General features: G+C 43.9%; 46 protein-coding genes and 3 pseudogenes (2 of these 49 cut by a window edge). 8 read left to right on the forward strand and 41 right to left on the reverse strand.

Annotated features, from left to right (window positions below; translation table 11 throughout):
• From AC0YNZ_RS23370 to AC0YNZ_RS23380, 3 genes are all read right to left on the reverse strand, one after another.
• Window positions 1-708: the 5' portion of an ROK family protein gene (locus tag AC0YNZ_RS23370; RefSeq protein WP_475828898.1), read on the reverse strand. 219 nt of this gene lie to the left of the window's left edge; only the first 708 of its 927 coding nucleotides appear in the window; the start codon lies at window positions 706-708; its stop codon lies off the left edge, out of view.
• Window positions 709-721: 13 nt separating this feature from the next.
• Window positions 722-2,473, reverse strand: coding sequence for a class I mannose-6-phosphate isomerase (locus tag AC0YNZ_RS23375; RefSeq protein WP_475828899.1), 1,752 nt, complete (start codon window positions 2,471-2,473; stop codon window positions 722-724).
• A 77-nt stretch (window positions 2,474-2,550) separates the two neighbouring features.
• Window positions 2,551-3,327, reverse strand: coding sequence for a DeoR/GlpR family DNA-binding transcription regulator (locus AC0YNZ_RS23380; RefSeq protein WP_475828900.1), 777 nt, complete (start codon window positions 3,325-3,327; stop codon window positions 2,551-2,553).
• 1,257 nt (window positions 3,328-4,584) lie between these two features.
• Here AC0YNZ_RS23380 and AC0YNZ_RS23385 point away from each other — a divergent pair.
• Window positions 4,585-4,797: an alpha/beta-type small acid-soluble spore protein gene (locus AC0YNZ_RS23385; RefSeq protein ID WP_475828901.1), complete on the forward strand. Its 213-nt coding sequence runs from the start codon at window positions 4,585-4,587 to the stop codon at window positions 4,795-4,797.
• Window positions 4,798-5,059: 262 nt separating this feature from the next.
• On the opposite strand, the gene AC0YNZ_RS23390 is transcribed toward AC0YNZ_RS23385, so the two are convergent.
• From AC0YNZ_RS23390 to AC0YNZ_RS23405, 4 genes are all read right to left on the reverse strand, one after another.
• Window positions 5,060-5,248 (reverse strand): hypothetical protein, encoded by a 189-nt coding sequence (locus AC0YNZ_RS23390; protein ID WP_475828902.1) that lies wholly within the window; start codon window positions 5,246-5,248, stop codon window positions 5,060-5,062.
• Window positions 5,238-6,407, reverse strand: coding sequence for a DUF4062 domain-containing protein (locus AC0YNZ_RS23395; protein ID WP_475828903.1), 1,170 nt, complete (start codon window positions 6,405-6,407; stop codon window positions 5,238-5,240). Before AC0YNZ_RS23395 ends, AC0YNZ_RS23390 begins: the two co-directional genes overlap by 11 nt.
• Window positions 6,408-6,767: 360 nt before the next feature.
• Window positions 6,768-9,008: a lamin tail domain-containing protein gene (locus AC0YNZ_RS23400; protein WP_475828904.1), complete on the reverse strand. Its 2,241-nt coding sequence runs from the start codon at window positions 9,006-9,008 to the stop codon at window positions 6,768-6,770.
• Window positions 9,009-9,515: 507 nt separating this feature from the next.
• Entirely contained in the window at window positions 9,516-9,992 is a 477-nt protein-coding gene (locus AC0YNZ_RS23405) for a hypothetical protein (RefSeq protein ID WP_475828905.1), read from the reverse strand.
• Between the two features lie 307 nt (window positions 9,993-10,299).
• Here AC0YNZ_RS23405 and AC0YNZ_RS23410 point away from each other — a divergent pair.
• A pseudogene (locus tag AC0YNZ_RS23410) lies at window positions 10,300-11,406 on the forward strand (transposase); the annotation flags it as partial.
• A gap of 145 nt (window positions 11,407-11,551) precedes the next feature.
• On the opposite strand, the gene AC0YNZ_RS23415 reads toward AC0YNZ_RS23410, so the two are convergent.
• From AC0YNZ_RS23415 to AC0YNZ_RS23470, 12 genes are all read right to left on the reverse strand, one after another.
• Window positions 11,552-11,734, reverse strand: a complete 183-nt coding sequence (locus AC0YNZ_RS23415; RefSeq protein ID WP_475828906.1) for an alpha/beta-type small acid-soluble spore protein — start codon at window positions 11,732-11,734, stop codon at window positions 11,552-11,554.
• 154 nt (window positions 11,735-11,888) lie between these two features.
• Window positions 11,889-12,581 carry a hypothetical protein gene (locus tag AC0YNZ_RS23420; RefSeq protein WP_475828907.1) on the reverse strand — a complete coding sequence of 231 codons (693 nt, stop codon included), beginning with the start codon at window positions 12,579-12,581 and terminating at the stop codon, window positions 11,889-11,891.
• On the reverse strand, window positions 12,571-13,125 hold the full coding sequence (locus AC0YNZ_RS23425) for a sigma-70 family RNA polymerase sigma factor (RefSeq protein WP_475828908.1): 555 nt from the start codon (window positions 13,123-13,125) through the stop codon (window positions 12,571-12,573). Before AC0YNZ_RS23425 ends, AC0YNZ_RS23420 begins: the two co-directional genes overlap by 11 nt.
• 413 nt (window positions 13,126-13,538) lie before the next feature.
• On the reverse strand, window positions 13,539-14,012 hold the full coding sequence (locus AC0YNZ_RS23430; protein WP_475828909.1) for a cupin domain-containing protein: 474 nt from the start codon (window positions 14,010-14,012) through the stop codon (window positions 13,539-13,541).
• A 569-nt stretch (window positions 14,013-14,581) separates the two neighbouring features.
• Window positions 14,582-15,592 carry a LacI family DNA-binding transcriptional regulator gene (locus AC0YNZ_RS23435; RefSeq protein WP_475828910.1) on the reverse strand — a complete coding sequence of 337 codons (1,011 nt, stop codon included), beginning with the start codon at window positions 15,590-15,592 and terminating at the stop codon, window positions 14,582-14,584.
• A 133-nt stretch (window positions 15,593-15,725) separates the two neighbouring features.
• Entirely contained in the window at window positions 15,726-16,391 is a 666-nt protein-coding gene (locus tag AC0YNZ_RS23440; protein WP_475828911.1) for an HAD family hydrolase, read from the reverse strand.
• A 23-nt stretch (window positions 16,392-16,414) separates the two neighbouring features.
• Complete coding sequence (locus AC0YNZ_RS23445) at window positions 16,415-17,449, reverse strand: LacI family DNA-binding transcriptional regulator (RefSeq protein ID WP_475828912.1); 1,035 nt, start codon at window positions 17,447-17,449, stop codon at window positions 16,415-16,417.
• A 263-nt stretch (window positions 17,450-17,712) separates the two neighbouring features.
• The gene (locus AC0YNZ_RS23450; RefSeq protein WP_475828913.1) at window positions 17,713-18,699 is read right to left on the reverse strand and encodes an ABC transporter permease; all 987 of its coding nucleotides are present in this window, start codon (window positions 18,697-18,699) and stop codon (window positions 17,713-17,715) included.
• A complete protein-coding gene (locus tag AC0YNZ_RS23455) occupies window positions 18,689-20,221 on the reverse strand; it encodes a sugar ABC transporter ATP-binding protein (protein ID WP_475828914.1) in 1,533 nt (510 codons plus the stop codon). Before AC0YNZ_RS23455 ends, AC0YNZ_RS23450 begins: the two co-directional genes overlap by 11 nt.
• Window positions 20,222-20,285: 64 nt before the next feature.
• On the reverse strand, window positions 20,286-21,359 hold the full coding sequence (locus AC0YNZ_RS23460; RefSeq protein WP_475828915.1) for a sugar ABC transporter substrate-binding protein: 1,074 nt from the start codon (window positions 21,357-21,359) through the stop codon (window positions 20,286-20,288).
• Between the two features lie 46 nt (window positions 21,360-21,405).
• Window positions 21,406-22,152, reverse strand: a complete 747-nt coding sequence (locus AC0YNZ_RS23465) for an SDR family oxidoreductase (protein WP_475828916.1) — start codon at window positions 22,150-22,152, stop codon at window positions 21,406-21,408.
• A 56-nt stretch (window positions 22,153-22,208) separates the two neighbouring features.
• A complete protein-coding gene (locus AC0YNZ_RS23470; protein WP_475828917.1) occupies window positions 22,209-23,684 on the reverse strand; it encodes an aminoacyl-histidine dipeptidase in 1,476 nt (491 codons plus the stop codon).
• Between the two features lie 257 nt (window positions 23,685-23,941).
• Between AC0YNZ_RS23470 and AC0YNZ_RS23475 the strand changes: the two genes are divergently transcribed.
• From AC0YNZ_RS23475 to AC0YNZ_RS23490, 4 genes are all read left to right on the forward strand, one after another.
• On the forward strand, window positions 23,942-24,460 hold the full coding sequence (locus tag AC0YNZ_RS23475; RefSeq protein WP_475828918.1) for a cupin domain-containing protein: 519 nt from the start codon (window positions 23,942-23,944) through the stop codon (window positions 24,458-24,460).
• Window positions 24,461-24,463: 3 nt separating this feature from the next.
• Complete coding sequence (locus AC0YNZ_RS23480) at window positions 24,464-24,868, forward strand: cupin domain-containing protein (RefSeq protein ID WP_475828919.1); 405 nt, start codon at window positions 24,464-24,466, stop codon at window positions 24,866-24,868.
• A 687-nt stretch (window positions 24,869-25,555) separates the two neighbouring features.
• Complete coding sequence (locus AC0YNZ_RS23485) at window positions 25,556-27,145, forward strand: spore germination protein (RefSeq protein ID WP_475828920.1); 1,590 nt, start codon at window positions 25,556-25,558, stop codon at window positions 27,143-27,145.
• Window positions 27,142-28,329: a Ger(x)C family spore germination protein gene (locus AC0YNZ_RS23490; protein ID WP_475828921.1), complete on the forward strand. Its 1,188-nt coding sequence runs from the start codon at window positions 27,142-27,144 to the stop codon at window positions 28,327-28,329. Before AC0YNZ_RS23485 ends, AC0YNZ_RS23490 begins: the two co-directional genes overlap by 4 nt.
• Before the next feature lie 137 nt (window positions 28,330-28,466).
• On the opposite strand, the gene AC0YNZ_RS23495 is transcribed toward AC0YNZ_RS23490, so the two are convergent.
• From AC0YNZ_RS23495 to AC0YNZ_RS23530, 8 genes are all read right to left on the reverse strand, one after another.
• Complete coding sequence (locus AC0YNZ_RS23495; RefSeq protein WP_475828922.1) at window positions 28,467-29,555, reverse strand: GerAB/ArcD/ProY family transporter; 1,089 nt, start codon at window positions 29,553-29,555, stop codon at window positions 28,467-28,469.
• 1,136 nt (window positions 29,556-30,691) lie between these two features.
• The gene (locus AC0YNZ_RS23500) at window positions 30,692-31,006 is read right to left on the reverse strand and encodes a hypothetical protein (RefSeq protein ID WP_475828923.1); all 315 of its coding nucleotides are present in this window, start codon (window positions 31,004-31,006) and stop codon (window positions 30,692-30,694) included.
• Between the two features lie 24 nt (window positions 31,007-31,030).
• Entirely contained in the window at window positions 31,031-31,891 is an 861-nt protein-coding gene (locus tag AC0YNZ_RS23505) for a tyrosine-type recombinase/integrase (RefSeq protein WP_475828953.1), read from the reverse strand.
• Window positions 31,892-32,270: 379 nt separating this feature from the next.
• Window positions 32,271-32,573 (reverse strand): YHYH domain-containing protein, encoded by a 303-nt coding sequence (locus tag AC0YNZ_RS23510; RefSeq protein ID WP_475828924.1) that lies wholly within the window; start codon window positions 32,571-32,573, stop codon window positions 32,271-32,273.
• Between the two features lie 231 nt (window positions 32,574-32,804).
• Window positions 32,805-32,945, reverse strand: coding sequence for a hypothetical protein (locus AC0YNZ_RS23515; RefSeq protein WP_475828954.1), 141 nt, complete (start codon window positions 32,943-32,945; stop codon window positions 32,805-32,807).
• Between the two features lie 647 nt (window positions 32,946-33,592).
• A complete protein-coding gene (locus AC0YNZ_RS23520) occupies window positions 33,593-34,939 on the reverse strand; it encodes an MFS transporter (protein WP_475828925.1) in 1,347 nt (448 codons plus the stop codon).
• Window positions 34,940-35,009: 70 nt separating this feature from the next.
• On the reverse strand, window positions 35,010-36,539 hold the full coding sequence (locus tag AC0YNZ_RS23525; RefSeq protein ID WP_475828926.1) for an FGGY-family carbohydrate kinase: 1,530 nt from the start codon (window positions 36,537-36,539) through the stop codon (window positions 35,010-35,012).
• A gap of 44 nt (window positions 36,540-36,583) precedes the next feature.
• Window positions 36,584-37,360, reverse strand: coding sequence for an SDR family oxidoreductase (locus AC0YNZ_RS23530; protein ID WP_475828927.1), 777 nt, complete (start codon window positions 37,358-37,360; stop codon window positions 36,584-36,586).
• 209 nt (window positions 37,361-37,569) lie between these two features.
• Here AC0YNZ_RS23530 and AC0YNZ_RS23535 point away from each other — a divergent pair, with 209 nt between their 5' ends.
• On the forward strand, window positions 37,570-38,694 hold the full coding sequence (locus AC0YNZ_RS23535; protein WP_475828928.1) for an ROK family protein: 1,125 nt from the start codon (window positions 37,570-37,572) through the stop codon (window positions 38,692-38,694).
• 301 nt (window positions 38,695-38,995) lie between these two features.
• Here the strand turns inward: AC0YNZ_RS23535 and AC0YNZ_RS23540 are convergent, their stop codons facing one another.
• A complete protein-coding gene (locus AC0YNZ_RS23540) occupies window positions 38,996-39,427 on the reverse strand; it encodes a Ger(x)C family spore germination C-terminal domain-containing protein (protein ID WP_475828955.1) in 432 nt (143 codons plus the stop codon).
• A gap of 108 nt (window positions 39,428-39,535) precedes the next feature.
• Here AC0YNZ_RS23540 and AC0YNZ_RS23545 point away from each other — a divergent pair, with 108 nt between their 5' ends.
• Window positions 39,536-39,958, forward strand: a complete 423-nt coding sequence (locus AC0YNZ_RS23545) for an MFS transporter (protein WP_475828929.1) — start codon at window positions 39,536-39,538, stop codon at window positions 39,956-39,958.
• Between the two features lie 50 nt (window positions 39,959-40,008).
• On the opposite strand, the pseudogene AC0YNZ_RS23550 reads toward AC0YNZ_RS23545, so the two are convergent.
• The 13 genes and pseudogenes from AC0YNZ_RS23550 to AC0YNZ_RS23610 form a co-directional block, all read right to left on the reverse strand.
• Window positions 40,009-40,666: pseudogene (locus AC0YNZ_RS23550) on the reverse strand (substrate-binding domain-containing protein); the annotation flags it as partial.
• 403 nt (window positions 40,667-41,069) lie between these two features.
• Window positions 41,070-41,531: pseudogene (locus AC0YNZ_RS23555) on the reverse strand (aminomethyl-transferring glycine dehydrogenase subunit GcvPB); the annotation flags it as partial.
• A 99-nt stretch (window positions 41,532-41,630) separates the two neighbouring features.
• Window positions 41,631-42,383, reverse strand: a complete 753-nt coding sequence (locus AC0YNZ_RS23560; protein WP_475828930.1) for a hydroxypyruvate isomerase family protein — start codon at window positions 42,381-42,383, stop codon at window positions 41,631-41,633.
• Window positions 42,380-42,652: a hypothetical protein gene (locus AC0YNZ_RS23565; RefSeq protein WP_475828931.1), complete on the reverse strand. Its 273-nt coding sequence runs from the start codon at window positions 42,650-42,652 to the stop codon at window positions 42,380-42,382. The genes AC0YNZ_RS23560 and AC0YNZ_RS23565 overlap by 4 nt, the downstream gene beginning before the upstream one ends.
• A gap of 55 nt (window positions 42,653-42,707) precedes the next feature.
• On the reverse strand, window positions 42,708-43,334 hold the full coding sequence (locus tag AC0YNZ_RS23570) for an SGNH/GDSL hydrolase family protein (RefSeq protein WP_475828932.1): 627 nt from the start codon (window positions 43,332-43,334) through the stop codon (window positions 42,708-42,710).
• A 260-nt stretch (window positions 43,335-43,594) separates the two neighbouring features.
• Entirely contained in the window at window positions 43,595-43,792 is a 198-nt protein-coding gene (locus tag AC0YNZ_RS23575) for a hypothetical protein (RefSeq protein ID WP_475828933.1), read from the reverse strand.
• Window positions 43,793-43,818: 26 nt separating this feature from the next.
• Entirely contained in the window at window positions 43,819-45,381 is a 1,563-nt protein-coding gene (locus tag AC0YNZ_RS23580; protein WP_475828934.1) for a glycoside hydrolase family 28 protein, read from the reverse strand.
• Window positions 45,382-45,398: 17 nt separating this feature from the next.
• Entirely contained in the window at window positions 45,399-48,197 is a 2,799-nt protein-coding gene (locus AC0YNZ_RS23585) for a glycoside hydrolase family 2 TIM barrel-domain containing protein (RefSeq protein ID WP_475828935.1), read from the reverse strand.
• Window positions 48,194-49,237 (reverse strand): glycoside hydrolase family 88/105 protein, encoded by a 1,044-nt coding sequence (locus AC0YNZ_RS23590; protein WP_475828936.1) that lies wholly within the window; start codon window positions 49,235-49,237, stop codon window positions 48,194-48,196. The genes AC0YNZ_RS23585 and AC0YNZ_RS23590 overlap by 4 nt, the downstream gene beginning before the upstream one ends.
• 103 nt (window positions 49,238-49,340) lie before the next feature.
• Window positions 49,341-51,818: a glycosylhydrolase-like jelly roll fold domain-containing protein gene (locus tag AC0YNZ_RS23595; RefSeq protein WP_475828937.1), complete on the reverse strand. Its 2,478-nt coding sequence runs from the start codon at window positions 51,816-51,818 to the stop codon at window positions 49,341-49,343.
• 51 nt (window positions 51,819-51,869) lie between these two features.
• The gene (locus tag AC0YNZ_RS23600) at window positions 51,870-52,976 is read right to left on the reverse strand and encodes a rhamnogalacturonan acetylesterase (RefSeq protein WP_475828938.1); all 1,107 of its coding nucleotides are present in this window, start codon (window positions 52,974-52,976) and stop codon (window positions 51,870-51,872) included.
• Between the two features lie 178 nt (window positions 52,977-53,154).
• The gene (locus tag AC0YNZ_RS23605; protein WP_475828939.1) at window positions 53,155-55,605 is read right to left on the reverse strand and encodes a glycoside hydrolase family 2 TIM barrel-domain containing protein; all 2,451 of its coding nucleotides are present in this window, start codon (window positions 55,603-55,605) and stop codon (window positions 53,155-53,157) included.
• Window positions 55,606-55,790: 185 nt separating this feature from the next.
• On the reverse strand, window positions 55,791-57,671 hold the 3' portion of the coding sequence (locus AC0YNZ_RS23610; RefSeq protein ID WP_475828940.1) for a helix-turn-helix domain-containing protein. 420 nt of this gene lie beyond the right edge of the window; 1,881 of the gene's 2,301 nt are visible here — the last part of the coding sequence; its start codon lies off the right edge, out of view — the gene reads right to left on this strand; the stop codon is at window positions 55,791-55,793.

A 57,671-nucleotide genomic window follows, 5' to 3' on the forward strand; every position in this document is an offset into this window, starting at 1 on the left:
CTCAAAAAGCTGTCTCGCGCCAGGCTCTTCGGATATAGCGGAATTCGCCAACTCGCGTACGTCACGACCTCTCAAATCCATCCCCAGTTCCAAAGCCAATTGAATAATACCTCTTTTGGAGATATAGTCGTCCGCAATCCCGTTTCGATAGGGCACTTCATACAACCAACCGTTTTCCGGAACGTCGCTCCGTTGTTTCACCAAGCGTCCATGCTCCAGAAAACAGGAGCCGAGCCCCGTTCCGATTGTTAAGCATACGACCCTGTCTGCGCCTTGGGCTTCCCCGTAGACGGCTTCGCCGAGGCCGAACAATGAGGCGTCGTTCCCGAAAGTGATGCGGAACTCCGGGGCAATCCTCTCCTGCACGGTAGCATCAGAGTGAAGCGCTTCCTCTAGCATCTTTCCGATAGGAAGCCCGTATAAGGAATCAAATTTGCCCAAGTCCCGAATGAGGCTTATCCCGTTTTCATAATCGAAAGGACCGGGAAACGCCATACCAAGTCCGCTAATCCGCTGGTTATCTTGCTCTACTTTGGAGATAACGTCCTTAACAATCCTAGCAAAGTTATTGATGATCTCATCTGCGGCTAATTCGGCTCGAGAATCGTAATGCGCGATGCTCGGCCCGAGAATCGTTCCTCCGCATACCGCCGCGGCCTTGATCTGCGTTCCTCCGACATCGAAGGCCAGAATAATAGAAGAATTCAATTTAAGCTGCCCCCTAAGCTCTGACATAAGCTTTTATCGTACCGATGGTTTTCCCTTCACTTTTACCGCTTGGCCGAATCAAGTAGGTCGAGACGGAAGCAGGGACAATGAAAGTTTCCGCATATCGGACCACAAATGGCTCGAACGATCCATCAGGACTTTCAACGGTCGCCTCTTCGCCTTCGATAAGGTTCAGCATATGAACACTTCCGTTCGACTCGTGAATGACAGGAAGCGAGAACCAGTGCCGACGCGTCTCGATGAATTCGAGCTCGTGCAGACCCGTCCGCTCTTCTATCCATCCTTCACCTTCCGCCACCTTTTCGATCTGGCCCACGCATTCTGACGTCGTCCATTCGGTAGTCCGGTTCCATTGAATGACTTTGGCCCCATGCTCCACATGAACGGGTCTAGGCAGCCCATCGAGACCGAGCCGATCCCAGTCCCATAGTTTAAACGTGAAAATATAAGGCGTAGCGCTAATCTCCAGCACCATACAGCCCGATGCGGAGCAATGGACCGTTCCTGCCGGGATGAGAAAATGATCGTGCTTGGCTGCGGTATATACATTGACATATTCCTCCGCTGGAAACGAGCATTCCCCATTCTGTGCGTTGCGCAAATCCGTTATCATGGCTGCGGGATCGATGTTTTCCTTAAGCCCTAGATACACTTCTGCCCCTGGCGCGGCATCAAGAATATAATAACTTTCGTCCTGCGTATAAGACATGCCGAACTGCTCGCGGATATAGTCAGTAGTCGGATGCACCTGCAAGCTCAGGTTCTGTCCTCCTATCGTATCGAGGAAGTCGAACCGAATCGGGAATTCAGCACCGAAGCGCGAATAGACCTTCTCCCCCAGCAGCTTAATCGATTCGAAGAAGACTAGATTGATGGCAGGTATCTCCAAACGCAAAGATCCGTATTGAAAATAAAGGCTGTTTTCTTCCGGGACACCATCGAAACCCCATGCGTATGGATGATTTTTTTGGGGTAGATCTATGTTAGACTCCAACCACGTACCGCCCCATACTCCCGGGTCGAAGTAGGGTACGAGCCGGAACGGCTGGCTTGCGGTCTGAGAAAGCCCGGCGAACAACGCTTGCTTGGATAACATCTTAGGTTCATTCTTAGTATTCGAATCCAGATAGTAATCGATACGATCGATTAGAGATCTCTTGAGCCGGTCCGCCATGCGCCATTCAAAGAAGAAGCCGCGCTTGTAGAGACGAAGAGTATCATCTTCTCTTTTACTTGTCCGCCAGTTGCCCATCTCCTTCGCTCGGAAGCGAAGTTGAATTTCCCAACGTGCTAAGTCCGCGTAGATAAGAACGTCACCACTGGCGATAAGTGAGGCTCCAAATCCGATGACCACGATAATCCCGTCATCCATCGCTGCTATCTTACTACGTAATTTGTCGACTTTATCCGGCTGGTAAAACTCATCTATATTGAACGGCGCCATGTACCCGAATACGCGATCGTCCGACATATAACGCTCGACTTTGCGATCAACCTCTAATGGGTCGAGTGCTGCCTCTTCAGATCTGACAATCATATTCGGCTTTAGGGAGACTGCCAATCCTTCGAGAATTTCCTCCTGTCTGACGCCAGGGTAACATTCCACAATGACGATCGCCTTCTTCTTCCTCTTATTCGCAATTGACGCACCTATCGTATCCCCGATCGCCTTATAGCCCGACCAAGCTTCATGCTCCCAATTTCGAATCGTGATGGATGGCTCCTTGTTGTATGAAGATTTCATGTAATTTCACAGCTCCTTCGCATTAATTTATCATAATATATCATAAATTAACACAAATGAACATCATTATTTATCATCTAGATGATATGTAGCTCCACGCCGCTTTCTTCGATGTGCTTCTTGTCCTCATCCCCTATGCCTTGATCCGTAACAAAAACATCAATATCGGTAAGTTGAGCCACAGTCGAGAAAAATCTTTTTCCGATCTTGGACGAGTCGAGGAGCATAACGACCTTTTTGGCAGAACGGATCATCGCTTTCTTTACTTGCGTGTCAAGCAGATTAGGATCAGTAAAGCCTCCTTCGGATAAATACCCCAAGGCGGATAAAAACAGGGTATCTGCATGATACCGTTCGAAAAATTCTTCCGCGACTGGTCCGACAAAGGTTCCTGATAATTCCCTTAGCATGCCGCCACAGCAAATGATGGTATTTCTATCCGATACAAGTGGGCGATAGCGACTTAACGTTTCCATTCCGTTCGTAAGCAAGGTCAACTGGTCGTACGACACTAGAAGCTCTGCCATACGGGAAACCGTTGTTCCGTTCTCTAAGATCAGCACGTCCCCATCTCGCACAAATCGTTCAGCCACATAGGCAGCCAAGCGGTCTTTAACATCCTGATTGCGGGCCTGTTTAGCGGCCAAATCCGGTTCTTCTTCCGAGGAGAGAGAATCTCGATAGATCACTCCTCCATGGGAACGTAGCACGTGCTTTTCCTTCTCAAGCACGTTCAAATCACGGCGGATCGTCATTTCCGATACTCCAAAATGATCGCTCAGCTCTTTCATGGTGGCAGCGCCATGTTCGGATATGTAGTTTAACAGTGCTTGTTTCCTTTGCAAGGGTAGCATGATCGCACCTCCAGTTTTTTTCACTCATTCTAACACAAATGATCGAAAATGTTCAAAGTTTCAATTAGCTTCTCAGCATCTTTATCTAAACAATCAGATATTTCGGAACAGAAGTACTCATTCCACTATAATCAATGTGCTTGTTGATTTTGTTTTCACCTTTCCTGAATCATATATTCTTGAACATCATGATCCCTATTTGGCAATGAAAAATTTCAAGTTCAATACGGAGATACGATTTGTTCTTTAGGCAATTTTAAAAATAAAGTACACGTGTCATGCGTGAACCAACCCTATACATTTTATCAACATTTAACGGCCAAAGTACACGTTCTACGTCTTCTTGTCCGAGAGTGAATATGCCGCTATCATTCTTCTTCGCGTAATTATCCGTCGCTTGCTTCGCGAGTATCTTAGTTGGTCCAATACCTACACAGATTCGAACGTTTATGGATACAGCTACTTTTTTCAGAATCATTAAGGCCAGTTCATCTGGCGTACAACCGAAATGTTTGAGAGAACCAATTTTCGTTTTTGTACAAATGTCTGTAAATCGTAAATCGACCTGTGGCCTTGCTACATTTGCATTCGAATATAATATGGGCGTCTATTCTTGAATCAAAAAACCACAAGCGATTTGATCACTTGTGGTTTTTTTGATTTGTTGATTTGTTGGCAGCTGCTGGTTGTTGGTACTTGTCTCGCTGTTTCAGTCACCAATATCTTTAAAAACGACTCCCGGTAGAGCTCCGGCAGCCGCGACTGGCAGCGTCAGGCATTCCTATTCTGGACGTGGCCGGGGACGCTGACGAGCATGTCCCGTATGCCGAGAACGGCGCTCTTATCGTTCAGAGATATTGCGAGCACAGAGGAACCCTCGTAGAAATCGGGAAGAGACATTGGTCATCACCCGCACAGCTTGGAAGATCCCGAGCTTATCGTATCGGTTCGTGGGGAATCATATGTGAAGCGTTCACGGAAGCGCCCATGCATATTCGTTCGATCATGGTCGTCTGTCCTTTTTGAAAGTGGAACATTATGTAATTTCTCTCGAGCGGATTGGACGCCGATTCTCCTTGCAATCGCGAGTCTTTTAGCTTTCTAACCCTACAGGCAAGCAAAAGAGCCCTTTCCTGTTCTCCGCCTGCTCATTCCATGCAGAAAGTGAGCACCTGACGAGCCCCAAAAATACTATGGATGTATAATATACAAAACTAACCACAAAATAACTTCACACCCAGTAAAGGAGTGACATACATGAGCAGAAAAAGTTTAGTCGTTCCACAAGCACAAGCAGCTCTTGACCAAATGAAATATGAGGTAGCACAACAGTTTGGAATTCAATGGTCTCCAGATGGTTACAATGGGAATATGACTACTCGTGATGCAGGTACGATTGGTGGAAACATCACTAGAGCTTTAATTCAAATGGCAGAACAATCCCTTGGCTCAGGAGCAAGAAGATTCTAAATATAAAAATAAAGATGGCCCTTTTTAATCACTTGGAGGGCCATAATTATTGTTTTCAGGTCTGTTTCGGCTGCCGTCGCCGATCGATACAAAAATGGAGCGTGGCCAACACGCTCGCCCCTTCCGCGCCGCCGTTAAAAAGCAGGGATCATCCGTTACTGAATGAGGAAGGATGAACAAAAAAATCAGCGGCAGCCTTGGGACTAAAAAATCATGCCCTTTGACTACCGCTGTTTATTCTAACCAATACGACACAAATCATTTATCTTTTGAACGCCTCGTCAAGACGTTCTTTAATGAACTGACTGTTTTTCCGTCGATTTGCCCGCTGCTCACGAATAACCTGCGCCGCGCTTTTCTTAGAAGACGCAAACAGTAGCGCATCCTTCGGCTGAGTACCTACGGCTTCGGTAACTACTCCGTTCAATGATACATATACCTTAGTCGCCATGTTGCATCCCTCCTATCAGCATTCGCGCTAAATCAAACGCCAATGCATTTTTATCAATTATAACACGTATAACACTGTCTTTGGAAGCCATGAACTTGTCTGTATTCCATTCGGGGCCACACCTCAAGTGAAATGTCATTACATGTTTTGGGAGACGGAGGCAAAAATAAAAGGTACAATTCGATTCCTTGAAGAATACCTGATCATCCGGCTCCGGGTTGCTGTATGTAAGTGCAACAAAAGAGTCTTTGTTGTCCAGAAGGTAATAATCTTCACCAGTAGCTGAACCCGTCTTTTCCATTACCACCATACGGTCGTTTTGAAACTCATACAAGGTAACGGCCGAACATTTATCGAAAGCGCCCACTGGTTCCTTAACGAAGCCGTAGTCGTGCTCAACTATATCACCAGACACCGAACGTCGGAAGGATTCCAAAAAGGCTTTGAGATTGCGAAACCCATCGATATTTATACTCGGAATGGCATTGGTCAAGACATCATAAAACTGATCATATTGATCCAATTGGCGTTCATTCGTTTCAATCGCGTCTTTAAACGGCATCAATTGAATTCCTCTTCGCAACAGGTCACTGAAATACAATTTCCAGTCAGGGGTGACAGCAAGGTTTAAGTCCTCAAAATAAAGGCCACGCCCTACAATGTCATGGAGGAAAAACCAAACGTAGGGATCGACGTGAGAAGAAAGCTCGGCAGCACGAAGTGCAGCAACAATTTCCGATGCCTTTGGGAATGAGGACGTTTCCGTTTTATAAGCCTCTACATATGTCTCTATTATCCCCTTCGCCTTGACGAAATATTCTGCCTTTACTGTACTGTCCACAAACACCAGAACGGTTTTGCGCCGGGCACATGCTTCAATGAGCTCCAAATGTGTAACGGTTCGTTGTGATTGTTCGTAGAACGTGCCAGCCTTGTTTGAAATGAATAGTAAAAATGCATCTGATTCACGTACGCACTCAATGCATTTTAGAACAGGATTAGTGTGGGAATCCCATGCCCCGAAGTTTCGTTCAAATAACATCGGCTCGTGCCCAAGCTCACGCAATATCTCCCACATATTTTCCCTCAGCTGCCGGAGTGAATCTTGAGTGACCGAGCTTATAAATATCTTGGTTTTCGTGAACACGGCGAATCTCACATCCTATCACACACGTTATCAATAGATTAGTTATCTTTTACTATAACATACTTTCAGAATGTGGTAATTAACGATTGTGAGCTACCATCGGTTATACACGATCTATATATCGGCTTTTGTATAGAGTAGCTAATTCTATAAAATAAGTTGCCACAGAACTCTTCAACAAGAGCCGTAAATTTTACATTTGGCGCAGACGCAACATATTTAAGCAGACTCGTTATTAATCGACCCAAGTCTGCTTTATTCATGCTTCTTATCATTCGATTTTTTTCTCTGCTATTTGGACTCTGTATAAATATCTAGTTACTCTAATTGTTTTGCCCGTTGGAATATTTTAACTGGAGCGACCTATAGAGATTAAGGAGTTGGAGTTCCGGAAGTCCAATCTGCGTTTGTATCCGAATCAGTACTTGGATTAGTACGGTAGATAGTTTTTCCAGTGACGGCCGATACACTCCATCCGGAAACAAAATTCTCCCAGGCAACAAAATCTTTCTCGCTGGCTGAACCATCTTTCAATGTAATTTTATCCCCACTGTTAGAAAGCGATAGTGTCATACCGGAAAGGCTCGGCTGCTTCCCGAACAGAGCATTAAAGCCTCCTGCATTCCGTGCGATCGTAAAGGTTCCGCTGGCCGAAATCGAATGGCCCGAAGGAATTGTAAAAGTACCGGCATTGTCGCTAATCGTCCAACCGGAAATATCGACTGCGGAAGAAGAGGGATTGTACAGTTCCACATACTCTTCTATATCATCGTTGCCAACGGTATCGTAATAAACTTCCGATATTTTGATACCCGCCGGATTCGAGGTACCTTGGCCGGCATTCCAATCCCACCAGAACACATTCTCATAGTAATTCGCTACTTGCGAATTCTCTACGATTACCCCCGCTTCCCGATTGTTTATCGGGCTGTTCTCGGACCAATTGATCGAGGAAACGAGCACTTTATTCCCGTCAGCAATCATCCCTTTGTTGTGGACCTTTTCCAAATGAGTGGTTGGCAAGTCGATCAACTTTGCACTCATATTTAACCCTTCGGAAGCTGCAGTATCATTGATGTATTGGACTGTATATTGATTGTCACGTGTATCCGTTGCATCCAGGAATGCACTGTCCAAAATAACGCGGACCTCTACTCCGCGACGTGCCGCGTCGATCACTCCTTCCAGATAAATGTTTGGGTCGGTAGCCGGACTTCCGCTAGCAGCGCTTCCCCAATGTTTATGGATGTACAATTGCTCCACATAAAGCGTTTTGGTCGCATTTCGCATCATCCCGATGATGGCTTTTTCCTTCAGAAAGGTGGAATCCGGAGCGAAAACGGGAGTGACTTTCATCGTGCCGGTAATCGTCTGACTGGTGAAAGGTGCCACGTAGCTACCGCTTGGATTCGCCGTATCAGGGATAAATCCCGTACTTGGTTTACCGTAGGCAGTGCCCGGCGTATACGGGAAGCTATCCTTGAAGCCTTCATTCCAATCCGCATCGAAAACATTTTTCACGTAATTCGCGTAATTGACGTTGTTGATGATAATCCCCCAGCCCCGGTTCCCATACGTGTTAGTCGTCGGAACACCGGTTTCTTTCCAGTTTTCTGACTGAAGAAATACTTTTTGTCCATCAATGATCCCGTACTTGGCATGGTCGAACCGGTACCGCTTAAAACGTTCATTGGCGGTATCGCTTATGATATACCTGACTAGGCCACCGGCGTTCACGATCTGCTGGGAAACGTATTTGGATTGGTCTGTCAGTCCGCCGACAGGCTGACCTTCGAGGAATACCCGGACTGTAACCCCTCGGGCAATCGCGTTTTCCAACGAGGTAAGCAGGTAGGTGTTGTGGAATTCGTAGAGATTCAAATCAATTGAAGTCGTTGCACTATTTAACAGGTTCGTTAAGGTGCTGTAGCTGCTGTCAGGTGAAGTATAGACGGTTACATCACCGGTGAAAGTAAATGTTGGCGTATCAAATCGGGATTGGCCAGCCTGATACACGCGAAGCCCATCCCAATCTGATACCGTATTGGAATCCTCCCATTCCCCTGTTGATTCGACTCGGTCGCGCACAAGTATGATACCTTCGCTCACATCGGAAACCGTCGATCCGGACCAGCATGAACAGGAATAGGTTGAGGTACCATAGAGGACCGCATCGACGATTGTTGAAGTACCGTCCTTGAGGAGAACTTCATCTCCGGCATTGGAGAAAGTAGGCACTGTTCCGGAAACAACCATTTGAGGTATGGCGGCGGCGTTATCGGCTCCGTATTCAAAGGAAGGGACAATTGTCACCATTTCACCTTTAAATTTCGACGCATCCTTTGCAATGTACATGGTGGATCCGGACGATATAGACGTTCCGGAAGGGAATTTCACTTCATAGCTTCCATTTGAAATCGCCCAGTTCGAGAGATCTGCTGATGATCCGGTAGGGTTCGTGATGGCCACATATTCTTCAGGCTCGTAGGAAAGATTGGTGTCGTAATAAACTTCCGTGATGATCACAAGAGCAGGTTGCGCTGCCGAGCCAAAAGCCGGAGCGATGGAAATGGCAAGTGTCATCATTAAAATCAATAAACCTAATTTTTTCATGAAGTCCCTCCTAAAATAGTAATGACTACTTTAGGATAAAATCAGAATGTAATGTAATCATTCACAAAAAATTATGATTTTGTGGATTTGTCTTCCCTTTGGTTCGTATATTCCAATTGTATGATCTCTCGTAACCGCTACAACATTCAATCATCTATTACGAAATTAAATATTTAGGGCACACATTATTAATCACAACAAACTTTAAGATCGAGTCGTTATCCTAGTTTAGGCAATTTACTATTGTTTGTGTATCCTGAATCGTAAGCGTTCTTGATTGCGTCTGCCAATTCGGGCGTATATTTCATGATTGTCAGTCTTCCTCGATCTATGGCCGCTTTAGCGTATTCATCAGAGTAATACAGAGCATCATCCGTTACATGCACTAAATAGTATTGTCGTTCCGGACCAACTTTACGGCTTTTTACTTTTGTATCCAAGATCTTTTTAGACCTGCCCAATTTGGTACCTTCATGGATGTCAATGCCCCAGATCTCCTGGCTACTATTATATAAAAACCTCGTAGCCGACGACTACTCTGCGTTCTAGACTGTCGGATAAAGTAAGTAATTTAAGTAATGTACAATCCGTTTTCGGTTTAAATTTCCCCTTTGTAGTTTTGGAGGATGCCTTTCCTGTAGTCACGTCTTTGGAGACTTTTCGCACTCTCGTTTTCTTGCCTTCGGAAGAAACTTCTTCATCACTATTCATATTAGCCTTCTTGCTTGCCAATTTTTCCATGAGGTCTTTTTCCATTTCCTTTTTTATCTTTTGCATACCTTGCGTCATTTTCCGGGTTAAATCCTGCTCCAATTTCTTCTGCAATTCTAGGGTACTTACGACCTTGGCTTTAGTTGTCGCCTTGGTAGAGGTGGCTTTCCGACTCTTTGTTTTCTTGGAGAGGCGTTTTGGTTTCGTGAGAGAATGAAGGGTTTTCTTTAATTCCTGCATCAAGGACTTTTCTGCCTTTCGTTGCCGCGCCATATGCGTCCTCCTTCAATTTGTTACACACCAAGGCGGAACTCCGTAGGAGTCTCGCAGATGTGTGTACTCCGACTAATTTTATTTTACCTCTAATAATTGATACTTTTCATTACATAAATAAGCTGTAAACTCGACTTTCGCAGTAAAATTATTTTAGAAAATATCAAGAGAATCTTCATTTCTCTTGCATATGTCTAAAATCTCTGTAGTTATCGATATTCCCGTCCACTGATGATCGGCAAATACCTAGATGGCTTTCGGCATGGTCCAGTCGGTGCGAAAGCGTGGATAAGCTGGGTAGCAAAGTCAATGTGTGGAGAAAGGACTCATTAAGAGTAAAACCATTATTTTAGATGCCACTCATACCCAAGCCGGAAGTCAAAAGCAGCGTCCTTTGGACGTGTTACGGGATGCTGCCAAACGTCTTCTGCGAGCGGTTGTAAAACGGCATCCGAAGCTGGAAAAGAAGCTCCCAGCCCTACCACGTATAAAAAGTGAGAAAGAAGACGGAGCGCAGATCATGCTACATTACTTGGCTAAATTGGGTGAAACCGTAGAGGAACTGCTGCCCGATCATGAAGGAGCGATTAGCGACAAGGTTCAAATCGCTAGACAAATCGTAGAAGACGAACGACTGCTATCCCATAAAGGCATTCTTTCTGCCATTGATCCAGACGCACGATTCGCTTGGAAAAGCCAAACCAAATCCTTCTTTGGATATAAAGAGCATTTAGCCATGACGGAAGAAGAGATTATTACAGCGGTCGTAGTCACACCCGGCAGCAACGATGATGGAAAACAACTACCCTTGCTGTTGCCACAGACGCGAGCAAACGGAATTACGGTAACGGAAATCATTGCAGATACGGCTTATTCTGGCAAAGATAATCTAGCGGAGATGAAAGAAGAATCGATTCAGCCTGTCGTTCCGCTAAACCCTGTTGTTCATCATGGAGGCGAGAGTCAAGAAGGGTTTGAATACAACAAAGATGCGGATTTTGTGATATGCCCTGCTGGTCAGCATAGCACTCGGAAAGCAATGCAAGGAAGTAAACAGAGCGGAAAGAGCCGCTCCCTTGTGTTTTATTTTGATGTTGAGAAGTGCAAGACTTGTCCGCTGAGCGAAGGCTTTTACAAACCAAACTCAAAAAGCAAGACATACTCGATTCGCATCATTGCGGAGCACTTCAAGGAGCAGATCGAGTTTGAGCTTAGCGATACGTTTAAAGAGCGTATTAAGCGCAGACCGATTATTGAACACAAAAGTGCAGAGATGAAGAGGTTCCACGGTATGGCAACAGCCAAATACAGGGGTCTATTTCGCATGCGAATACAGACGTATCTCACCGCGTTTGTTGTGAATGTGAAACGGATGGTAAAGCTAGTCGAGCAAAAGCAGCCCGCCCTCGCATGAGGAACGAGCTGCTTTTTTAGTATTCTCGATTACATTTCCAATTTGAAGCTCACTGTTACTCAAAAGGAAGTCTTTTGCAGTGCTCTCATTGTCTAGGGGGCCTTTCGTTTTTTTGTTATCTGAAGTGTTTTTCCTTTCCAGTTCGTTAGATAATACCATGTCCATTACGAAGATTATTAGTTTTTCCAGCAAGTTGTTGTTCAGCAATTTCAACTAAGCGGCGAGTAATCGATCCGCCAATTTTCCCAGCATTATAGGTGGTAATATCGCCATTATATCCATCACGAGATAGTCGAATACTAAGTTGTGAGGCAACTTCATATTTCAATTAAGTAGTAGTATTGTCAGCCGCAGTTACGCGAAATTTTAAACATATATGTGCTTACCATTCGACATGGTCAAACTCGATGTAAGAACTAGCTCGAAAAAGCAGCTGCCAGCATTGACGGTATCTGCTTCTTCGAGGTAAAAGCTTTTCTCACTTAAAGCGTTGCCGACAACGCCATCTTCATCGCTTCATCTCCCGCGATTGACCCGGTTACGCCAAAATGGATATCTTCCATCGTCCAGAACAATTCAGTCATGCCCGGTTGTTCGAATACGAATCCGTCCACTTCGCCCACTTTCGTCTTCGTAAATAGCTCGGCCGGATAGACGGATGCCATGCGGCTGGCCGAGAATGTCACCGTATGCTCGCCCGACGTATACGTAAAAGTGATATCTCTAGTTGGTTGACCCGGCATCCCCACTGCTACCATCTCCGTCAAGGTGTACCCTTTCGGTACAAAAGACGGCAGCAGCAGGCCTTCTCCAAAAGACGCCTTTGCTTCTTCGATCGAACCAAGCGTCGTTGTCGTCAATTGAGTTACATCTGAACCGGCGATGCCTCCGTTCATCTGTGCAGGAGATACATTCTCCGTCGTACTGTCCACAGGCGCCGGAGCGCTCGGTGGTTCTAGAATCGGGATGGCCACAACGATTATGGCCGCTGCCACCAGCCCCACCGCCGCCACCTTCCATGATTTCGCAAGCGTCCATTTACGCCTTGCCCTCTCAGCGGCCGCTTCTTGACGAATCTTCCGCTTCAGTTGCTCACTCATCTCCATACTCGAAAATAACATTTCATCAGACTCCTTTCTAAACTGTTGACGCAGCTCATGATCCCTATCCGTCATGAATGGTTCCCTCCTTACCTATCTCGCGGGCGAGCATTTCTCGCGCCCGATGCAGTCTGTTGCGTACTGTTCCTTCCGGCGTGCTCATTGCTTCTGATATCTCCCGCGTGTTGAGGTCCGCGTAATAATATAAGTACAACGCTTCCTGATACGGTAACGGTAGGCGAAGCACATGCTGAAGCACTTCGCTCTTCTTCAGCCGTTCGAGCGCCTCATCTTCCACGCTGATCGTTCGGCCGAGCTCCAACTTGTCTGGCTCGGTCGGCTGTTCCGTGAACATGAGAACACTCATTTTGTCGCGGCATACGTTGACTGTGATCGTCGTCAGCCACGTCTTGACGGCACTGTCGCCGCGGAAGGTGCTCCACTTTCGGTACGCGCGCAGGAAGACCTCCTGGCTAATATCCTCGGCAAGATGAGCATCGCCCGTATAGAAAAACGCGGTCCGTATGACAATCGTGCCGAATTCGTCCATGAGCTGCTCCAGTGCTTGCGTGGGGTCTTTCGCAAAATCATCCTTATGTCGACTGCCGGTCGGCTTCACGTGATCACCACCTTCACCTTATTAGACGGTCCGAGTGCGAAATCCGCTGCAGATATAGTCACGGTTACGTAATTCGATATATGTTCTTGTCCTCAATCGGCAAACGATATATGTTCTTGTCATTAGCTTTTGACTAGAACATATATCGTTATAACAAAAAAAAGTCGCTTTTCCGCGACTTTTAAGCATATATGTTCTTGTCAACCGACAGTTACCGTCGAGCTATTTAAAAGGGCCTTTTTCTCCAAAGCGTTGTTGAATCCACCCAGGATCGAATAAATTAACCCCTTCCCAATATGATATTTCATTTTTCAGTACGTCATATGGATTGACCATAAGGTATGTTTCAGGAACCTCACTCATATTAATATCATTCGATTCTTGTTGTTGCGATTGCTTCCAAAGCCACTCATCTAATTCACCTCTTCGATTAATTTTGTAAATATTCTCATCTTCCCTGGAAATGCAGATGGAGGTCCTTCTTTCAGCCAAACTTTAGGGGCAATGGCGAATAAGATAGTGAGCACTTCATCCCCGAAATTATAGGCTTTATGGTAAACACCTTCGGGAATTAATAAAGATTCGCCTTTATTGATCTCAAGTGTTAGACCTGTATTCGGATTCAATTCATGAAGCGTTCCGTTTAAAATATAGTAAACCTCATCACCTGCATGAATGTCCGGTGGATCGAAAGATGCTCCTGGCGGTATTTGAAAGATGCCTACACTTAGTTTATCCAAACTTGCAATTAACCAATTTAAGTCGCTGGCATATGGATTTTCCGGGGTGTAAATAAACATCTTCATCTGTTCTCTAGACATTTTTAACGGTTTTTTTTCCGAAGGTTTAAAAGGGAAGTTCTCAAAATACGCAGGCTTTTCTGCCATATCACACTCTCCTGTTAATTAAATCTTGAGTTAATATTTTAAATTGTATCCAGTATAACTGAAAAAAATATGAGTAAGAATCTACCTGGCATGTTTGTAGTATCCGCTAAAAAGTGCAGAGATATTCCGATTTGAGAGCCTCTATAAGACTCATATACAGATTAGGTCAAAAAAAAGCGCAAAAAACCAAAGAATGGTTCTCTGCACTCCAAAATTTCCAATATATAATTACGGTAATGGAACCTTACTTCTAAAACGTCGGCCGTTTCGCACCTTACGCACCGTTTAAGATTTGATAGACATCACACTTTCACGTATTATCAGTGTAGTATTAATTTCAGTTTTATGGACAGCTCTATCGTCGTTTGTAATAATGTGAAGCAAACGATTTACTGCAGCAATTCTGATTTCACTACCCCAGCACTCAAGCGTATCTATATTTTCACAAACGTTACTACAATAAAAGTGTATACCAAATAAGCCACTACACTTTAAGATGATTATTAAGCGGCCTTCCGTTATCTATTTATGGGATATTTGGTATTTAAAACTAAAAGAATTTTAAATCATTAATTCTTAATGGATTTAACGCTTTCCCTGACGATCAGCTTAATCCCTACCTCAACCTTATGGATCGTTTTGTCATGATTCTGAATTTTGTATAAGAGTCTGTTGACTGCAGCATTGGCCATTTCTCCTGGAAAAAGTTTGACTGAAGATAATCTCGGGTCGCTGATTTCACAAAATGGCATATCGTCGAAAGCCACCAATGAGAGATCATTAGGAATATTTAAGCCATGGTCTTTGATCGCTCGAATAGCCCCGAAAGCGATAACGTCATTATCAACAAATACAGCTGTCGGTAGCTCTCTGTTTTCATTAAGTATTTTCTTCATATCCCGATAACTACCTTCAAATGACGGTTCAAGGAAGTATTCAAATTTATTTTCTGGTGCTATATTACGTTCCTTGAGTGCGTCTTCAAAACCAGCTCTACGCTCACAGAAATTATTAATTTTAAATGAACTACGAATGTAGCCAATTTGGGTATGTCCTTGTTCAATCAAATGAACCGCTGCTGAATATGCGCCTTCATAATTATTGATGGTTACCGAATCGATACTTCTATGTTTAAATCTACTGTCAATGAGAACCATTGGCAATCCAATATCTTCGAACATTTCAATATCTTGCTCTAACATTTCCGTCGCCAAGATTAATAACCCAAATAAACTTTCTCCATGTAACGCTTTACGAATGGTTTCGTGGGTATGTTCAGATCCTGTAATATGGACGATGGAGGTGTCAAAGCCATGTTTCGTAAAACTTTGTTCGATGACTGCGATAAGCTCCGAGAAAAATGGAGTATCAGTAACTATGGTACCGCTTCTTTTATATATGACAAATTTAATACTATCGTTCTTACTTGATTGAGGTTTCAAATAACCAAGCTCCGTAGCAATTTGCTTCACTAGTTTTTTTGTTTCTTCATTTATGCCTTTTTTTTCATTAAGGGCATTAGAGACTGTGCTGGAAGAAACACCCGCTTTTTTTGCAATATCATGTATGGTTATTTTCATTAACGCATCCCCCTGTGAAGCAGAAATGATAAAATTCTGTACGTCGTTCTACAGTTGCCCGTATTATCTATTTTAACGCATTATGCTCTTTATAACCAACTCTGCTTCATCAGAGGTAAAAAAAAAGTAACGGTTAGGATGGATATCCAATTATACATTGTTTAAAAAGCTTGTGGAGATCTGTAATACTTGATAATTTATAATGTGGCGGTTGGCTATATCCAATCGATTGTCTCGTCGGCATCCACTGTGCACCAACTGTAATTACTTGTGCAGCATATCCCGCCTTAATATCATCATCGCTGTCCCCAACAAACAACGTCTCATCGCTGCGAGCACGTATAACAGACATAGCTTTTAGCAATCCCTCAGGAGAAGGTTTATGTTCGGTTACATCATCCCCTGTTATAATGACGTCAAACGTCACATCGAAATTAAGCTTCTTTAATGAAATATCCAGACTCTTTCTATTTTTACCGGTAAATAGCCCGATTTTTGAGTCCGTTTTACTAAGTTTCTGTAATATTCCATTAATATCTAAATAATGGCTTACATATTGATCATGAAACTTCTCATAAAGTTCAAAAAAAGTTTGGATAGCTTCCTTCTTTTTACTTGTGTTAAGCAAATACCTTTCAATTATCCCGGTTTCGGATGGACCGCACATCGCCAAGAAATCACGCCTGCTCAATACCCTCCCATCATACTGAAAGAAAATCTGGCCAATGCAATGTTCAACAATAGCCAAGGAATCCGATAATGTTCCATCGAAATCAAAAATAACATGCTTAATCCGCAAATGTCTTCTTCCTCTCAAGACTATTACTTTTTACCACAATAATTTGCAAATTGTATATGCTTCGTAACGCTTTCTCTCTCAATCAATTTCGTATTTACTACAATTTTGTTGACAGGTGAATCATGACTGTCTATTTTATATAACAATCGGCTTACAGCCATTCGGCCAATTTCTCTTGGGTATACCCGATTAGAAGTTAGAGGAGGATCATTGATTTCACAATAGGGCATATCATCGAAGGAAACGATGGATATATCGTTTGGAATCGTGAGCCCATGTTCTTTAATTGCCTTTATTGCTCCAATTGCAATGACATCATTATCAACAAACGCAGCTGAAGGCAGGGGAGATCCATGTTCCAGCATTTTTTTCATATCCCTGTATGCACCTTCGAAGGAAGGTTCTAAAATATATTCATAATATGTTTCAATCGGCAACCCATTATCGTTCAGAGCATCCTGATAGCCGGTCTTGCGCTCAGAAAAGTTGTTAATATTCATATTAGCCCTAAAATGACCAATGTTACGATGCCCTCTATCAATCAAATATGCAGTAGATCTATAGGCACCTTCATAGTTATTTATCGTCACTGAATCTACGTTTCGATTTTTAAAACAGCTATCCATTAAGACAATAGGTACAGAAACTTCTTCGAATAAATATAAATCCTCGGATAACATTTCTGTTGCCAATATTAGCAAGCCTGAAAAACTATCATCTCTAAGTAAATTAGAAATAGTTTCATAAGAATCATCCGATTCAATATAGTGTTGAATCGACGTTTCATAATGATGCATTGTGCAATTTTTCTCTATAGCCTCAATTAATTCTGAAAAAAAAGGTGTATCTGATACGATGATTCCATTCTTCTTATAAACAATAACTTTTATTTTTTTTGACATAGGTGTTTCAACTTTAAAATAACCCATTTCCTGAGCTAATAGCTTAATTTGCTTTTTTGTAACCTCATTTATACCTTTTTTGTTGTTTAGTGCATTAGAGACAGTACTCGGAGATACTCCCGCTCTTAGAGCGATATCATTAACCGTTATCTTCATTGCCTTCCATCCTCGGACTTCTATATTAGTTATTTCAGAATAGATAAAATCTCGTGCATAGGTGGAAAATTTGCGCTGAGGAAGCGTTTCGGACATATAATCTTGAATTTTTAATGGAGCCGTTTACGCAAAAAGCTCATATACAAATCGGTTACACATGTTTACTTATTCCGATTAAACTTTCACACAAATTTGGATAATAAAATATTCAATGCTCCATTCCAGCTATTGCTGAAATGGAGCCTTTTCGGTTATAAGAACAATTACGCTTTTACTGATTTCTTACTTCCGAATTTATCCAAAGAAACCGCAATCAAAATAATAATTCCTATAACGACCTGATGCCAAAATGTACTAACGTTTAAAAGGTTTAAGCCATTACGGACAACAGCCATGAGAATTGCTCCAACGGCTGTCCCAAACAAAGAGGCTTTACCACCAGTTAGGCTTGTGCCTCCGATTACTACAGCTGCAATAACATCTAGTTCGTAACCGTTGCCTGCTTCAGGCATAGCCGCTTCTAGCCTAGAGGTGAGAAGCATTCCAGATAATCCAGCGAATAAGCCGGTAAGTGAGTAAACCAACACTTTCATTTTAGAAATATGAATACCAACCAACCTTGCTGCCTCCTGATTGCTCCCAATGGATAGCGTATATCTACCGAATCGGGTCCAATAAAGAAGATAATAGCAAAGTAAAAACACTATGATCGTAATAATTACTGGCATAGGTATTCCAAAGAAGTAGGATTGTCCAAAAACACGAAACTCATCATATCCTAAACCCGAAATAGGAATCCCATGTGTATAAACCATAACGACGCCTCTAATAATAATCATCATCGCCAAGGTTGCTATAAAATCCGTAATGCCCATTTTTACAATGAGTAATCCGTTTATACAACCGATTGCAGCACCAAGCGCCATACCTATGATTATTGCTAGATAAATATTGACGCCGTTTTGGATCAAATCTGCAATGACTACGCCACATAATGCTAAATTTGCTCCAACTGAAAGATCAATACCGCCCATTCCAATGACAAATGTTGCAGCAAAGGCTATGATAGCAATAAATACTGCCTGTCTCATTACATTTGTAATGTTGTCAACAGTTAGAAAGCTCGGAGCTGTAAAGCTTAAGACGCAAACCAATATGAGAAAAGCAATTAAAATGCCACCACTAGTTCCTAATTTTTTTCTAAATCCAAATACTTTACTTGGTGCTTCTGCGATTGTATTAAGAAACATTTTCATTCCCACCTGTCTTCTGGACGGTATAATAAGCTATCGTTTTCTCATCAGCATTGGGGACTTCTAATTCAGCAGCTACTTTCCCCTCAAACATAACAAGAATACGATTACAAAGACCTAGCAGCTCTGGACTTTCCGATGATACTACAATAACCCCCTTGCCTTGCTCAACTGCTTGAACGATTAATTTGTAAACATCGGTTTTGGCATTGACGTCAATGCCTCTTGTCGGTTCTTCAACGAGTAATACCTCAGGGTCAGTTAGCAGCCATCTTGCTAGTAAGACCTTCTGTTGATTGCCCCCACTAAGGTCGCCGATCAATTGTTCATTAGAACTAATTTTGATACCAAGCTCTTTTACATAAGAGTCTGTATACTGGTTCTCCAAGATCTTATTGAGCTTAGCTTTTCCTATTTTATAAATTGCAGTGATGGACAAATTCCAGTTGATGGACTGGTTAAGGAAAACACCTTCCGTTTTACGCTCACTAGGTAGGAAAGCCAGTTTGTTAGCTATTCCATCGTGTATGCTTTTAATCGTGATATCCTTTCCATTCAACCTTATTTGCCCTTGATCATACGGATCTACACCGAATAGTGAACGAATAATTTCACTTTTTCCCGATCCTGCAAGACCAGCAATCCCTACTATCTCTCCCTTTCTTAAAGTGAAAGATACATCCTCATAAACAGAACGTTTTGTCAACCCTTTAACCTCAAACAATACTTCTCCGGGCACTGACTTTTTCTCAGGGTACTGCTGAACCATTGTTTTCCCAATCATAAGATTGATAATCTTGGGCACGTCAATCTCGTCCTTGGGAGTATCTGCAATGTTTGTTCCATCACGAAGAACCATGACTCTGTCGGAAATGCGCCATAACTCATCAAGTTGATGTGAAATATAGATAATGGACTTTCCAGCTGCTTTCAATTCCTCTATAATTTGGAACAGTCGTAAACGTTCACCCGATTCCAATGCTTCTGTTGGCTCATCCATGATGATGATTTCGGCGTTTGATCCAATTGATCTAGCGATTTCAAGCAATTGTCTTTCTGATAATCTTAAATTTCTTACAGGGGTATCGATATCAATATCAACTTTGAGATCATTATTGAGAATCGACTTTACCTTTTGCCTCATTGCCTCCTTATCCAACTTGGAATAAAGAGTTGAGCGCTTCCCTTTTGAAATTTCACGATGAATAAAGATGTTTTCAACTGCATTTAAATCAAGAAATAGGCTTAATTCCTGATAAATAATACTAATACCAAGCGTTTGTGCATGATCCGCACCCATGATTTCAACACGCTGTCCATTTATGTGGATTTCGCCTTCATCTTTTAGATACGCACCACAAATAATTTTCATTAGTGTTGATTTCCCAGCGCCATTTTCGCCTACCAACCCCAGCACTTCACCTTTGCGCAGCTTTAAATTAACGCCGTTAAGTGCATAAATGCCGCCGAAACGTTTCTTGATATTCTTCATTTCCAGTACAGGGGCTACATTGTCCATTTCCAGATCCTCCTGTGATTTCCTCTTCAGTCTCAGCGTTTACCTTCAATCAGGAAACTATTTATTATTTTTGTTGCGGCACATAGATGTAGTCATTTTGATCAAACTCTTGAATGTTATCTTTATCGTAAACTTTAACTTTATCAAAAGTTTGTTTAGGAACCATTTCCCCGTCCACTACATATTTTTTGATTGTTTGGATAATATTACGTCCTTGCTGTTTAGCTCCTGTATCTACCGTAGCGGCAAATTGACCGTTTTTAATCGCAGTATTAGCTTCTTTCATATTCTCATAACCAACAATTGCTACTTTCCCATCTAAGCCTCTTGCTTTCAGGGCTTCAAGTCCACCCAAAGCCATTTCATCGTATAAAGCAGCTAATACATCAATATCCGGATGGCTTGTTAAAATGTTCTCTGTAACGGAAATCCCTTGCGCTCTTACCCATCCAGCTGACTGAGAAGAGACAACCTTAAGATTAGGATAATTTTTAATAACTTCATTAAATCCCTTCATCCGCTGTGACGTATGCGGCCCTGGCAATCCTTCCAGCATAGCGATTTTTACTTCATTTTGGTCTTTATAGTGATCAGCGATCCATTGAGCTTGCGCACGTCCACCCTCACTTTGATCATATCCAATATCGCTGACATAATACTCGTTAGTTACTACTGGAGAGTTAAAAGTAAAAATTGGGATACCTTTTTCAGCTGCTTTACGGAATAAAGGGAGCAATGCGCTCTCGTTATAAAGTGCTACCGCAATAGCATCAACGTCTTGAGAGATCCACCCCTCGATGCTACGGATCTGATCGTCTGTTGCTGACTGACTGCTTGGTGCTTGAACATCCAATTTAATTACACTTTCGCCGCCTAATTTATCAATCTCTTCTTTTACTCCTGCCAGTACCCGCTCATAATACGTATCCATAGCTGTAGGGGCAAAACCTATACGAATCTGCCCTTCCTTTTTAGTTGGGGGCGATTCTTTGCCTGTTCTACCATCAGCAGAAGCACTACTGTTTGGCTGAGCACCGCTATCTCCTTGAGAAGCAGGCTTTTTACCGTTTGATGTACTGCATGCACTTACCAAAAGAATAAAAACAATTGCTACAACGAAAAAAGAATACTTTTTCATTTATGAGCTCCCCTTTATTCGTTTTATAATAGATAATAATAAATTATTAAACACCAGGTCCGGTTAGAGGTTCATTCATGGCGCGCATACGAAGTTCAATAATGCGGGATTCTGGCGATTGTGTGCAGGAAAACAATAATGCTTTGGCTACATCCATTGCTTCCAACATACCAGAGTTAGTCATCCCTTCTTCTGTACGGCCTTTCCCAATAGCAAATTCAGTTTTTGTTGCTCCAGGACAAAGAACTCCAGCCTTTATACCCTTCGACCTAAATTCTTTATCGAGCGATTGTGCGAATCCAACCTGAGCAAATTTACTTGCGCAATAAACCGTTTCATTTGGGTATCCATAAAGACCTGCCATCGATGCGACAATCATAACCGTACCCTCTTGCTGTTCTAGCATTTGCGGTATCGCATATCGAGTAAATAGAAATGTCGAACGGACATTCGAATCCATTATGTCCTCATAATCAACCACGGATGTTTCAATCAAGGGCTTATAATTGCCAATACCTGAGTTATTAATTAAAATATCCAGTCGTCCAAAAGAGTTAACTGCAAGATCAACAGCAGCCTTTGCTGTATCCTCCAAGCGAGCGTCGCCAGCTAAAATGACGACCTCGCCTCCCCTCTCTCTGATCTGTCCTGCCAACTCTTCCAACCGTTCCTTACGACGGGCAGTCAGCACCAATTTAGCACCTTCAGCCGCAAACGTAAGAGCAGTGGCTTGTCCAATACCGGCGCTAGCCCCTGTAATTAATGCTACCTTCCCGGATAGCGCTCTTTGCATACGTTATCTCTCCTCTATAATTACTAATCAGACAAGCATTACAGTTAATTTTAGTTTTAGCGAAGATTTTTCAGAACTTCCTTCAACAACTCCCACACAGAAGCAACAGTCGTGTAATTTAGTCTTTCTTCCGTAGTATGAACTCCAAAAGCTTCCGGACCCATTGATATCATGTCAACGTTGGGAATTTTGCTAGCGAAAAAGCCCAACTCTAAACTAGAGTGCGATACTTCAACATGTGCATCTTCGTTAAATAAATCGCGGTATGCTTTTTGTGCTGTTTTAAGCATCTGCGAGTTTTCATTATATGGCCATTCTGGACAATCCGCGAAAGTAGAGACGTAAGAGCCATTACCAAGCTGCCTAGCCAACAATTGCAGTTTATGAAGAATCGCATATTTCCTGGAAGTAACTGCGCTTGGAATGGTATTAAGCACTTCCAACTCATTCTCATACGTCGTTAATATAGCAATTGTGTTAGAACTTTCAACAAGACCAGGTACATTTAAGCTCATGCTTTGTACACCATTCGGAATTAGCAATATCGCACTCAACGACGCATGGAATGATTCCTTAGTATAAACCTGTTCGATCGTTTCTACCGATGGCTCAATGAATACGTTAACGTCCGGATCGCTTACTGCAAACTCATTTTTAAAATCTTTAAACTCACGATCCACTATCTTTTTAATTACATTTTCATCTGATGGATTAATTAAAATAATCGCTTCAGCTTCACTTGGTATTACATAACGGTTTACTCCACCGCTCAAATTCGCTACCTCGATATCTGCTTCTAACGAAATGCTATTGAGCAGTCTACCAAGAAGAACGATTGCATTTGCTCGCTCCAAATGAATATCAAATTCTGAATGTCCACCTCTTAATCCGTTTACTTTCAAACTCATTACGTTAAATCCTTCTGTCGGCTTACTCCAATTGATCGGAATCAGGAATCTTGCAGAAATATCTCCTGCACAACCAGCAAATAAGCTTTTAGGATCATGCCAGTTCAAATCGATTAGTCGTTTACCCGTTACTCGTGATACATCAAAGTTTTGGGCTCCAACTTTTCCTACTTCTTCCTGAACTGTAAGGATAATTTCAAGCGGAGGATGAGGAATATCATCAGAGTCGAGAAGTGCAAGAACATAGGCCACTCCAACTCCATTATCTGCACCCAAAGTGGTTCCATCAGCTTTGATGAAATCACCATCAATCTTCAGTTTGAGGCCTTCCTTCTCAAAATCAATGACTACATTCTCATTTTTGTAACAAACCATATCCATATGGCCATGAAAAATGACAGGCTCTGAGTTCTCATAACCAGGAGTGCCTGGCTTCTTTACCAAAATGCTGTGCAGATCATCTTGAAAATACTCTAAATTTCGCTCATTGGCGAAGTTAGCAATGTAATCACTAATTTGTTTTTCGTTATACGACCCCCGCGGAATATTGCTAATTTCTTCGAAATAGTAAAAAAACTTACTTGGTTCTAAACCTTTTAATACGCTCATCTTGGCTACACTCATACTGCACACTCCCCATTAAATTTGATCTTAAATGCATCGTTTACTTAAAGAATAAAAAAAATACTGTCTGTGGTATCATAAGCAGTAGCAACAACACCTCTTTTTATATAAAATTTTACTAACTCGTTTACATTGTATATTTGAAAGTAGCCATATGTCAACGCTTTCTTTGTTTTTTTCTGCCTTTTATATAAATTTATATAAAACTTTTAATTGATTTTTTGTTGATGATCCCTATATAATAAAGTTCGTGAGGGATGCCGCACTTAAAATTATTAAATAACATTTTAGAGGAGAGTGTATCCATGGCTCAGAAGCCAGATTATTTTGAGAATTTCCCATTTAAGCCAACAGAGAAAAAAGCCGTAAAAATGACTCGAGAGCAAATGAAGAAATTTATTTATACTCCAGAAAATCCATACGCAAGCGATCTGAACTGGCTCATTGCCAGCACGGATAAATTGAGTGTTGGTATTTTTCAAGTACCTCCTGGTGCTTCATTTGATCCCCCGGATGTGCACGCAGGCGATGAAGTATATTACATCTTAAATGGAACCTTGCATGAACTAGATCCAAAGACAGGGCAAACACTTGTAGTCAATAAAGGTGAATCACTATTAATTCCGCGTGGCGTTTACCATAAAGCATATAACTTTGGACACGAGTCATTGACGATTCTTTATGTTATCGCCCCGAAAATTTGGGGAAAAGAAGGCCCACCTGCTTCATTTCCTGGTAAAGTCAAAGTATTAACTGAACTTAAGGCGGAGGTGTAATAAATGAGCCAAAATCGTATTGGAACATGGCCGATTGACGGAAAAGAAGCAAGAAAAAATGCAGAAATGATTAAGATTTCACGTGAACAAATGCTGCATACTGTTCACGGCGAAACACATCCAATTCCATTTTCGCTATTTGTAAGCAACGATCTTGTCCATATGGGTGAATTTTCGATTCCCTCTGGCGGTGAAGGTTCAAGAGCATCTGAACCTTTATCACACAAAGGTGATGCAGTCTTTTATGTCATTTCAGGCCCCGCTGCTTTTTTCCTTCCAGATACTCATGAAGTTTTCGAAGTTCATGAAGGTGAAGGTATGATCATTCCGGAAGGCACAAAATATCAATGTATTAACTACATTGATAAGGAAATTAAAGTTATTTTCTCCATTGCCCCTGGTTTATAAACAGTTGTTACAAAACATTAAAAATCCAAACTTCCCTTTACGGGAGTTTGGATTTTTCTTTTCCAATACAGCCTTTTTATCACATAATAAAATGACTGAAGTTTAAAGTAATGTAATCTAATGCGGATTTCATGCATAATGAATAAACAGTAATACAGCCGGTGAAGGCTTCTTCACCATAATTCTTTTCGGAAGCGAATTACGATTTCTGTATCGAGGTTGAAAAATTCTCCTGCTTTCTCCATCAACTTTACAAGCCCATTCTTATCTGATTAGCGAGTGATTGCTGGATAACTGCACTCCGCGAAGAACGATAAAATTAAAGAACGCACGATTTCCTCTAGACCAGTGACATAGATATTAATATTATTCTCTGTAACTGCCTCTAGCGTATTAGGTCGTTTTGTTGTTTATTTCCAAGACCTGCAGATACAACCAATCCTCAACTATTTGTGCCGGCTTCTACCCCACCTTCATTAAGACGTCGCGATCGGAATGCGAATGTCTTCCCACTCGATGCAAAGGCGGTTGTCCTAGCGGATCTGCCGGGTCACCTTGACTTCGGACGGCAAAGATCGATATTTCATTACATGGTTATGAATACCTAATTAAACAAAAGGGAACTTTAGGTTGCATAGGGTTATTTAGAAACAAACATTTAATAAACAGTTGGGAGACGAATTATAAATGTTTTCAAAAAATAATCGTATGAGTAACAAATTATTAAAAGATATCGAATTGACAAATTCAATGTCACCTAACATTCAAAATGCAGAATTAAATACTGAACTCACTATAAACGAGATGAAGCTGATAGAGATATTTCAAAATTTTTCAGATATCATCTTTCGTCCAATTGAAATCTCTTGTGAAACCAAACTACTCCTGATTTACATTGATGGTTTGAGTGATACAAAAATTCTTGATCAAGTTTTTTTAAAACCATTTCTTTTCGAGGGGTTTTCCGATGCATTGGGGGGAATACCCAAAGTTGAGCAAATCATTGAACAACAGCTTGTTGCAATCACGCAGGTGCAGAAAGTTTCAAATATCAAAGATGTAGTAAATGGAATTTTAAAGGGGAATATAGCTCTTTTAGCTGACGGAGTAAGTAAGGCTTTAATTGCGGACCTCAAGGGATTCGAAAAACGAAACATTGATGAACCATCTTCCGAATCCTCTGTTCGTGGACCAAAGGATGCATTTACAGAAACATTGCGGATCAATACAAGCCTTGTCCGTAGACGAATTCGAAGTGTAAAACTTAAAATGGAGTCGATTACAGTTGGTCAACTTTCTCAGACCGATATTGTCATTGCGTATATTGATGGAATCGCCTCGATTACAGTCATAGAGGAGGTCCGAAACAGAATCAACCGAATCCAAATTGACGGTGTAATGGGAGCAAGTTATATCGAAGAATTTATTGAAGACTTCACTTGGTCACCATTCCCGCAAGTTCAAAATAGTGAACGACCTGATGTCATTTGTTCTAGCCTGTTAGAAGGCAAAGTCGCCATTTTCGTCGATAATACTCCATATGTATTGATCGTTCCTATGACATTTTGGAGTGGTCTTCAGGCCGCCGATGATTATTACGAAAGGTCTATATACTCGTCTTTCGTTCGATTAGTACGCCTCCTTTTATTAAATATTGCATTGCTATTACCATCCTTGTATGTTGCGACCACCGCTTTTCATCCGCAGTTGATTCCTACAAATTTACTCATCAGCATTTCTGCAGCCAGGGAAGGGGTTCCGTTCCCTACCATCGTAGAAACGGTTATGATGGAATTAATGTTTGAAGGACTCCGTGAGGCGGGCATTCGGTTACCAAAGGCTATTGGTTCAGCTGTTAGTATTGTGGGAGCCCTCGTCATAGGGGAAGCTGCTGTACAGGCAGGCATTGTCTCCAGCCCTGTAGTGATTATTGTAGCTACTACTGGAATTGCATCGTTTGCAATTCCCCGCTATAACCTCGGAACTTCGTACCGCTTGCTTCGATTTCCGATGCTGATTTTAGCAGGAACACTAGGGTTGTATGGAGTAGTAGTTGGAGTTTTTACCATATTAATACACCTTCTAAAACTACGTTCGTTTGGAACACCCTATTTAAGCCCAGTAGCGCCACTTATCCCCCAAAATTTAAAAGATGTACTAATACGTGCACCAAGATGGAGCATGATTAACCGACCTGCATTGATCAGCGGTCCAAATAAAAAACGTGCGCATGAAGGACAACAACCAGGTCCTGAACGAGGTGAATCAGATAAATGAATAGAAAATTAATCTTCTTTATCATTTTCGTTTCCATGTTTTTCATCGAAGGATGTTGGGACAGTATTGAGTTAAATGATCGTGCCATTGAGCTCGCATGGGGTATTGACAAAAGCAAAAACAAAAAGATACAGTTCAGTGCACAAATAATAGTCCCGTCCAAAATAGGTAGTGGAAAAAATAGCGGCAGCGGCGGAAGCCAGAGTGATTCATATTTTGTTGAAACGGGTACTGGAAAGGATACACTTGATGCCCTCCAACAATTGCAATCTAAGTTTTCGCGAAAATTATTTCCCGGTCAGCGGCGGATCGTCGTAATAGGGGAACAACTGGCTAAACAAGGAATCAAAGATTTACTTGATATTTACACTCGGGATCCTAGCCTCAATTTACTAACCGATATTTTTATTATTAAAGGAGACACAGCTAAGAATTTTCTAGAAAGTTCATACCCGTTAGAGCTTCAACCTTCTTCTGGAGCTTCAAAGGAATATGTCCAAATGGGAGCTCAATCCAAAATGGAATTCCTAAACTTTTTACTATCTGCTACCAGCGAGGGAACATCCCCCACCATGCCTGCCATTGCATTAGGATCCCCTTCTTTAACAGAAGAGGAAAATCAGGAAGTCCCCTCCCATGCAAGTGGATTTCAAATTAGTGGGATTGGTATTTTTGATAAAGATTTGAAATTGATTGGTTTTTTAAATGAGGATGAAGCACGAGCGACACATTGGATAACGAAGAAACTAAATAAATTGATAATCACAGCATTTGTTCCCGGCAAGAAAGGATTTGTCAGCTTTGATGCAAATACAGTGCATAGTAATGTTGAACCAAACATACATGGGAACCAAATAAAAATTTTAGTCACCTTAAAGGGGCAAGGAGCAATCAGGGAAAACAATACAGGCTTAGACCTCACCCAGATTTCTAATGTTACTCTTGTTCAGAACGAATTGGAAAAACAAGCGGAACAAATTGTTCTTAAAACGATTAAAAAGGTACAAAAAGTGTATGGGAAAGATATCTTTGGTTTTAGTGATGCGATTCAACGTAGAGATCTACAACAATGGGAGTCTTTAAAGGTAAACTGGGACAAGGAGTTTTCTGAAGCTGAGATTTCTGTAAAAGTAAATTTGACCGTTCATAAGATTGGAGTAACAGGTGCATCGTTAATTGAATAACATTTGTACTTGAATACGCAGCGGTATTGCACATTACTGTGCAAAAAATCGCTGTTTTCGTTTGCAAAATAATCCGGTAATCTATTTGAATTATGGCAGCAAACAAGGCACCTATTTTTACAACTGACACAAAGTGCTTATTCATACACCTTTTGTCGAATCCATGTAACGATGAGTAGTATGACGGGCAATACGAGAAACATTGGTGTCCACACATAAGGTATAACAATTTTATTGAAATGATAAAATATTTGCTCTGAAATGTTTTTAGACATTGTCATTCCCAAGAACAATGCCACTACAGATGCCGGAATGATAAAGACACGAAAACTCTTAGTACACGTCAATTGTTGGATCCCTTTTAGTGATGCGAGCATAATAATCACAACTTTTAAAAAATGGATCATAAAAATGTATAGTATGCCCAAAACTTGCAAGTTTTCAATGAAGTTCGCGATGCTGATCATACTGAATAATGTATACAGCGGATATAGAAAATTTGGAAACATGCCTCCGAAAACGGAAATAGCCATCATATCCAAACTTGTAATTAACATTCCAAACAGCATAGAAGCAAGAATAGTGATTTTCATCACTTTCTCAGGATGCCTTGTATCTGTCCAAAACATAGCAAGCGTAATTGTTAATCCATAAGGTTCGTTAATACCTAAGGGATATACAGCCTTCCATACTGGATCCCAACCATATTTTAAAATAGGAAGTAAATTATTTATTTGCATAACTCCGGTACTAAAAAGAAATACCACTTGGATACAAAAAATCAATAAAACTAAGGGGAAGAAAATCTCACCTAATCGAGCAATGACTTCAATTCCATCATAAACGCAGTATGCAATAAGGATGATAAATATCCCTTCAATAATTAATGATGGAGTATTGAATAAAAGTGTTGTTGAAATCAAATCTCTAATATCTGCAAGCATTCGCCCTACAAGATAAATAAACAAAAGAGGGTACATGAAGGCAATTGGTGTCCCTATCCAACGTCCAAATTGTGCCGGAAACCACTGAACGAGAGTTAACCCTGGGTTCATACGCATTAAGGCGGTGTATATAAGAATAATGATTAAACCTAAACCTAATGATACTAGCGCACCAATCCATGCATCCTTTCCTGCAGAACTTCCAAATCCAAATACTACATTAGAACCTAATTGAAAAATAACTGTCATTACAAACAATTGGTATATAGAAATTTTATACATACCATCACCTCTTGAACTCATGGATTTAGTGTTCGTGAAATGCATTACTGTCAGAGTTCTATGTCGTTCCTAGACTTACTGGTGTTGCATTTAAGATTAAGATCCCATTTTGTATTTTATCCATGAATATGGAATAGTAACCAAAAAAGATATCCGCTTGAGGCATACTTATGCTACTGTGTTTTACAACGAAGGTTAGGACGGGTAGCGTCAAATACCGTTGAAAAGTGCTCCTATAAAAGGAGATACAGTTCTCTTCTATTCATTCCTAAAAGGTAACCGCCGGCATTGTACTTTCTTTAGCCCCGACATTGGATTTTGTCTAGGTTACTTAACGTATAAGCTAGATGAAGAACCAGCGTGGGGATTTTTCATGCGACGTAGACGATTTACATCGAATTCAAACAACAAGTGATTTAAGAAACGAAAGAATTTGGGATTGTTGTACAAGTAGCTCGTCGCCATAAAAAAATCAAAATGCTGTACCGTTGGATAGAACAAGCTGAGCACTTGGAAGACAAGTGATTCTTCAGCTAAAGCAATCAGCGTCTATTTACCGTTACCACAGGAGTTTCGGACACTCGAAGGTGGAAATAAACAACTGAAGGAGCTTCTGGGCGAAAAGGATCTGGAGATTGCCGTCCTTCGTGACTTGTTAAAAAAGCAGAACCCAGCATATCGGACAAAATTGAAATAGCCGACAAATGGATTAAGTTGGGGCATGCAGTTAGCAGCATTCTGCGGATCATCGATGTGAGCGGACAAATTGATTACTGCGGTAAAAACAGTCCAACAACCAAGTAACTATAAAGCGCAAGGGCCGTCCTGTGCCTAGTTTCTTTATGACATAGACAGGTGTGCCGATTTGTGATGGCCATTAGTTCACAGGGATACTGCAAAATTATTAATGTAACTAATTACCAGAGCCGAGACCATAAAACCTCAAACTGATCGTGTAACTAATTTCGCTGCATGTTCCCCGTATTATCCGGCCATTTATTCCAAAAAAGTTTCAAGTTAGTGCCTCTCATATCATCATGATTTAACAGAAAAAGGAAGAACCCAACATGGCGACAATCGCCAATAGGGTGCTTCCCTCTGAACGGATTCGATTAATTTTAGTATATATACTGACATTATTGGTCAATACTACTCTCCTTCTTACTCCCCCGGGCCTGAGTTTTTGCGACATGATCTTTATTGATCAGATTATTGCTATCCGACTTTCCCTGTATTGAAGGAGCTTTGAGGGACTTCTTCTTTACCTGAGTAGTTCGGCGGTGATTCGTGTGCTTCCGCCTTTTCCTCTTCACTTCCTTCTCCAACATCCGTTCTGCTTTATGGATATTATGGTGTATCATTTTTGTGAGTTCCATGATGATGTATGCGAGAGCCTCGGCAACGCCTACGAGTAACCAGATGGGATATAAGTATATTATTCTCCAGTTCATACCCGCCCCCCACTTCAGATGACACTATACGAAAGCGTGAATCGGGATGCTTACCGTTGCCATCGCATTTTTCTTTTGTTCATCATTTACGTGAGTATAAATCATTGTCGTTTCGATCGAGGAGTGTCCAAGCAACTCTTTTACAACGCGAATATCCACTCCATTTTTCAATAGCATTGTTGCAAATGAATGCCGCAGCTTATGACAGGAAAGTTTCATGTCCGATAATTTTTGGTTTTGTTCCTTAAATGCAGAAAACGTACGGTTTGCGATCTTCTGAATCTGACGTATCGAGAGACGTCTTCCCTTTTGTGAAACAAAGAAAGCATCCTCCCTCTTACTGTAAGGGGTAATCCGCTCTTCCTCTACCCTACTAAGATAGTCAACAAGTACTTCGGGTACAGGTATTTCGTTCCACTTACGCCCCTTGCCGAAGACCTCGATTGTCCCCTTTGATTTCTTGAAATCCTTAAGGTTCAATCGGTGAACTTCCCCTACACGTAACCCGCAATATCCCATGAGCAGGAAAATGGCTATATTCCGGTTTCGATACCGCCCTTCGATAAACTGGAGACTTTCGACCAGTTCTTCCTCCTCAAGGTAAACAGGCTTCTTGTTCTCTTCCGTCTTTGATTTTTTCACATCGAGTGCAGGATTCCGTGTAGCCATTTCGAAATCCATCAAGGCTACATAAAACGATCTAATTGCTGAAAGTGACCTGTTTCTTGTCCGGTCCCCGGTGGATTTCTGTTTGGAAACCAGGAAGTTAATAACCGCCATTTTCCCTGACTTCTCTACCTCCGCTCCACCCAACGATACAAGATAAGTTTGGACTTCTCTCATGTAATCCCGCTGCGTAGAATCCGTATATCCAGCCTGCTTCATCCAGAGGGAGAAAGCACGGATCTGCTCCCCGTATACTTCTTTGATCTCATACTTCAACGCCAATAGTAACACCACCAGTCCGTGCCGAATTAATTACACACACAGCAGCCCCGAACAATAACCGTATCCTCTGTATATTATAGGATTCTTTCGAGGGCCCCCAGACCCGCTTGTTAAGCAGAGCATCAGGCTCCTTATCTGGCCAGAGTCGATCTTCTATTCTCGATCGCACGTAAGCTAATTTATGATACTTCGCTAACATATTCACTGTCCGGCCAGGAAAACACTTGTTCATTTCCAAGTTCATCAAGCAGAATGATACCCATGGATGAATCTGCGATCACCGGGTATGTTTTCCCCTCCATCAATGAAGGGGATATCATTGGATGAGGACTTTAAATTCTGCCCACTCAGCAATGAGGAGTTTACCCTTAGGCGGGGCTATTAACTTTTCGACGTTGGTCACATCTGGCTTCGCTGTCTCTGTATCGGGTGGATCATCTGTCGTTGAATCTTCTCCATCGTGTGTATGATATTCTCCATCTTCTAAGCCCCATTGACCACAATTTGTACGACAGTAGTGCCCTCCGTTTGAATCAGTGCCCCCAGGATGAGCGATTGCCGGTTGTGCTACAAGTAACAATAATGATATCGCACAAACAATTGTGAGTGGTTTTTTCAAAATACTCTCTCCTTTTCTACATATAGCTTTACTATACGATGAATAGGGAAGTTATGGAAGATCAAACAAGGAGCAGTCTGCCTCGACAGCTGCTGCTCCTCTTCACAAACCGCGTGGGATCAACAACTCGAGTCTAAACTTTATTTTCAACGAACATCAATACCTGTACATACAGGTTAGTATTATATTAAGGGGAAAACCGCCCCGGTTGGGGGCCGCGCTTCACCGCTGTTACTCCGTTGCGTCTTCAAACGTTACGCCCAATATATAATCTGCGACCTTTTGTGCTTGCCCTGCTGCTTGTACAATCAATTTTTTATCGTCCTTTAGTTTCCTAAGCCAGCTACCAATGTACGCCGCGCTATTGTCTATTGTGGTTGTCTTTCCCGTCCACTCCGCAAAACATTTCGTTTACTTCTTCTACGTCGTTTCCAATCGTAATAGCCGTGCCTTGTAACCCGGAGAATTCGACATAATTATTTTACGAAGTACCTTTGGGCGTTTTTTCGATGTAGGGAACTTTGCAGCTCTTCTTCCATCAAGAAGGGCTGAAACTTTTTTAAAATCTCATTTTCCAATTCTAGATCATTAAATCTGCTATTGCAGGCAATTATTTCAAGTGCTTAGTTTTGAATCGCCTTTCCATATCGCGAAGAAGCAGCTTCCCCATGAACCTCATACTCATACACTCAACGACTCAACATGATAGAGATTATACCTAATCCCTTTGCAATACGGGAGATTTTTTGACTTCCTCCACCACCTGTTTATCAGCAGCCAGCTTATAATCCTTGTCATAGGATCGTCTCATAAAAACACCTCTTTACACAAAGTTACGTTGGTCTTAACTTTGTGTAAAGAGGTTTGATGAATGTCCACGACGCCGAAAAGGGGTCGACAAGAAATTTGTGTAAACTCATTTATAAGGAATAGAACGGGTCGTACAGCGACACGTCCTTGTCCAAAAATTGCTGGTCAATAAGACGTCGTTCTTCGCTTTTAGTTAGAAAGTAGTTCTATTAAAAGTTTATAACCTTTTTGTTTACAAATGTACGTCGCCGTTCGAGTTCTACATCCATCGCCGCCCGTTTATCATCCAATTTGTAGAACCACATAGTAATTCCAATCAATAAACAAATGACCAATGGCACCCAGATAAAACTTATTTCAATATAAGATAGAGCTGTTACGGATTGAGTAGTATTTGGAACATAACCACCTATTTTTAGAATAACTCCGACAAAAGCACTCGCAAGTCCCAAGCTTACTTTTACAAAAAAACCTTGAAAAGCAGCAATCATCCCAGCAATACTTCTATTCTTTTTGTACTCTGAATAATCAATTATATCTGGTTGAATAGCAAATGTAATGCCAAAGATTCCGTAAATACCAAGCCCGGTTATCGCCAATCCTGCTACGAACAAAAAAGGAGAGGATTTTCCAAAATAAATCAATAAATCTCCCAAAATATAAATGGCAGTACTTAAAAGCAACACATTTTTCTTCGGCATCTTCTTTTGAAGCCAAGGTAAAATAATCAACATCGGTAGTCCAGATAGAATTCCGAATAGCCCGACAAAAGTTAGCCAGTCTTTATGTCCCAGATTATAAGTAACATAATAGATTACGGTTGTATTTCTTATGACAAAAAGAGCAAAATAGAGAAAATTCACGACAAAGAAAATAACTGCTTGGTCCGTCAATCCTTTAAAATCTTGTTTAAAAGAGGATTTACCAGGTTGCACGGTCGGCGGAATAACCTCTTTCGTATTCATAAAGGTAAACACAAACACTAGCATCGCTGCGATTCCATAAAGACTCATCGTAATTAAATAACCTTTTTGTGGAGATCCCTGACCGAAGAAATTTACTAACGGCGTTGTAATGGACATTACTAAAGCGGTTCCAATTAATGCACAAATCATTCTAGTCGATACTAACCAGTTTCGTTCATGGTTATCTGAGGTTAACCTTGGTACAATCGTATTTAATGGTATATTTACCACAGTATAAGCAATGTTCAACAAGCAAAAAGTGATATAAGCCCATATAATTTTTCCTGTCATACTGGAATCAGGAACAATAAATGTCATAACAGTAAATATGGCAAAAGGAATAGCTCCTATCAGAAAATATGGTCTTCCTTGCCCCCATCTAGTATGAGTTCTATCAACCAATAATCCCATACCAGTATCTGCAAAAGCATCAATTATTTTTGTTACTAACATTAAAGTACCCGCAACTGCTGCTGTTATTCCAAAGACATCCGTATAAAAAAACAGTAGGTAAGATGCCATTGTACTAAATACAAGGTTGCATCCTAGATCGCCAACTCCATATCCGATTCTTTTTTTCCATTTAGTCATTGCATTATATCCCCTTTTACTGCCTTTTCCAATACTATTTCCAATGACTTTTTGCACCATCTGTTCAACGTTATATTTTAGAAAGTGCCGACAACGTTTTCATATCTTGCTTTAAATTCTGATATACCGATTTGTAAACATTGTAATAGCCATTATATTTCTCATAATTCTGTTGAATTGGCATAATCTTTTGATCTAATACCTGCCATTTCTTCACATCTTCATATGTTAGAAGACCTGTTCCAATTCCAGCAAGCATTACATCCCCCATATTCGCTTCAACATCATGAATTGGACATACAACTGGGTAGCCAGTAACATCTGCAAAGATTTGTCTCCACAATTTTGACTTTGTCACGCCACCGGCAATCAAGATAGATTCGCCCAGATTTTCTCCGGTCGCTTCCATCGCATCTCGTAAAGAGAATGCAACCGCTTCTAAAAATGCACGGTAAATATGAGCCTTTGTATGCGCCAATGAAAGTCCAATAATCGTTCCTTTTGCATTTGAATCCCAAATAGGACTTCTTTCTCCCATAAAGTAAGGAAGTACAATCAGACCTTCACTTCCAACCGGAATGCTTGCTGCCTGTTCATTTAACACATCATAGGCATTTTTCCCGCCGGCTTTTTCCGTTTCAATTTCAAATTGACACATCGTTTGACGGAACCATTTCACTATTGCTCCTGCTGTAGCCCCACCAGCAAAATAATAGGACAGTCTTTTGGCATCATATAAATATGGCCAAACAATCAGACCTTTCCCCTTCACTGGTTTGTCTGAAATTAATGCTGCACACATAGAAGTTCCAATTGCCGCTGCAAAAATACCAGATTCAAATACACCGAGACCGATATTGGCAGCACCGCAGTCAATACCACTTGCGATCACTGGCATTCCTTCAGAAAGACCCAGTTCAGCCGCGGCTTCCTTTGTTAGTCCACCAACAATATCCGTTGATTCCACGATTTTTTCCGGCATCATCGACAGTGGAATGCCCATCGTATCCATCATTTCTTTAGACCAGGTTCTGTTATTCATATCAAAAATACCGCCGATATTTCCTGCAGATGAATAATCAATTGCAATGTTTCCGGTCAGTTTATAAATGACATAATCATTTGGTGGCAGAAAGAGCTTTGTTTTCTTCCAGTTTTCCGGTTCATTATTTTTCATCCATAACATTTTGGTAAAGCCGTAATAAGGATCAGCTCCATTTTGGGTAATTTCTAGAAGTTTTTCTTCTCCAATCGTATCTAAGACCCATTTTGTTTCTTCTTCTGCCCTGCGGTCCATCCAAATCATACACGGCCTAACAGGTTCCAGGTTTTCGTCCAATGGAATTCCAGATCCTCCATACAGACCGCTAATCGCAATTCCACGTATTTTTTCTGCTTGAATGCCTGCCTTCTGAACCGTATTTTTAATAGTAGATTTCGCAGCTTGCAGCCACACATCTGGCCACTGCTCAGCCCATAACGGTTTTGGGGTCAACACATCATATTCCTGTAAATCTTGAGCAATTAGATTGCCTTCTGTGTCCATTAAGATTGTTTTGGTACCAGATGTTCCAATATCTGTGCCGAGTAAATAAAACATTGATAGTGCCTCCTGTCGTTAAAAACTCAAATTCTACTAGTCTATTAAATACAAGTAAAAGCGCCGTCCACCACAAAGTCAGCTCCTGTAGTAAAGCTGCTAGTATCCCCTGCAAGATAGACACAAATGGACTGAAGTTCTTCTGGTTTCCCCATTCTGCGGAGCGGTGCCATTTGATTCCATTGTTCAATCAATGGTTGTAAGCTTGGAGAATTTAATGTAAGTTCTGTTCCCATATAGCCTGGACTGATACAATTTACGCGTACATTTCTTGTTGCCCACTCTACTGCCAGAGATTTTGTCAACTGGATCACTCCTGCTTTAGCGGCGTTGTAGGAACATTGTGGTTGTGGCACATTCACAATATGTCCTGACATAGAAGCTGTATTAATAATGGAACCGCCGCCTTGCTTTAACATCACTTTTCCAGCTGCTTGGGCCGTTAAAAACACACCAGTAAGATTAATATCAATCACTTTTTTCCATTGTTCAAAGGTCATCTCCTCTGCTGGTACATTCATGCAGATTCCGGCATTACAGAAGGCTACATCTAACCGTCCAAAAACATCCAATATTTTTTCAATCATGGCAACTACATCTTCTGGTTTTGTGACATCCGCTTTGATGGCAATCGCTTGAATTTCATGATTTTCTTCTAGTTCTGCCGCAGTCTTTTTCGCTTCTTCGAAATCTAAGTCTATAATAGCTACATCTGCTCCTGCTTCGGCGAAAGCGATTGCAACACTTTTACCAATGCCCCTTGCGCCGCCTGTTACAAAAATTTTCTTACCGTCCAATCTCATTTTTTCAATGATTCCCATAATTATTCCCCTTTTCGATTTTATGAAATGATTTTGTAAAATCATTTTGTTTAATTGTTTTTTATAATATAGCCTTTTTACGTTGTAGTCAATATGCAAAAACAATCGCCGGTCGAACCGTGTTGTTATTGCATCTGCTTCTGTGATATATTCTAATGAAATTAAACTAAATGATTTTATAAAACAAATTTGTAAAATGAGGTTTTTTCATGGATAATAGCATTACATTGAAAGATTTAAAGAAAAGTAATTACTCATCGATCTATCATCTCATTTATCGAAATGAAAAAATTTCGAAACAAGAAATTGCGAATCAACTTCATTTGAGTTTACCAACTGTAACCCAAAATTTAGTTCGTTTGGAAGAGGAAAAACTCATTGAAAAGAGTGGACAATTTGAATCCTCCGTTGGTAGGCGCGCAACTGCCTATGCAATATGCCCTCAGGCTCGTATTAGCATTGGTGTTGAAATTCTGAAAAAAACAGTTCGCATTTTAGCAATTGATTTGCTTGGTGTTGAATTTAAGAAAAAGGAACTGTCACTTAAATATTCGAATGTAGACAGTTATTATAATGAGGTAAGCAATGCTGTAGGATCTTTCATCTCATCTCTTAATGTGGAACCAGAGCAGGTTCTTGGAGTTGGTTTTGCAATACAAGCTTTAACATCAGCTGATGGACAAAATATTACGTACGGAAAAATATTAAACTGTACAGGATTGAATATTCATGTTTTTTCACAGCACCTCAATTATCCTTGTAAGTTTTTCCATGATGCAAAATGTGCTGCAACCACTGAGCTGTGGATAAGAAATGATATTGGAGATGCTGTCTATCTGTCGATTGGTACACATCTTGGGGGAGCAATTATTATAAATAATCATATTTATATGGGAAAAGAAGGGCATAGTGGAACCATAGAGCATATGACAATTGATCCACATGGTTCAGCTTGCTACTGTGGAAAGAAAGGATGTATGGAAACATCTTGTTCTCTTAGCGCACTTTTGGAAGAAGATGAATCATTAGAATGTTTCTTTCAACAAGTACGTTCTGGGATCCCTTCATATGCGAAGAGGTGGAATTACTTTTTAGATAATTTAGCATTTTCAATCAACAATATTCATCTCGTCATTAATAGAGAATTTATTCTAGGTGGGCATATATGTCCTTACTTAAAGGAAGATGATATTCAACTTCTTCATGAAAAAGTTTATGAAAGAACGGCATTTCCAAGTAATGAGCCATTTATTTATATTAGTCGTTCACCTAAAAATGGAGTTCCTAAAGGTGCTGCCATACCATTTATTCAATCATTTTTTAATGGAATTTAATCATCTCACAACTTCAGATGCAATAAGGATCTGCTGCATCCTGTCGCCATGCAAGCTCAGTCTGATTTGGTGAAGCCATCGCTTTACCAGTGCTGCGGGACAGAGGAGTTTCTATACAATGACAATTTCGCCTTCCGCGATGCCTGCAAGGAAGCGGATTATCCGCTAACTTACGTTGAATGGCAATAGAAATCACACGTGATTATTTATAATCGCGTGTGATTTTTTTGTTTTTTACGTGTTTCGGCCGGATTCGCGCATCAGACCTAGGCAATGTGGCGAGATGTAACTTTGTGTGTGATTACTTCACTATATCCTGTTCCTTAAGCTGTAAGGGGGCTTTGGACATACCAGTCCGAATGACTGTAACTTCTGTCACAACGGATACATTAGCTTCCGAAAACTTTTCTTCCCAATTATTTTTCAATTTACTCCATTCTTTGGATTGGCTGCGGTGAATAACCTCACCGAAACCGAAAATATCAGCCCGCAAATCTTTCTGAGCTTTTAGCACAACTTTTTCGGCAGCCTTTTGGAAGTGATTTTTTAAATCACTTTTAACTGATTTAAGATTTTGTGGTTGGCTTAAATCCAAAAGCGTATTGTTTTCAAAAATGGCTCCTTTTAACGATAAAAAGAACTGATTTATTTTTTTATAAAGGAAGCCTCCTGCATATCTGGTGAAGGTATTTGGAAAAGTAAATCCAACGATTTTTCTGGAGGATTCAAGTATGGGTTACAGTGGAAGTAAGTGGGGTAAGAAATATCGAGTGACAGATCCAAGCAGGACGAGGAAAGAAATCCTGCCTGATAAGCAGCAGGAAGTATTGGTCTGGTCGGCATGATATTATCTCCCTTTGCAGGCAAGCTCGCAAAACGGTTTGGATTATTGCAAATTCTGCGAAGCGGATTATTTATGGCTGTTGGCGCATTACTTATTATGTATTTCACTCATCATCTCACTGTTTACATTGGAATGAGCCTGCTGTTTGTTGCAGGGATAGCTATTCTCGTTCCTTCGCTGATTGCGCTGATTGGACAGCTTGCAGGAGAAGCAAGAATGCTTGCGACCTCTTTATATACTTTTATTTTATTTTTAGGAGCAAGTATCGGGCCTGTAATTACCGTTTATTTGCTTGCTGCAGGCTCTGCAAACATTCCATTCCTTGTTTTTGCCGTCATTCTTCTAATTGGAATAGCAATTTCCTATTTAATCAAAATGCAACCGATGCAAACAGCATTTGAAGTTAAGCAAAGTAAATAAATGGATTTGAAAAACAAATGAAGGCTCCGTTATTCTCACAAATCTTCTCTTTGTCCCGAATCGAAACCGGCAATCAAAATTTTTCCTTGTTTGTTCATTTCCACAACAGCATTGATTACACCTACTGCAGAACATTGTTTGCGAAGAATCCTTTCAGGTTAGGGCGGGCTTGCATGACCGCTTTTGCGAGGTCTGTAGATTTCAATTGATCTCCATCACCGTACTGAGTGTCGACAATTTTACGTTCGGATATTTCTCCTTAATCCGTTCCACAAATCCGTCACGACGGTTGATACTACTGCCTGTCGTCTGGCTTGCCGCGATGATGGCGATCTCCCCTTGTCCACCGATCGCTTCAGCCAATTTGTCGGCCGCCAGCGCTGCAGCCTGCTTGTTGTTCGTCGCTACCGTCGTAATCGGAATGTCACTATTAACACCGGAGTCAAATGCAATAATCGGGATCTTCGATCCTTGCGCTTTCTCCAGAAGAGGAAGTGCTGCCTGCGTGTCCAAAGCTGAGAATCCTATAGCTTGAGGTTTTTTATCGAATGCCGCTTGTAACATTTCGATTTGCTTATCAATCTGGGATTCGCTCTCTGGTCCTTCAAACGTTACCTTCACGCCAAATTCCTTAGCCGCCTTTTCTGAGCCCAACTTCACGGCTTGCCAGAATTGGTGTTGGTATGCCTTGGATATGATAGGGATATAGATGCTTTGCGATGTTTCTCCAACATTAGGTGCCAAATTCTTGCACAAGCAGCTAAAAGAATCGGAAGGTCTACAACCTATATTCACCAGCTTTTTAAAAAGGGATGCCTCATTATGAAATGGAGTTTCGTGGGAAGCGAACGTATTTTGTTAAAGAGGTCGATCTAGAAAGATTTGTGACTAACAATCCGGATTCAGGTAAATATGATACCATTTACGATCGAAAATCGAAGGTTTTCTTATTCCAACCATACCGCTTGGGGAATAGATTGGCTCGCGTCTGCAGCATGAAGCGTGTAAATCGAAACCGGATTGAAGTTATGCTGCAGGTTAGTATGGACGAAGAGTGCAGAAGGGCAGTACTGGATGGGAGCTGCCCTTCTAACTATGCTATCGGATACGGTTAGCCGCAGGAACAGTTTAGCACCGGCTTGCGGGCCGCCGTCGTTTCGTCAAGTCTTTGTACAACAGTGTCGTACGGAGCGTTGGTCACGAGTTAAGGATTTGTTCTAGCTTCCTCGGCAATTTGGATCATGGTGTCGATGAAGCTGTCAAGCGTCTCCTTGCTTTCCGTCTCGGTCGGCTCGATCATGATACTCTCCTCTACATTGAGAGGGAAGTAGATGGTCGGAGGATGGTATCCGAAATCGAGCAGCCGCTTTGCCACGTCGAGTGTCCGGACGCCATATTGCTTCAGGCCGCGGCCTGACATGACAAACTCGTGCTTGCAGACGCCAGGATACGGAATTTCATAGTATGGAGCAAGGCGATGCATCATATAGTTGGCGTTCAGCGCCGCGCATTCTGATACGTGGCGCAATCCTTCCGGACCATAGGTACGTATATACGTGTATGCCCGCACGAGAAAGAGTTGTTAAATATAACATTGTTTTTTCGCCAAAATCGGTAAAAGCGGAGCCCAAGACTCGCTCCGCAACCATTAACTTTCTAGCCCTCTTTTCCATCACATAAGGTTCTTCGCGAACGCTAATCCTTCTGCATGATCGATAGACGGTACGTACTCCAAACCGATAAATTCTGAATACCCTGCACGGCGCAAGGCTTGAAAAACATTGGCATATTGGATTTCGCCGGATTGCAGTTCATGGCGTCCTGGACAGCCCGCAGCGTGAATATGACCGATGCTTGAGAGACGACTCATCATCGTATCGATCAAATTTCCTTCCGTGATTTGTTGGTGATATGCATCGAATAACACCTTCAAACGATTGCTCCCAACTTGATCGATAATGTCAAAGGCCTCGCTAGAACGGGAAAGAAAATGTCCCGGATGGTCTACAACACTGTTTAGTGGCTCCAAGACAAGCGTAATACCTGTATTTTCAACGATTGGAATTGCCGCTCGAAGGCCGATCGTTACATTCTCAAGTTGACGTTCGCGGGGAATGCCAATCAGTTCGGTTCCTGATGTCGTGATTAACGTGCTACAACCAAGACGTTCCGCGACGCTTACTGCTTCCTTAAGACCGTTTAGATAATCCTTATGTGCCTCTTGGTCGACCAAGGTGCCGCCCACCGTGCAGAATGCTGCGAGTGTAAGATCAAGTCTTTGCATTTCGTTCGCCATTAGATCAAGGTCTTTTGTTCTCCAATTCCAGAATTCGAATGCGTCAAAGCCGCACCTTCTAACGAATGACAACGCCTCTGACAGGCCCCATCCCTTGCAAACGGAGTCAATGCATACGGATAACTTCATACCTCTACCCCTTTCGACTGAACATAATATGCTACCCGTACGTATCCGCGTTCGGATTCCCGGTTACCTCCGTCAGCTCCTTCTTCGTGAAAAATTGTTCCTCGCTCCTCAATCACGAATTGGAGCGACCACTTCTCCGCTTGGCTGACGCCATAATAAGCGACGCCTCCCGGCCATTCCCAAGTCAAATCCATCTCGAACGTGTAGTCCCGACTTGTCCGATAATTCGCTTTACATCGGACAGATTCGTTTGCAGCTTCAATGTACATACCTTCTCATCCAAGGCTCTGCGAGCGGCAGGGCTTCGGCCATTCATTTTCTTCGCTAGGTCAACTCAAGATTGCCTGCAACGCTTGCCAAGTATCCGGCAATATAAGCAGCTTGCAACTGCCGTACTTCTTCCGTGAAATGCACATGATCACAATAGGCGTCGGTTCCGAAAATCCTGGAAAACGTATATAGATCGACCGTCGGTACCCCTTGGGCCTGCATGATCTCGTCCGCCGCGGCGTTATATGCAAGCACATCTTCATGAAACCGTTGGAACGATGACTGTCGCGTATTATGGATGGCCTCTACCACATCCGTCGTACGGATCCAGACGAAGTGTTCCGCCAATTGTCGGCCGACGCGAATGATCCGTTCAAGATTATCCCTGTAAGTATTCAGCGGGATTTGTTTCTCGCCGGTAAGCGAAACCATCTTGATATCGTGCAGTCCGCAATTGACCAGCAGCACGTCATAACGCATCGATTTCTCCCGCTCGCGCTCCAAATAGTCCAATACCATGTGGGAATCACCACCGTTAGCGCCCACGGGGTTGTCCAGTTCGGATAGCGCTTCTTCTTCTCCCCGCTTTCGGTCGTACAGGAAGCGATGCTCGACCATCTTCTTCAAGTACGGCCCATATTGAATGGAGATACTGTCTCCGACGATAAATAAGCGTTTCATGTTTACTCGCCTCACTCCAAATACGATTTCAAGCCTTTATTGCCGTTTCTCTTCATCCGATACACGCCTCTTACTCCTCATATCCGCACGCCCAGCAACCGAATCGGTCCGGGTAACCTGGACGGCAACGATTGACCATCATATTGATTCGTCCAAGCAGCTCGCGAGAAACTCGTTTAATAAGCCTCGGGCCCACGGCTTTAATCCCTTAGTATGTCCGCGGCCGAGCAAATCCGGTTCGTCCGTGAACATCAAAATAATCATGCCGAAATAACGGCTAGCTTCCGATCATACAGTTCATACGTCAATATAATAAATGTCTGCACTGCATCCGCGTCCGTCATACGCGACATGCCAGACTCATAACCTGCGAGAATGACGGCAGCCTCCCTCTCGGGATCAACTTGCGGCTGACGGGCAATCGTTATGCTATGCCATTGTCGAAATGATCGAAACACGTCTCCGCTCATAGGACTTACTTTTCTCATCCTTCTATCTTATCGCTTTCAAGAATACTCACGTTATGAAGCTTATAATCCTCATCCTCGCGTGAGAGAACGGAAACATTATTCATCATTAAGCCCATGATATTGAAAGCTTTAAGTCCGAATTTCCCCAATGCCTGTACATTTACCAAATCGATGTTCTGCAGCGGGCTTTCCGGTAAACCCGCCATAAATACGGCATTACCGGCCCGGGTATCCAACAAGATATTTTTGAAATGAATATTTTTTATGGTAGAGGTTCCTTCATCGACGGCATCTTTCTTGTCGACATCAAACTCGTCTTGGCTGTAATATTGATCGATGTTGATTGCTCCTCTGAACCATCTGCAGTCCTCGTGTTCAAGACTATAATTACTTAACGTGCAATTTTCGTAGGTAATATTTTCTATGACAGCTCCTCTGCCTCTAGGTGCTTTTATGGTAGCGATACTGTACACGTCTTCAAATGTGCAGTCGTTAACCCGCACATTTCTAACGCCCCCGGCCATTTCGCTTCCGATGGCAACACCAAAACCGCTTTTAAACGTACAATTTGTAATTCGAATATTTCGAGAAGGTATCCCGACCATTCTTCCTTCTTCATTAAAGCCTGATTTGATTGCGATACAATCGTCTTGACTAGCGATCATGCATCGGAAAATATAGACGTCGCTTGACGAATCGGGGTTTAACCCATCTCCATTAAAAATATCTTCATATCTCCTACCATGCTCATCGTGTTTGGTATAAATCTTTACATTGTTTACACTAATATGATTGCTGTAAATAAGATGAACGCACCATGCGGGGGACTGCCTGACGGTAATGTCTTTTAAATAAATGTAATCCACGTTTCGAAGACAAATGGCCCTTCCCCGGAATCCCTTCTTCTCTGTCATCTCGTTTTTAAACAGCAACTTGCCGTTTGCGTCTATTTTCCCTTCCCCTTCAATCGTAATATGTTCAAGCCTTCCCTCCTGGGAATCTTTCGTATTGATGAGACTGGCATAACAGATTTGTTCTCTGCCTTCCCATCTGTACCTCATCAACGGATAATCGGACAGATTGTCGCTTCCAAGCAATACTCCGCCTTTTTCGATATAAAGGGTCATGTTGCTTTTCAAAAATATTGCGCCAGTAACAAAAGTACCCTCGGGAACATAAACTTTCCCTCCGACCGAGCATGCATCGATAGCCGCCTGGATCGCTTCCGTATTGTTGGTCTTGTTGTCTGCGACTGCCCCAAAATCCATAATATCGAAAATCTCGGATTTCGGTTTTGTCGATACGGCTATCGTATTGCTAGGCTGTGAGATCACCCCGCTTTTTGCAACCGAGCATATATAAACTTCGTACGTTTTCGAAGGCTCTAGATTCGTTATTGTGTAATCTGTACTTGCACTGATTCCATGAATGTTCTCATCTACATACACGCGGTAGCAAGCGACTTCCGACGATTGTATAGGTTTATCCCATAATAGCGCGATACTTGAATCCGACTGAGAAGCCGGGGGTGATAGTAGTTGAAGTGGAATAAGGTCTGTGCTGGTTGTTGTCTCCATAAATCATACTCCTCCTTTTACCCGTACGTATCCGCATTCGGATTCCCGGTTACTTCCGACGTATCCTTCTTCGTAAACAATTGTTCCGCGAAGTCCTCCGTCCATTTGGCTTCGGGATCGAACCGATCCGACGAACAATATTTCAGCAATGATGACAAAAGCTGCTTTGCCTCGGCCCGGTCCTGCTGGCTCCAAAGATCAATGGAACAGATCAGGAGCTTTCCGCCTCCTACCTTTGCTTCGAAGAGCATGCCGAGCTTATGCTGGCGTGCCACGTTGTCGATCACTTGAACGATCGGGCGGTAATCTGGCCCCGCATCGTCCAGCACCATCGCCCGGGAATATCTCATTAGATGCCACCACTGCCACTCCGCATGCGAGGCCGTCGGAAATTCCGATAGCGCCGGATGGGAAGGATCGCATAGAATGCCAAGCGTTCCGGGCGGATCATATTTCTTAAACATTGGGTAACACCAGAAATCGGGGATGAACGTACCGTCTGGACCGTGGCCGAACGAACCGTGCGCCGGCGGAATCAAGAGTACGTTCTTGCCTTCCTGCAATGCTCGCCGCGTCCAGGAATCAAAAGCGTCCGAGACCAAGACGTCAGAGGGAATTGGAACCTCCCCTCGTTCCGGGTAAACCCACATCGGGTAATCGTTACGGTAACCTTCAATGACTACTTCGAGTGACCATTTCTCCGCTCTTGCCATCCGCGGAATCCGGAATTCGATCGTCCCGACCGGCCATACTTCCCCTTGCGGAATCGCAACGTTCGGGAAACTTCCTTCCGCGACGCGTGCGCCGGAACCGTCCGTGATCGACCAAGTTACCGTCGCATCCGGGAACGGTGCCGCACCGTAATGGGCCACTTCCACTTGGGCCTCAATCGTGTTTCCTTCCGTCCATACATATTGCTTCATTCGCGCCAGCGGGACGACCTCGCTGCAGAACCGCTTCCATTCCTCCGGCTCGACGATTCCTTTGGAATCCATAAAGCTGTCCAATATCCCGACGAATGCACCGCCTTGCCCGGGGAAATCCTGCATATCGAGCAGTTGAAATCCCCCCATACCTGGCGTTCGTAATGCGGCCTCGATCTCCTCACGATAACACAAGCTCGCAAGCTTTCCGGATGCGGATTGGAAGTCTACCGCTTGATTCAGCAGTCCCGACGTCTCCGCTTGCTTGCGGAAGTGAATAAGATAACCCGGTTCCAGTACGCCCTTATACTTATCGATCTCTCGAAAATCCGGATGAATCTGAAATTGCCCGACTTCGTGCCCGATTACCGGAATCGAAACCTCCCGAATCTCTTCCCGGTAATCTTTCCGGCTAGAAGGCGGGCTATTGTTGATAAAGCCTCGCGTCGGATGAGGCGTCGCACCTCGGACATGCTTCCCTCCATAACCTGCTTTCTTCGTATTCCACGTCCCTTCGGTCCAGAATGTCGTCCAATAGCCGGAGTTTCGCGGCATCTCGGCTTTACTGAAAAAATTGTTGGAGCCAATCGCATATAATTTGGTCGAGTCCGAACGGCGCACCTCCTCGACAAGCAATTCCATCCTTTCGATTGAACCCGACAGCTCGTTTCCCCAGGCGAACATGACGAAGGACGGGTGGTTCCCGTACGCCTCTAAGATCCGGAACGCTTCTCTCGAATAGTAGAGCCATTCTTCGTCGTTCTCGAATGCCGTGCCAGGATCCCAGAACGGCAGCTCGGGCTGCAAATAGATACCCAGCCGGTCGGCCGCCGTGAACGCTGCTTCGGGCGGGCACCACGAGTGGAATCGGTAATGGTTGATCCCGTACGCCTTCGCCGTCCGGAATAATTTCAGCCAATCGTCTACCGCCATCGGCGCGTATCCCGTCAACGGAAACACGCAACCGTCGTGCTTTCCGCGCAAGAACGTTTTCCTTCCGTTCACTTCGAATTGGGTTCCTGCACTGCAAAACGTCCGTATGCCGAGCGACGTGCTATATTCATCGGCTACGAACCTGTTCCCACAATTCCCCTCAAGCGAGAATTGAACCGTGTATACCGCCGGATCGAACTCATCCCATAATTGCAGCGCCTCACCAGTATTGATCGAAAACGCGACTTCCTCCTTCACGCTATCCGATTTCATTGAGAAAAGGATATCTTCCCCTTCATATCGTACATGGCCTTCCATATCCCGAATGATGAGCGAGATGTGCCCATTCGCTGCGGTACCGGCTGAATTGCACAGAACCGCTATCCCTTGGACCTCTCCCTTGCTTTGCGGGTACAGGCGAACTCGCTCGAAACGGACGAGATCTGTTGCGAACAGTTCGATTCCGCCGACGATGCCGTTCCAGTTAGTCTGGGTATGTTCCGTTGCCATGTGCGAGTTGAGAATACTCTTCCACGACATGATGCCGGATTGGTTGTCTACCGTTACGGCAATAGTGTGCGTCCCCGGCTCGAGATAACGGCTAACATCATACAATTGCGGCGTCGACAAGGAGTTTGAAGTTCCAATCTTAATGCCGTCGATTCGCAGCTCTGTCTCACGAGTTCTTTCCATTCTGAAAAAAATCGACTTGCCCCGCCACTCCTCCGGTATGATTACCGTTCGATCGTAGCGTGCCGGACCTTCGTATGCGTGCTTCCGGGTCAAGTGATCCGTCGCGTCTTCTGGCCTCGGGCCTAAGCCGTACTCGTCCAGCGTGCCAGGGAGCCGGATTTCCGCGGATATCAAGCCGCCTGGCTCGTTCCAGTCTTCCAACGTGACGTTCCACATGCCGTCGAGCAGCATCGTTTCTCTTTTGCGCTTTATCATGTCCTTTGTCATTCTTGCGTCACCGAACAGGCCTGATTTTCAAGTGCGGCGGCCAATAGTGCTAACGCAAGTCCCTGCCCCCAACCTTGGGCCCATTTCTTGTCCACCTGGAGATAACCGTCTCGATCGTTCATCACGGCTGTTCCTCCGGAAACGTTCAGGACTCGTCCGTTGTCGGCGATATTGTCCAGCGTACCATCTAATGCCATTTGCACGTATTTCGCGTGCAGAGGATTTCCTTGCATGACCATCGCAGCCGCAATTCCCGCCGTGGCCGATACCTCGCCGTACGATTCAGGATAGTCGAGGACAGTCCCCCACAAGCCTTCCTTGCGTTGCAACCCTTTTATAGCGGCGAGTTGATCACGCAGAGAGCTTCCAATGTGCATGAAAGGAGGATACAGATACGCTTCCGGCAGCACCTTCCCTACCCGGGACATGGTGTACGCCGCCCAAGCGTTGGCGCGACCCCAATAGATGCCGGACATATGGTCCTTCTTGATATGGTTATATCCGTGGTACCAAAGTCCACTCTTCTCGTCTTGCAAATAATTGATATGCCAGAAAAATTGATGCAGCGCATCCTCGATAAGCCGTTTCTCCCCTATCATGACGCCTACGCGCAGCATAAAGTACGCGGCCATAAACAACGTGTCAGCCCAGCATTGCTCAGGAAAATCGTTTTTTACCGACACCGTGTGCTGCAGCACCCGATCTCCAAAACGCAATGCATTGTGTTCCAGATAGTCCACTTTGCTTAAGATGAGATCGAGGTACTTTTGTTCCTTTGATTGTTCATATAGGGTGATAAGCATGTGCCCCATCGCGCACGTGTTGACCGTCCAGACCGGTAGCCCCGCTTCCAGGTATTCGTCGCACCATGCCGCCATCCGGTCCAGATAAACTTGTTCTCCGGTTGCTTCGAACGCGCGGCTGACGCCGTAATACGCGACGCCGCCCGGCCAGTCCCAAGTCAAATCCATCTCTAAAGTGTAGTTCACAACGTGTCCGACAATTCGTTTCAAATCGGACGGGTTCGATTGTAGTTTCAAAACGCTTTCCTCCAATTCCTAAGCTTCGACAAGTTGCTAGGCTTTCGACTCTTTGTTTTCTCCTCTAGACCATATCAAGATTGCCGTCCACGCTTTCCATTTCCTATTTACGCACGCCAAACAAGCGGATTGGTCCAATTAACCCCGACGGGAATGACTTTCCATCATATTGATTCGCCAAACTGTTCGTCACCGACACACGCAAGACATTAGTGCCATGCTGCAACTCACGTCCAATATCTATCGTATAAGGCCGCCACATGCGGACTCCGGTGTAATGACCGTTTACCCAAAGGCGCGCCTGTTCATGCGCGATGCCGAGATCAAGTTCGAGGAGAGTCCACTGCGAGGGGGCGGCCAACTCAAATTTTTTCTCGTACACAACCGTACCCGAGAAATGCGCCATCCCGTCCCATTCGGTCCAAGAAGTCAGTTCCGGAAGTTCAATTCCCCCCTTCCGGTGGCCATCAACAACGCGCCAGTCTGCCGACAAATCCGCAATAAGCACCTTTTCGCCGGGATGCGAATTGGAAACTTCTACACCGCTGCGAGGATCTACGGTGATGATCAGACATTCTCTGCGGTCGACGGTTACTTCGACGCGCTGCCCCTTGGACGTTCGTTCTACACTTGCCACCTCACATGTTCCTAACCAAGGGCGCCAATATTCCGTAAGACCCGTTTGCTTGATCCAGAGCGTTCCTTCGTATCGCTCCTCTCCCTCGTTTACGATGACATAGAAATAAACGCCGTCCTTCTCCACCCGGCTGATGCGAATAGACGCCGATTGCGGTTCAAGCTTGAGGCTTGTGCCGAGCTTACTCATCAGTTCTTCCGGGATGTTCTCTTCACGATCGATCCGAATTTGGCCAATATCGTTAGATACCGCTTCCTCCCCGTATAACTCGATGACGAGTCCTCCCTGCTTGCTGAACGTTTCTAGCACGACCCAGCTATCCGGCTTTAAGCGCTGGCCATCCTCAATGACAACCACTTTGTAGCGATAACCTTCGATCTCCAGCGTTCCTTCCTGGCATCGACACGAACCAGACAGAAGCGTTTCTTCCAGATAATTAAATTCGATTTGCCCCTCATACATTGGCTTTGTGACTCTCCAGGGGAGATAGGCGGGGCCCGCCAATACGGCCGTTTCCGCACCGTTCTTGGCCTCGGACATGAGCCAGCTCATTCGTTTGATATACCTGGAGAATAACGCGTACTCCGGCCACCAAATATTATGAGGTCCCACATCCGGTGGTCGTTCGTCCCGACGCTCTCCACGAATTGAATAATAGAATGCATGAGGACAGATCAAATTGACGCCACGAACGAACAGCCAGTCCAAATACCATTTCATATTATCCGCCGTCAATGACCAGCCGCCTTCAATTCCGCAGACGCCGAAAACCTCGTTCAGGTTTCGCCGTCTGCCCCGATGGCGTGCTGCGTCTGACGAGCACTTGCCCATCGTACTATGCGCGCTTGTCAGTAACTTGCCTTCCTCCGGCGCGATGTACCGCCAGACGACATCCTGCCCAGGAATATGGAAATGCTCCAGTAATCCGATATCATCGCTGCCCGCGGGATGACCGGTCAGTCCAACCCCGTGCGCTTCGCACCAGTCGGCGAGCAATTTGTAATACGTCCGCGAAAGCCGATTGCGTACCGCTGTTTCATAGGTGTCGCGAATACATGAAGTTTCTTCGCCCGCATCGTACCATAACGCTGGCAAATCCGTCTCCCGACAACCGCTCGCTAGAAACTCGCCGAGAAAACCTCGGGTCCACGCCTTTAGTCCCTTGGTATGTCCGCGGCCGAGCAAATCCGGCTCGTCCGTGAACATTGCAAATATCGTGGTGCCGAAATAACGACTAAGCTTCCGGTAATACCGTTCGTGAGTCAAGGTAATAAAGGTTTGCACCGCATCGTGGTTAAGCAAGTCCGCGGCCAAGGGGGCGTCGGGCTCGCCGTCGTCCTGTCCTGGGTGAACCCCGCGAGTCGTCCCTCTTGAAGCAACATCAATGAAGAGCAGTATCGACCAACTTCCGGGATCCGCTGGGGTAAACCGAACAGCCTCTTGCTCGATCTCAAGTAAGACCGTACTTTCCGGCGCGATTTCCCGTTCGGACAACATACGAACGGCTTGCGCAGAGACAACCGTCTCTCCCGAAGACAGCTTTAACGGAATCCGATCGACGCCGGCACCCTCCGGACACGGATAAGCTCGGAGCTGCAAGCCGCGACTGGCGTAGTCGGGATTTTGCTTGACGACCATGCCGCATGCGGAGCCGGAAGGATACATCCCTTCGTCATATAGAATGACTTTCATACCGAGCCGGTCGGCTTCTGCTACGGCCGTCTCGACGAGTTCCAGATAAGACTCCGATAAATAAGGCATCGATTGAGGCAGACCCATCCGCGGATGAATGACAAATCCATCCACTTCCTTCGCATGGAAGTCGTGGATTTGGCGGACGATCTCCTCTCCGGTTAACGCATCGTTCCAAAACCAGAACGGTATCGGACTGAATTCAGCAGAGGGGCTAGTAAATTGATTTCTTAGCGTCTCCAGTTTTTGCACGGTATCAACCTTTCTTTTAGCTTGATTTCATCTATTCGCGCCTATCGTCACTTACATGTCGCGCAACAAACCTACCAGCGGTTCTACGTTGGATTCCTGGATGCATTCGACTACTAACCTGGCAACTTCTTTACCGCCCTGCTCTGAAAAGTGAGTATTGTCGGCCGAGCCCTCCTGCATCGTCGGAATGACCCCTGGTTCCGCCCACATGAAGATCGACTTCGTTCTCTCTTCCCCCAGTTTTTCGAAGAGCTGTTTGCTCTTCCCTGCCAAATCGAGGAACGGAATGCGTTCTTCAACGGCTAGCCGTCCCATCGCCTCGATATAGTCACCGTGTGTGTTTCGTATCTGTCCCCGCTCGTCGAAAAACCTTCTGTGCATGGGCGCGACCAGTATCGGGAAAGCTCCCCTGCTTCTCGCGCCATTAATATATTGTCGTAAGCACTGTTGATAAGACGTGAATGGATCAGTTCCGCGTTCGTCTTCTTTTTCGTCGTTGTGGGCGAATTGAACGAGCAGAACATCCGAGGGACGCATCCTGTTCAATATTTTCAGTAAACGTCCTTCTTCCATGAAGCTCTTAGAGCTCGCGCCCGAGCATGAATGGTTGGACACGGCAATTTCGGCGGTCAACCACTTACCGATCCCTTGTCCCCAGCCGGTAAATGGATATTTGCCTGACGACTGGTCTGCAACAGTAGAATCTCCAGCAAGGAATAACGTGCGTATGGCGGGATCTCGCTCGATTTCCACAGACCGAACACACGACGCATCGTTGGCGAAAGCGAGTTTTAGTTGTCCGTCATCGACATGAACGGCGAAAGCCTGCCGCACGAACTGGCCAGGCGACGTTTGAATGCGGTCCAGCACCAGACTACCGAGATTGGTCTTTACTGTCGTAATGGAAGGCTTTTCCTCGTCGCCAAACGTAACCATTACACGATAGTTGCCGTAAGGAACGTCAACAAGAAATGTCCGAACGGATGGGAGAAAATAGTCACCTGGCCAGGATGCGCGCAAATCTTCATGCTTTGACGGCCCCGAAGATACGCCAAATCCATATCCCAATGCCATATCGTAAGACGTATTCGAATTGACGCTAATACTATCCGATCCGTTTTCTCCCGGAACAAAAACGAATTTGAAACGAATGTTCATCTCTTTCGTCCTTTCATCTTCTTGCAAGAAGGAATGCACTTAAAAAGGTGTCAGAATGATCGCTTTTCGGCAATAAAACTTATTTTCCGCACCGGGCCTCTCCTTGCATTTTCTTTCCGAATAATATGTTCTGCGTAATAAATAACAGATTACCCTCAGGACAACCCGTTGAACTGCTCTACGTTACGGGGATACTAATGGTAATTTCACCCAAGTTCTCGACGCTAACTATCAAACGCGACACGCCGGGCTCATAACCTGCGCGAACGACGGCAAGTAGCCTCCCTTTGTAAGAAGTAAACTCGCCCTTCGTATAGTTTTCTTCGGTTTGTGGTTTACCGGTTCCGAATGCCGCCAGCGTTGCCGCTCCTTCAACGGCGGCCGTCGCCTTCAGTTCGGCAGTCGGAACGACATTGCCGGCCCGGTCGATCATTTCGACAACGGCAAAGCATAACGATTGACCGTCCGCCGCAAGATTCTCTTGCTCCGGTCGAATGCGTACTGCGACAGGCTTTCCAGCGGACGCTATCCGGTCGGACGATACTTCTTGTCCCGCCGTGTAACTGACGGCCTCCAACGTACCGGGTTCATACGTGAGCTCGAACGTCGCCGAATACTGGTTCGGCTTGCCAGCCGGTTTTCTTCCGAGGCTCTTGCCATTCAGGATCAGTTCGACTTCCTCTGCGGCCGAATAAACGTCGACTTGTACGGGCTCCCCTTCAAACCCGGCCCAGCTCCAACCGTTTTCGCAATCGGGCCAACCCCATTTTCCGAGTATTTCTTTCTTGCCATAGTGCTCAGGGTGGCGGGAGGCAATAAACGTCTCGCTTGACCCCCACAGGATTTTCCGGTAGGCAAGCTGCGGCCTGGGGAACCCGCAAAGATCGAAGTCTGCGCTATTGGAAAGACGCCACGGATATCGGACATTTTTCAAATTGAGCTTGTCGATCATATCTTCGGAGCCCACATATTCCGCTCGGCCAATACCGGCTTCTCCGAGGTATTCGTAACTCGCCCAAGTAAAATCGCCGATAACATGCGGATTTCGTTCGACGGCCTCCCAGTACTCCATCATGTCCAACGCTTTGCTTTCCGCGCCGCAGATGACCCTATTCGGATAAAGCTTTCCGTCTTCTTCGTAGCGATGGGCCAGATAGTTGTACCCGACGACATCAAGCGGTGCGCAATACGCCTCGGTTAAATCTCCCCAAATCGCTTTTCCGTGTTTCGACTCGAAGTTCTGAATGCTGCCGCTTCTTTTGTACTCCTGCATCATTTCATCCTGACAAGCCGCCATGTTCTCGTCGTCAAGCCCGTTAAAGAAGCCGCAAAGCGCATTCGTGACCGGACGGGTCGGATCGAGCTCCCGAACCCATGCAGCCAGCTTGGCTGCCCAAGTATAGCCATCCGAAAGCCCTCCTCGTTCCGTAATTTCGTTGCCCGTCGACCACATGATGACACAAGGATGATTGCGATCGCGAAGGATAAACGCTTCCATATCCGCCTTCCAATTCTGTTCGAAGTACTGACTGTAATCATGGAGGCTTTTCCCCATCGTCCAGACGTCGAACGCTTCGTCAATAACCAGAAGCCCCAAGCGGTCGCACGCTTCTAGCATGTCCCTCGACGGTGGATAATGGGAGGAACGGATCGCATTGTATCCGTGATCTTTATGGATTTTCATTTTTCGGTACTCGCTGTCCCTAAACGATGCAGCGCCTAAAATACCGTTGTCGTGATGCACGCAGCCGCCTTTTAGCTTTACGGTTCTCCCGTTTAACCTTAAGCCGTTCCTCGCATCGACGGAAATCGTTCGAATCCCGAATAGGGTGCTGTCGCTGTCCAGAACCCCCTCATTGTCAGACAACCTGGCATGAATTCGATACAGATAAGGCGATTCGATATCCCAAAGCTCGGCTTGTTCGACGGCAATCATAACCCTGCCCTTCGATTTCTCCCCCGGACGTGAATGAATTCTGATCCGTCCCGCACCGGTTAGCGACCCGTCGGATTCCTTCTCGATTACAACGTCCACCCATAAGCTAGCTATATCTCCCGTATAATTTTCGATCGTCGTTTCGGCCATGACGAAAGCGGTCCCGTTCACCATGTGGGAAGTATAAGCAAAAATACCCCAAGGGGAGATATGAAGCTTCGGCGCGGTTAGCAGGTCCACATGCCGGTATAAGCCAGAGCCGGTATACCAACGTTCATTCGGCTGCGCCGTATTGTTTACCGTGACGGTAAGACGGTTCGATTTGCCCGGTTTGAGATAAGGAGTCAGGTCGGCATGGAACGGCGTGTAGCCGTAATGATGCTTAGTCACTTGATGGCCGTTCAAGGCGACAACCGCATTCATGTAGGCCCCGTCGAACTCGATCAAGACCCGTTTTCCCGCATCCTCTTCGGGAATGTTCAAAATCTTCGTATAGGTACCGATTCCTCCACCGTAAAATCCGGATCTTGTTCCGGCGGGCGCATCGAGGGTAGTGTCCGATTCGATCATAAAATCGTGCGGCAAGTTTACGATTTTCCCAGGCTTTTCCTCCTGCAATGCCGCGTAAATGCTCCCGCCTGAAGCTTGGCCAAGCGAAAATGCCCAAGCCCTGTCCATGTTCTCTCTGATCATAATCCCACTTACTCCTTCCTTAGTCTCTCTGTTTGTTACGCTAAACCCTTGATGGATTACCGACAATAGTACTTTTTTAAACGGCAAACAAGTGGGTAGTATTTTTTTGATCAATTGATACTTTCTTTATAATCCCGGATTCACGCAAAAAAAAAGACGAGGTTTCCCCCGTCATTGAATTCGCGTTATGATTTTCGATTCATTTCCCGATACTCGCTAGGCGTGATGCCCTCTTCCTTCTTGAAAATCCTATTGAAATAGCTGTGTTGGTTATACCCGACGCTTTCCGCGACATCTTTAATCCGGGTATCGGTCTCGATGAGCAGCTCCCTGGCCTTCGACAACCGAATGTGCGTCAAGTAATCGATGAAATTCCAACCTGAGATATCCTTAAATATTTTACTTAAAAACGACGGGTTCAAATTGACTTCCCCGGCGCAAGCCTCCAGTGAAATGTCCTCCATATATTGCTGTTCCAACATTTGCATAACCTTTTGTACGCTCAATCGCAAACGCTGATCCTGTTTTTGGGATAGCTCCGTAATAATGGGAACGATCACTTTGGTCTCGAACCAGTAGCTGATTTCCTCCGGATCCTTCATCTTATGCAATCTTTCATATAGACCAGCGCCTTCTTTCGCGAAATCTTCAATCATCCCGGACTGAAGCACGATATGGAAGATGCTGCCCAGCAGCTTAAAGGCGCTTTGCCTCATCGCCGCTTCGCTGACGTTTTGTTCTGAAGATGCGGCAAAGAAGGCGTGAACGAATTGAATTGCTTCCTGTTCATTCCTCATGCGAATGGCATGGATGATTTCTTTCTCGAGATCGAACGGGTATTCGAATTGATCCTGGCTGTTGAGAAAGATATCCTTCTTCTTCATATCGATGATTTGGTTTTCTTCTTGCAGGTTCCGGAAGCTTAATGCGACTTTCGTTTCCTCGAAAATGCCCGGAATTGCCTTTAGCGATTCGGCGATTCGGCTCACACCGATCGATACGCTCATTTTGCATATATTTCCGATATACGCCGTTAACTCCTCGCAAAACCCATGTACTCTCGCGTCGATGTCATGAACCATCATATCGCCCGGGAAGGAAATCAAGATCCCCAGCGATAGATCGTGGAAGTTGAGAATATCGGCTTCCATCTCGGTGGACCGGAGCAAATCTTCCGCGATATTGACCGCCAGGAAGGTCACTAATCCTTCGTCGCCTTCCGAGAACCTGTCCATCACTCTCTTGAAGCCCGACAATTGCGCGAATGCGATCACATATTTTTTGTTTGCGGGATGAAATCCGAACTGATGCAGTCGAACCTGTAAATCCTCTTCGCGGTATGCGTAAAGATATCCCTGTACTAACTGGAGAATAAAACCTTCACGCAAATGCGGCAATTGCTGTGCCAAACGGTTTTGCAGATCCTCACTTTCCGTTGACAAGTGGTTCAAATGGGTTTCGATCATCATAAATTCGTTCACAAGTCCTCGATCTTTCCCGTTGATCTTGCGTGTAAGCTTTTCGATAGGTGCATACAGCTTTTTGGACGCGAACAAAGAAAGAAGTACCGCTAACGTGAACACAATTACATTCAAATAAATAAATAACTTAGAAATGAAAACAACCGGAGCCGTAATATTAGTTAGCGGAGCAAGTGAGACGTAGTACCACTCCTCACCTAATCTTGTAAAGCGGTCGTATGTCACCGTATATTTGATATTGTCAAAATGAAACACGAATGACTTTACATTCGTGCGTTTCGCTATTTCTTCCATCACGGCACGCTGGAGAGGATCAGGTTCGACTTGCTCATGGTTCCCGAACAGCCACTGTTTATCACCCCGTAATATAAAGGCGGATCCGTCTTCATAAGGGGATTTCAGGATTTGGTCTAGCTTCTCCTTTTCAAGGAAGACGATTAAGGAGCCGAACGGAGTCACTTTGTAATTGTCTAAATTGTGGACCATGACCAAGGGGACGAAACGGTCTTGTATACTCGCTTCGATACTCACGAGATCGTGATCCCAGAACATCTTTTGATTCATGTTCAACAGCCGTTGATAGTA

Source organism: Paenibacillus sp. J2L1-98 (assembly GCF_056269405.1).

What these genes read in the sequence shown, in the direction of transcription:
- AC0YNZ_RS23600 (WP_475828938.1), bottom strand. Translation starts at nt 52,976, where the DNA reads ATGAACATTCGTTTCAAATTCGTTTTTGTTCCGGGAGAAAACGGATCG.
- AC0YNZ_RS23605 (WP_475828939.1), bottom strand. Translation starts at nt 55,605, where the DNA reads ATGATCAGAGAGAACATGGACAGGGCTTGGGCATTTTCGCTTGGCCAA.
- AC0YNZ_RS23460 (WP_475828915.1), bottom strand. Translation starts at nt 21,359, where the DNA reads ATGAAAAAGTATTCTTTTTTCGTTGTAGCAATTGTTTTTATTCTTTTG.
- AC0YNZ_RS23445 (WP_475828912.1), bottom strand. Translation starts at nt 17,449, where the DNA reads ATGAAGATAACGGTTAATGATATCGCTCTAAGAGCGGGAGTATCTCCG.
- AC0YNZ_RS23545 (WP_475828929.1), top strand. Translation starts at nt 39,536, where the DNA reads ATGATATTATCTCCCTTTGCAGGCAAGCTCGCAAAACGGTTTGGATTA.
- AC0YNZ_RS23525 (WP_475828926.1), bottom strand. Translation starts at nt 36,539, where the DNA reads ATGTTTTATTTACTCGGCACAGATATTGGAACATCTGGTACCAAAACA.
- AC0YNZ_RS23500 (WP_475828923.1), bottom strand. Translation starts at nt 31,006, where the DNA reads ATGAACTGGAGAATAATATACTTATATCCCATCTGGTTACTCGTAGGC.
- AC0YNZ_RS23435 (WP_475828910.1), bottom strand. Translation starts at nt 15,592, where the DNA reads ATGAAAATAACCATACATGATATTGCAAAAAAAGCGGGTGTTTCTTCC.
- AC0YNZ_RS23480 (WP_475828919.1), top strand. Translation starts at nt 24,464, where the DNA reads ATGAGCCAAAATCGTATTGGAACATGGCCGATTGACGGAAAAGAAGCA.
- AC0YNZ_RS23400 (WP_475828904.1), bottom strand. Translation starts at nt 9,008, where the DNA reads ATGAAAAAATTAGGTTTATTGATTTTAATGATGACACTTGCCATTTCC.
- AC0YNZ_RS23455 (WP_475828914.1), bottom strand. Translation starts at nt 20,221, where the DNA reads ATGGACAATGTAGCCCCTGTACTGGAAATGAAGAATATCAAGAAACGT.
- AC0YNZ_RS23570 (WP_475828932.1), bottom strand. Translation starts at nt 43,334, where the DNA reads ATGAAACGCTTATTTATCGTCGGAGACAGTATCTCCATTCAATATGGG.
- AC0YNZ_RS23580 (WP_475828934.1), bottom strand. Translation starts at nt 45,381, where the DNA reads ATGGAGACAACAACCAGCACAGACCTTATTCCACTTCAACTACTATCA.
- AC0YNZ_RS23390 (WP_475828902.1), bottom strand. Translation starts at nt 5,248, where the DNA reads ATGGCGACTAAGGTATATGTATCATTGAACGGAGTAGTTACCGAAGCC.
- AC0YNZ_RS23385 (WP_475828901.1), top strand. Translation starts at nt 4,585, where the DNA reads ATGAGCAGAAAAAGTTTAGTCGTTCCACAAGCACAAGCAGCTCTTGAC.
- AC0YNZ_RS23485 (WP_475828920.1), top strand. Translation starts at nt 25,556, where the DNA reads ATGTTTTCAAAAAATAATCGTATGAGTAACAAATTATTAAAAGATATC.
- AC0YNZ_RS23565 (WP_475828931.1), bottom strand. Translation starts at nt 42,652, where the DNA reads ATGTACATTGAAGCTGCAAACGAATCTGTCCGATGTAAAGCGAATTAT.
- AC0YNZ_RS23405 (WP_475828905.1), bottom strand. Translation starts at nt 9,992, where the DNA reads ATGGCGCGGCAACGAAAGGCAGAAAAGTCCTTGATGCAGGAATTAAAG.
- AC0YNZ_RS23585 (WP_475828935.1), bottom strand. Translation starts at nt 48,197, where the DNA reads ATGACAAAGGACATGATAAAGCGCAAAAGAGAAACGATGCTGCTCGAC.
- AC0YNZ_RS23505 (WP_475828953.1), bottom strand. Translation starts at nt 31,891, where the DNA reads ATGAAGCAGGCTGGATATACGGATTCTACGCAGCGGGATTACATGAGA.
- AC0YNZ_RS23470 (WP_475828917.1), bottom strand. Translation starts at nt 23,684, where the DNA reads ATGAGTGTAGCCAAGATGAGCGTATTAAAAGGTTTAGAACCAAGTAAG.
- AC0YNZ_RS23475 (WP_475828918.1), top strand. Translation starts at nt 23,942, where the DNA reads ATGCCGCACTTAAAATTATTAAATAACATTTTAGAGGAGAGTGTATCC.
- AC0YNZ_RS23495 (WP_475828922.1), bottom strand. Translation starts at nt 29,555, where the DNA reads ATGTATAAAATTTCTATATACCAATTGTTTGTAATGACAGTTATTTTT.
- AC0YNZ_RS23520 (WP_475828925.1), bottom strand. Translation starts at nt 34,939, where the DNA reads ATGACTAAATGGAAAAAAAGAATCGGATATGGAGTTGGCGATCTAGGA.
- AC0YNZ_RS23530 (WP_475828927.1), bottom strand. Translation starts at nt 37,360, where the DNA reads ATGGGAATCATTGAAAAAATGAGATTGGACGGTAAGAAAATTTTTGTA.
- AC0YNZ_RS23420 (WP_475828907.1), bottom strand. Translation starts at nt 12,581, where the DNA reads ATGACGGATAGGGATCATGAGCTGCGTCAACAGTTTAGAAAGGAGTCT.
- AC0YNZ_RS23560 (WP_475828930.1), bottom strand. Translation starts at nt 42,383, where the DNA reads ATGAAGTTATCCGTATGCATTGACTCCGTTTGCAAGGGATGGGGCCTG.
- AC0YNZ_RS23450 (WP_475828913.1), bottom strand. Translation starts at nt 18,699, where the DNA reads ATGTTTCTTAATACAATCGCAGAAGCACCAAGTAAAGTATTTGGATTT.
- AC0YNZ_RS23380 (WP_475828900.1), bottom strand. Translation starts at nt 3,327, where the DNA reads ATGCTACCCTTGCAAAGGAAACAAGCACTGTTAAACTACATATCCGAA.
- AC0YNZ_RS23375 (WP_475828899.1), bottom strand. Translation starts at nt 2,473, where the DNA reads ATGAAATCTTCATACAACAAGGAGCCATCCATCACGATTCGAAATTGG.
- AC0YNZ_RS23430 (WP_475828909.1), bottom strand. Translation starts at nt 14,012, where the DNA reads ATGGCAGAAAAGCCTGCGTATTTTGAGAACTTCCCTTTTAAACCTTCG.
- AC0YNZ_RS23490 (WP_475828921.1), top strand. Translation starts at nt 27,142, where the DNA reads ATGAATAGAAAATTAATCTTCTTTATCATTTTCGTTTCCATGTTTTTC.
- AC0YNZ_RS23535 (WP_475828928.1), top strand. Translation starts at nt 37,570, where the DNA reads ATGGATAATAGCATTACATTGAAAGATTTAAAGAAAAGTAATTACTCA.
- AC0YNZ_RS23465 (WP_475828916.1), bottom strand. Translation starts at nt 22,152, where the DNA reads ATGCAAAGAGCGCTATCCGGGAAGGTAGCATTAATTACAGGGGCTAGC.